The 56,180-nt window shown below is 60.9% G+C and carries 54 protein-coding genes, 1 tRNA gene and 1 pseudogene (2 of these 56 only partly in view); 36 read left to right on the forward strand and 20 right to left on the reverse strand.

Features of this window, described 5'->3' with window-relative positions; translation table 11 throughout:
- A protein-coding gene (locus ABDX79_RS00480) for a peptidoglycan-binding protein (protein WP_346218300.1) crosses the window boundary here: on the reverse strand, positions 1-209 show its beginning. The gene continues 3,622 nt to the left of window position 1, outside the view; the window shows 209 of its 3,831 coding nt (coding positions 1-209); it begins with the start codon at positions 207-209; its stop codon lies beyond the left edge, outside the window.
- A 309-nt stretch (positions 210-518) separates the two neighbouring features.
- On the opposite strand from ABDX79_RS00480, the gene ABDX79_RS00485 reads away from it, so the two are divergent.
- Together ABDX79_RS00485 and ABDX79_RS00490 are read left to right on the forward strand one after the other, a co-directional pair.
- Positions 519-992, forward strand: a complete 474-nt coding sequence (locus ABDX79_RS00485) for a MerR family transcriptional regulator (protein ID WP_346218301.1) — start codon at positions 519-521, stop codon at positions 990-992.
- Between the two features lie 239 nt (positions 993-1,231).
- A complete protein-coding gene (locus ABDX79_RS00490) occupies positions 1,232-2,440 on the forward strand; it encodes an acetyl-CoA C-acetyltransferase (protein ID WP_346218302.1) in 1,209 nt (402 codons plus the stop codon).
- Between the two features lie 45 nt (positions 2,441-2,485).
- Here the strand turns inward: ABDX79_RS00490 and ABDX79_RS00495 are convergent, their stop codons facing one another.
- Positions 2,486-3,274: an EAL domain-containing protein gene (locus tag ABDX79_RS00495; protein WP_346218303.1), complete on the reverse strand. Its 789-nt coding sequence runs from the start codon at positions 3,272-3,274 to the stop codon at positions 2,486-2,488.
- A gap of 143 nt (positions 3,275-3,417) precedes the next feature.
- Here ABDX79_RS00495 and ABDX79_RS00500 point away from each other — a divergent pair, with 143 nt between their 5' ends.
- Together ABDX79_RS00500 and ABDX79_RS00505 are read left to right on the forward strand one after the other, a co-directional pair.
- On the forward strand, positions 3,418-5,613 hold the full coding sequence (locus ABDX79_RS00500) for a 3-hydroxyacyl-CoA dehydrogenase NAD-binding domain-containing protein (RefSeq protein ID WP_346218304.1): 2,196 nt from the start codon (positions 3,418-3,420) through the stop codon (positions 5,611-5,613).
- Between the two features lie 571 nt (positions 5,614-6,184).
- A complete protein-coding gene (locus ABDX79_RS00505) occupies positions 6,185-7,381 on the forward strand; it encodes an SH3 domain-containing protein (protein WP_346218305.1) in 1,197 nt (398 codons plus the stop codon).
- Between the two features lie 341 nt (positions 7,382-7,722).
- Here the strand turns inward: ABDX79_RS00505 and ABDX79_RS00510 are convergent, their stop codons facing one another.
- On the reverse strand, positions 7,723-8,766 hold the full coding sequence (locus tag ABDX79_RS00510) for a YihY/virulence factor BrkB family protein (protein ID WP_346218306.1): 1,044 nt from the start codon (positions 8,764-8,766) through the stop codon (positions 7,723-7,725).
- Between the two features lie 382 nt (positions 8,767-9,148).
- On the opposite strand from ABDX79_RS00510, the gene ABDX79_RS00515 reads away from it, so the two are divergent.
- Both ABDX79_RS00515 and ABDX79_RS00520 read left to right on the forward strand, forming a co-directional pair.
- Positions 9,149-9,799, forward strand: coding sequence for a S24 family peptidase (locus ABDX79_RS00515; RefSeq protein ID WP_346218307.1), 651 nt, complete (start codon positions 9,149-9,151; stop codon positions 9,797-9,799).
- Between the two features lie 11 nt (positions 9,800-9,810).
- The gene (locus ABDX79_RS00520) at positions 9,811-10,488 is read left to right on the forward strand and encodes a thermonuclease family protein (protein ID WP_346218308.1); all 678 of its coding nucleotides are present in this window, start codon (positions 9,811-9,813) and stop codon (positions 10,486-10,488) included.
- Positions 10,489-10,491: 3 nt separating this feature from the next.
- Here the strand turns inward: ABDX79_RS00520 and ABDX79_RS00525 are convergent, their stop codons facing one another.
- Complete coding sequence (locus ABDX79_RS00525) at positions 10,492-12,141, reverse strand: lysine--tRNA ligase (protein WP_346218309.1); 1,650 nt, start codon at positions 12,139-12,141, stop codon at positions 10,492-10,494.
- Between the two features lie 238 nt (positions 12,142-12,379).
- On the opposite strand from ABDX79_RS00525, the gene ABDX79_RS00530 reads away from it, so the two are divergent.
- Positions 12,380-12,793, forward strand: coding sequence for a tellurite resistance TerB family protein (locus ABDX79_RS00530; RefSeq protein ID WP_346218310.1), 414 nt, complete (start codon positions 12,380-12,382; stop codon positions 12,791-12,793).
- A 27-nt stretch (positions 12,794-12,820) separates the two neighbouring features.
- Here ABDX79_RS00530 and ABDX79_RS00535 read toward each other — a convergent pair whose 3' ends face one another.
- Positions 12,821-13,537: a transporter substrate-binding domain-containing protein gene (locus tag ABDX79_RS00535; protein WP_346218311.1), complete on the reverse strand. Its 717-nt coding sequence runs from the start codon at positions 13,535-13,537 to the stop codon at positions 12,821-12,823.
- Between the two features lie 398 nt (positions 13,538-13,935).
- Between ABDX79_RS00535 and ABDX79_RS00540 the strand changes: the two genes are divergently transcribed.
- Both ABDX79_RS00540 and ABDX79_RS00545 read left to right on the forward strand, forming a co-directional pair.
- Positions 13,936-15,816: a glycosyltransferase gene (locus ABDX79_RS00540; RefSeq protein ID WP_346218312.1), complete on the forward strand. Its 1,881-nt coding sequence runs from the start codon at positions 13,936-13,938 to the stop codon at positions 15,814-15,816.
- A 623-nt stretch (positions 15,817-16,439) separates the two neighbouring features.
- Complete coding sequence (locus ABDX79_RS00545; protein ID WP_346218313.1) at positions 16,440-16,721, forward strand: acylphosphatase; 282 nt, start codon at positions 16,440-16,442, stop codon at positions 16,719-16,721.
- An 18-nt stretch (positions 16,722-16,739) separates the two neighbouring features.
- On the opposite strand, the gene lipB is transcribed toward ABDX79_RS00545, so the two are convergent.
- A complete protein-coding gene (lipB, locus tag ABDX79_RS00550; RefSeq protein WP_463671088.1) occupies positions 16,740-17,543 on the reverse strand; it encodes a lipoyl(octanoyl) transferase LipB in 804 nt (267 codons plus the stop codon).
- 129 nt (positions 17,544-17,672) lie between these two features.
- Between lipB and ABDX79_RS00555 the strand changes: the two genes are divergently transcribed.
- The 3 genes from ABDX79_RS00555 to ABDX79_RS00565 all read left to right on the forward strand — a co-directional run bounded on the left by ABDX79_RS00555 (position 17,673) and on the right by ABDX79_RS00565 (position 19,902).
- Positions 17,673-17,757, forward strand: a tRNA-Leu gene (locus ABDX79_RS00555).
- A 205-nt stretch (positions 17,758-17,962) separates the two neighbouring features.
- The gene (mgtE, locus tag ABDX79_RS00560) at positions 17,963-19,375 is read left to right on the forward strand and encodes a magnesium transporter (protein WP_346218314.1); all 1,413 of its coding nucleotides are present in this window, start codon (positions 17,963-17,965) and stop codon (positions 19,373-19,375) included.
- 119 nt (positions 19,376-19,494) lie between these two features.
- On the forward strand, positions 19,495-19,902 hold the full coding sequence (locus ABDX79_RS00565) for a MerR family transcriptional regulator (RefSeq protein WP_346218315.1): 408 nt from the start codon (positions 19,495-19,497) through the stop codon (positions 19,900-19,902).
- 85 nt (positions 19,903-19,987) lie between these two features.
- Here the strand turns inward: ABDX79_RS00565 and ABDX79_RS00570 are convergent, their stop codons facing one another.
- Entirely contained in the window at positions 19,988-21,004 is a 1,017-nt protein-coding gene (locus tag ABDX79_RS00570) for a heparan-alpha-glucosaminide N-acetyltransferase (RefSeq protein ID WP_346218316.1), read from the reverse strand.
- Positions 21,005-21,104: 100 nt separating this feature from the next.
- Here ABDX79_RS00570 and ABDX79_RS00575 point away from each other — a divergent pair, with 100 nt between their 5' ends.
- The 3 genes from ABDX79_RS00575 to ABDX79_RS00585 are packed head-to-tail and all read left to right on the forward strand — an operon-like array spanning position 21,105 to position 24,118.
- Positions 21,105-21,935: an aldo/keto reductase gene (locus tag ABDX79_RS00575; protein WP_346218317.1), complete on the forward strand. Its 831-nt coding sequence runs from the start codon at positions 21,105-21,107 to the stop codon at positions 21,933-21,935.
- The gene (locus ABDX79_RS00580; RefSeq protein WP_346218318.1) at positions 21,935-23,299 is read left to right on the forward strand and encodes a mechanosensitive ion channel family protein; all 1,365 of its coding nucleotides are present in this window, start codon (positions 21,935-21,937) and stop codon (positions 23,297-23,299) included. Before ABDX79_RS00575 ends, ABDX79_RS00580 begins: the two co-directional genes overlap by 1 nt.
- Positions 23,300-23,305: 6 nt before the next feature.
- Positions 23,306-24,118: a YdcF family protein gene (locus tag ABDX79_RS00585; protein WP_346218319.1), complete on the forward strand. Its 813-nt coding sequence runs from the start codon at positions 23,306-23,308 to the stop codon at positions 24,116-24,118.
- Positions 24,119-24,229: 111 nt separating this feature from the next.
- On the opposite strand, the pseudogene ABDX79_RS00590 reads toward ABDX79_RS00585, so the two are convergent.
- Together ABDX79_RS00590 and ABDX79_RS00595 are read right to left on the reverse strand one after the other, a co-directional pair.
- Positions 24,230-24,457, reverse strand: a pseudogene (locus ABDX79_RS00590) (DUF3253 domain-containing protein); the annotation flags it as partial.
- 62 nt (positions 24,458-24,519) lie between these two features.
- Entirely contained in the window at positions 24,520-25,227 is a 708-nt protein-coding gene (locus ABDX79_RS00595; RefSeq protein WP_346218320.1) for a DUF599 domain-containing protein, read from the reverse strand.
- A 562-nt stretch (positions 25,228-25,789) separates the two neighbouring features.
- On the opposite strand from ABDX79_RS00595, the gene ABDX79_RS00600 reads away from it, so the two are divergent.
- Positions 25,790-26,212 carry a DUF1489 family protein gene (locus ABDX79_RS00600; RefSeq protein WP_346218321.1) on the forward strand — a complete coding sequence of 141 codons (423 nt, stop codon included), beginning with the start codon at positions 25,790-25,792 and terminating at the stop codon, positions 26,210-26,212.
- A 139-nt stretch (positions 26,213-26,351) separates the two neighbouring features.
- Here the strand turns inward: ABDX79_RS00600 and ABDX79_RS00605 are convergent, their stop codons facing one another.
- On the reverse strand, positions 26,352-26,597 hold the full coding sequence (locus ABDX79_RS00605; protein WP_346218322.1) for a hypothetical protein: 246 nt from the start codon (positions 26,595-26,597) through the stop codon (positions 26,352-26,354).
- A 95-nt stretch (positions 26,598-26,692) separates the two neighbouring features.
- Entirely contained in the window at positions 26,693-28,102 is a 1,410-nt protein-coding gene (locus tag ABDX79_RS00610; protein ID WP_346218323.1) for a D-alanyl-D-alanine carboxypeptidase, read from the reverse strand.
- 449 nt (positions 28,103-28,551) lie between these two features.
- On the opposite strand from ABDX79_RS00610, the gene ABDX79_RS00615 reads away from it, so the two are divergent.
- From ABDX79_RS00615 to ABDX79_RS00635, 5 genes are all read left to right on the forward strand, one after another.
- Entirely contained in the window at positions 28,552-28,935 is a 384-nt protein-coding gene (locus ABDX79_RS00615) for a phasin family protein (protein WP_346218324.1), read from the forward strand.
- 409 nt (positions 28,936-29,344) lie between these two features.
- The gene (gene clpS / locus ABDX79_RS00620; protein ID WP_346218869.1) at positions 29,345-29,671 is read left to right on the forward strand and encodes an ATP-dependent Clp protease adapter ClpS; all 327 of its coding nucleotides are present in this window, start codon (positions 29,345-29,347) and stop codon (positions 29,669-29,671) included.
- A gap of 8 nt (positions 29,672-29,679) precedes the next feature.
- Positions 29,680-32,178 carry an ATP-dependent Clp protease ATP-binding subunit ClpA gene (gene clpA, locus ABDX79_RS00625; protein WP_346218325.1) on the forward strand — a complete coding sequence of 833 codons (2,499 nt, stop codon included), beginning with the start codon at positions 29,680-29,682 and terminating at the stop codon, positions 32,176-32,178.
- Between the two features lie 139 nt (positions 32,179-32,317).
- Entirely contained in the window at positions 32,318-33,061 is a 744-nt protein-coding gene (locus ABDX79_RS00630) for an AzlC family ABC transporter permease (RefSeq protein WP_346218326.1), read from the forward strand.
- Positions 33,058-33,417: an AzlD domain-containing protein gene (locus ABDX79_RS00635; RefSeq protein ID WP_346218327.1), complete on the forward strand. Its 360-nt coding sequence runs from the start codon at positions 33,058-33,060 to the stop codon at positions 33,415-33,417. Before ABDX79_RS00630 ends, ABDX79_RS00635 begins: the two co-directional genes overlap by 4 nt.
- A gap of 3 nt (positions 33,418-33,420) precedes the next feature.
- Here the strand turns inward: ABDX79_RS00635 and ABDX79_RS00640 are convergent, their stop codons facing one another.
- From ABDX79_RS00640 to ABDX79_RS00660, 5 genes are all read right to left on the reverse strand, one after another.
- Positions 33,421-33,843: an HIT family protein gene (locus ABDX79_RS00640; RefSeq protein WP_346218328.1), complete on the reverse strand. Its 423-nt coding sequence runs from the start codon at positions 33,841-33,843 to the stop codon at positions 33,421-33,423.
- A 95-nt stretch (positions 33,844-33,938) separates the two neighbouring features.
- Complete coding sequence (locus ABDX79_RS00645; RefSeq protein ID WP_346218329.1) at positions 33,939-34,556, reverse strand: DedA family protein; 618 nt, start codon at positions 34,554-34,556, stop codon at positions 33,939-33,941.
- Positions 34,557-34,798: 242 nt separating this feature from the next.
- Entirely contained in the window at positions 34,799-36,013 is a 1,215-nt protein-coding gene (locus tag ABDX79_RS00650; protein WP_346218330.1) for a GNAT family N-acetyltransferase, read from the reverse strand.
- Positions 36,014-36,074: 61 nt separating this feature from the next.
- Positions 36,075-36,818: a glycerophosphodiester phosphodiesterase family protein gene (locus tag ABDX79_RS00655; RefSeq protein ID WP_346218331.1), complete on the reverse strand. Its 744-nt coding sequence runs from the start codon at positions 36,816-36,818 to the stop codon at positions 36,075-36,077.
- Complete coding sequence (locus tag ABDX79_RS00660) at positions 36,815-37,282, reverse strand: RidA family protein (RefSeq protein WP_346218332.1); 468 nt, start codon at positions 37,280-37,282, stop codon at positions 36,815-36,817. Before ABDX79_RS00660 ends, ABDX79_RS00655 begins: the two co-directional genes overlap by 4 nt.
- A 119-nt stretch (positions 37,283-37,401) precedes the next feature.
- Here ABDX79_RS00660 and ABDX79_RS00665 point away from each other — a divergent pair, with 119 nt between their 5' ends.
- From ABDX79_RS00665 to lpxB, 14 genes are all read left to right on the forward strand, one after another.
- Positions 37,402-38,271, forward strand: coding sequence for an EipB family protein (locus tag ABDX79_RS00665; RefSeq protein WP_346218333.1), 870 nt, complete (start codon positions 37,402-37,404; stop codon positions 38,269-38,271).
- 192 nt (positions 38,272-38,463) lie between these two features.
- A complete protein-coding gene (gene rpsB, locus ABDX79_RS00670) occupies positions 38,464-39,318 on the forward strand; it encodes a 30S ribosomal protein S2 (protein WP_346218334.1) in 855 nt (284 codons plus the stop codon).
- Between the two features lie 145 nt (positions 39,319-39,463).
- Positions 39,464-40,387, forward strand: a complete 924-nt coding sequence (gene tsf / locus ABDX79_RS00675; RefSeq protein WP_346218335.1) for a translation elongation factor Ts — start codon at positions 39,464-39,466, stop codon at positions 40,385-40,387.
- A gap of 199 nt (positions 40,388-40,586) precedes the next feature.
- Entirely contained in the window at positions 40,587-41,306 is a 720-nt protein-coding gene (pyrH, locus tag ABDX79_RS00680; protein ID WP_346218336.1) for a UMP kinase, read from the forward strand.
- 47 nt (positions 41,307-41,353) lie between these two features.
- On the forward strand, positions 41,354-41,911 hold the full coding sequence (gene frr, locus ABDX79_RS00685; RefSeq protein ID WP_346218337.1) for a ribosome recycling factor: 558 nt from the start codon (positions 41,354-41,356) through the stop codon (positions 41,909-41,911).
- An 85-nt stretch (positions 41,912-41,996) separates the two neighbouring features.
- The gene (locus ABDX79_RS00690) at positions 41,997-42,683 is read left to right on the forward strand and encodes an isoprenyl transferase (RefSeq protein WP_463671101.1); all 687 of its coding nucleotides are present in this window, start codon (positions 41,997-41,999) and stop codon (positions 42,681-42,683) included.
- Positions 42,684-42,693: 10 nt separating this feature from the next.
- Positions 42,694-43,548, forward strand: a complete 855-nt coding sequence (locus ABDX79_RS00695) for a phosphatidate cytidylyltransferase (RefSeq protein WP_346218338.1) — start codon at positions 42,694-42,696, stop codon at positions 43,546-43,548.
- A gap of 267 nt (positions 43,549-43,815) precedes the next feature.
- On the forward strand, positions 43,816-44,955 hold the full coding sequence (gene rseP, locus ABDX79_RS00700) for an RIP metalloprotease RseP (RefSeq protein WP_346218339.1): 1,140 nt from the start codon (positions 43,816-43,818) through the stop codon (positions 44,953-44,955).
- Positions 44,956-45,147: 192 nt separating this feature from the next.
- Positions 45,148-47,628 (forward strand): outer membrane protein assembly factor BamA, encoded by a 2,481-nt coding sequence (bamA, locus tag ABDX79_RS00705; protein ID WP_463671089.1) that lies wholly within the window; start codon positions 45,148-45,150, stop codon positions 47,626-47,628.
- A 96-nt stretch (positions 47,629-47,724) separates the two neighbouring features.
- On the forward strand, positions 47,725-48,786 hold the full coding sequence (gene lpxD / locus ABDX79_RS00710; RefSeq protein ID WP_346218341.1) for a UDP-3-O-(3-hydroxymyristoyl)glucosamine N-acyltransferase: 1,062 nt from the start codon (positions 47,725-47,727) through the stop codon (positions 48,784-48,786).
- A complete protein-coding gene (gene fabZ / locus ABDX79_RS00715; RefSeq protein ID WP_346218342.1) occupies positions 48,779-49,249 on the forward strand; it encodes a 3-hydroxyacyl-ACP dehydratase FabZ in 471 nt (156 codons plus the stop codon). The genes lpxD and fabZ overlap by 8 nt, the downstream gene beginning before the upstream one ends.
- A complete protein-coding gene (gene lpxA / locus ABDX79_RS00720) occupies positions 49,246-50,070 on the forward strand; it encodes an acyl-ACP--UDP-N-acetylglucosamine O-acyltransferase (RefSeq protein ID WP_346218343.1) in 825 nt (274 codons plus the stop codon). The genes fabZ and lpxA overlap by 4 nt, the downstream gene beginning before the upstream one ends.
- 7 nt (positions 50,071-50,077) lie before the next feature.
- Positions 50,078-50,935 carry an LpxI family protein gene (locus ABDX79_RS00725; RefSeq protein WP_346218344.1) on the forward strand — a complete coding sequence of 286 codons (858 nt, stop codon included), beginning with the start codon at positions 50,078-50,080 and terminating at the stop codon, positions 50,933-50,935.
- Complete coding sequence (gene lpxB / locus ABDX79_RS00730) at positions 50,932-52,089, forward strand: lipid-A-disaccharide synthase (RefSeq protein ID WP_346218345.1); 1,158 nt, start codon at positions 50,932-50,934, stop codon at positions 52,087-52,089. Before ABDX79_RS00725 ends, lpxB begins: the two co-directional genes overlap by 4 nt.
- 144 nt (positions 52,090-52,233) lie before the next feature.
- Here the strand turns inward: lpxB and ABDX79_RS00735 are convergent, their stop codons facing one another.
- The 4 genes from ABDX79_RS00735 to ABDX79_RS00750 all read right to left on the reverse strand — a co-directional run bounded on the left by ABDX79_RS00735 (position 52,234) and on the right by ABDX79_RS00750 (position 55,150).
- On the reverse strand, positions 52,234-52,731 hold the full coding sequence (locus ABDX79_RS00735) for an MFS transporter (RefSeq protein WP_346218870.1): 498 nt from the start codon (positions 52,729-52,731) through the stop codon (positions 52,234-52,236).
- A gap of 222 nt (positions 52,732-52,953) precedes the next feature.
- Positions 52,954-53,559, reverse strand: a complete 606-nt coding sequence (locus ABDX79_RS00740) for a glutathione S-transferase family protein (RefSeq protein ID WP_346218346.1) — start codon at positions 53,557-53,559, stop codon at positions 52,954-52,956.
- Positions 53,560-53,701: 142 nt separating this feature from the next.
- Complete coding sequence (locus ABDX79_RS00745; protein WP_346218347.1) at positions 53,702-54,238, reverse strand: hypothetical protein; 537 nt, start codon at positions 54,236-54,238, stop codon at positions 53,702-53,704.
- 78 nt (positions 54,239-54,316) lie between these two features.
- Positions 54,317-55,150 carry a 23S rRNA (adenine(2030)-N(6))-methyltransferase RlmJ gene (locus tag ABDX79_RS00750; RefSeq protein ID WP_346218348.1) on the reverse strand — a complete coding sequence of 278 codons (834 nt, stop codon included), beginning with the start codon at positions 55,148-55,150 and terminating at the stop codon, positions 54,317-54,319.
- Between the two features lie 184 nt (positions 55,151-55,334).
- On the opposite strand from ABDX79_RS00750, the gene ABDX79_RS00755 reads away from it, so the two are divergent.
- Positions 55,335-56,180: the 5' portion of an alkene reductase gene (locus ABDX79_RS00755; RefSeq protein ID WP_346218349.1), read on the forward strand. 264 nt of this gene lie beyond the right edge of the window; only the first 846 of its 1,110 coding nucleotides appear in the window; it begins with the start codon at positions 55,335-55,337; its stop codon lies off the right edge, out of view.

Here is a 56,180-nt window from a genome sequence, read left to right on the forward strand (position 1 = left end):
GAGCGGCTTTGGGGCGGACGCCTCTGTGTTCGCCCGACAATGTCTTGAATCTGCAGTGGTCTGGAGGAGGGGCCGCCGGTGCTCCGGGATTTCGTGACGCGATCAAGCCGATCTTCGAGTGCTTCCAACGTACGGCTGAGGTCTGCGAGTGCCGCATGCCCCTTGCCGCGCTGCCGGCCACCCGAATCGTAACTCATAAGTTCAGCCATATCGCTATCCCGGTCGGTCTGTGCTGACGTCGCGCAAAAACGCCCGCATCAACGCGTTCGAACTGCCGGCCGACTTTCACTCAACAGGGTTAACGACCCGTAAATGTTGTCGCGCCTTGTCCCAGGCTACGATCCAGGGCCGGTGCGAGGCTTGTCCTGCGATTGTGGAGGACCGGAACGGCGCCTTAAATTGACGTAAGGAAGCCATTTGCTGGCTTGTTTTTCCACGTCTCCTAACGATATGCGGAAGAAGGTCATAGATGAACTAAGTTAGCCTGTGGGCTGGAAAAACACCGTACGGAAATCAAAATGTCACTAGCACAGAAGACCCAACAGCCGCTCGGAGACGAGACCGGCGCCGACGTCAATTTCCTGCTTGGAATAAAAGAGCATGAGGGCGCTGAGCGTGATGTTTATCGAATCGGTGATCTTGCACGGGAATTCGGTGTCACGCTCCGGACGCTTCGCTTCTACGAGGACCGTGGTCTGCTCAGCCCTGAACGGCGCGGTACGACCCGTCTGTACAGCCGCAGGGATCGCGCGCGCTTGCGCCTCGTGCTCCTTGCGAAGGTTCTCGGCTTTTCGCTGACGGAAGCCAGACAGCTCATCGATCTCTACCACCAGCCGGATGGCAAGCGGAAACAGCTCGAACTGGCTCTGGAGCGGTTCAACGAACAGCAGGTCATTCTGCAGGAGCAGAAGCGCGAGATCGAGGATTCCATCGCTGCGATGGATCTGACGATCAAGGTCGCCCGGGAACGGCTGGCCGAAATTGGTGATTGACCCATTCAGATCCGGGGTGATCGGAAATCCGTCATTGGAGCGATCCTGCTAGCAGAGGTTTCGAGACCCCAATTTCATGCGGAAGTCCGCAGGACGGTTGACGTTTACGTCAATGGAAGATACGTCATGGGAAAAGCGGCTTCGCGCCTAGCGAGGCCGTTTTCCTGTCTTTGGATATCGTATTTGCAGCGGATCCGTCCTCTGGCCGGAGCCGCCGATGAGCTGGAGGAGGCTCTATCATGGGTGAGGCCTATATCTTCGATCACGTTCGAACACCGCGCGGGCGCGGCAAGAAGGACGGGGCTCTTCACGAGGTGCCTGCTGTCCGTCTGGGCGCTCGGGTTCTCGAGGCGCTGCGCGATCGCAACGGCGTCGACACCGGCAAGGTCGACGACATCATTTTCGGCTGCGTCGATCCGGTCGGCGAGGCTGGTGCCGTCATCCCGAAGGCATCGGCCTTCGAGGCCGGCTATTCGTTCTCCGCGCCCGGCATGCAGATCTCGCGGTTCTGTGCCTCGGGTCTCGACGCGGTGAACCTGGCCGCGGCCAAGGTTGCCCAAGGTGCGGACGATCTCGTGATCGCCGGCGGCGTCGAGTCGATGTCGCGCGTCGGCATGGGGATGTCCGGTGGCTCCTGGTTCATGGACCCGTCGGTCGGCATCCCGTCCTATTTTATGCCGCAGGGTGTCTCTGCCGATCTCATCGCGACGAAGTACGGCTTCTCCCGTGACGATTGCGACGCCTTTGCCGTCGAGAGCCAGAAGCGGGCCGGAAAGGCCTGGGCCGATGGGCGCTTTGCCAAGTCGGTTATTCCGGTCAAGGATCAGAACGGTCTGACGATCCTCGATCGAGACGAGCACATGAGGCCTTCGACGGACATGCAGTCGCTCGGTAGCCTCAATGCGTCCTTCGCCATGCCGGGCGAGATGGGTGGCTATGACGCGGTCGCGCTCCAGGCTCATCCCGAGGTCGAGGCCGTCAATCACGTTCATCACGCCGGCAACTCGTCGGGCATCGTCGATGGTGCGGCAGGTGTTCTCATCGGCTCGGAAGCAGCCAAGGACATGCTCGGCGTTCGGCCGCGCGCCAGGATCCGGGCCTTTTCCAATATCGGGTCCGATCCGGCACTGATGCTCACTGGCCCGGTGGACGTCACCGAGAAACTGCTTGCACGCTCGGGCATGACCCTCGGCGATATCGACCTCTTCGAGCTGAACGAGGCCTTCGCGGCCGTCGTTCTGCGCTACGCCCAGGCCTTCGACATCGATCCCGCCATCTTGAACGTCAATGGCGGCGCGATCGCGATGGGGCATCCGCTTGGTGCGACTGGGGCGATGATCCTCGGCACCGTGCTCGACGAGCTGGAGCGCCAGGACAAGCAGACCGCGCTTGTCACGCTCTGCATCGGCGCCGGCATGGGAACGGCGACGATCATCGAACGGGTATGAGCTGGCGGAATGAGACCGTTTAAGCCTCTTTGGGAGGAGGCTCGCTCAGGCGCAGGCTTGAGCGAGCGGGGCGACTGCCGACGTGTCCAACTCGATCTGGATCGGCGGCAGCGTTTCGAAAGCCGGCTTGGCGATAAAGTAACCCTGGAAAAGATTGACACCGGCGGCCTTCAGGGCAGCGAATTCGGCGGCTGTCTCGATACCTTCGGCGAGCACCGTGATGTCGAGTTCCCTCGCAACATAGAGGATCGCCGACAGGATCGCCTGGCGGGCGGGGCAGTTATCGACACCTCGGACGAGCTTCATGTCGATCTTGATGAGGTCGGGCTGGAAATCGGCGAGAAGTCCAAGGCCGGCATAGCCTGCGCCGAAGTCGTCGAGCGCAGTGATAAATCCCTGGCGGCGATATTCGGCGATGATCGTCTGAAGATGGCCAACATCCGTCATCTCTTCCGACTCGGTAAATTCGAACATAACCGCGTCGAGCGGGAAATTATACTTGCGCGCCGCCGAAAGCGTTGCCCTGAGGCACGCGGCCGGCTCGTAGACCGCGTTGGGAAGGAAATTGATGGACAGGTGGAGACCGGGAGACGGGAAAAGCCGGGCGGCAAGCTCGATCGCTTTGACGCGGCAGGCCTGGTCGAACCGGTATTTCTGCTCCGCGGAGACGCGGCTCAGAATGGAATAGGCGCCTTCGCCCGCCAGTCCGCGGATCAGGGCCTCATATCCCCAGACCCGACCCATCTGCGTGTCGATGATCGGCTGAAATGCCATCGAAAATTGAAAATCGAGTGGCGCGCTTTGCTTGCAGCCCGCGCATCCGGATTCGGACATCACGTCCTCCTGCATGTTTCAAATCTGGCATGACAATGGATGCGAGGAATTGATCTTAACTTAACGCAAGCGTGCGCCCGCCCCGCGAAGTCGCTGATTATAGGAAGAAAACCGTAGCCGGTTAATGGTAAGGTGAGGAAAAGATGAACTACAAGAATCTCGAAGTCGATCACGGTACCGATGGGATTGCCGTCATCACCTGGGACATGCCCGATCGCTCGATGAACGTCTTTACCGAAGAGGTGCTCGACGAAATCGAGGCGGCGTTCGATTGGCTTTCCGGCGATGATGCGGTCAAGGGCGTGGTCATCACCTCGGGCAAGGCCGGATCGTTCACGGGCGGTGCCGATCTCAACATGCTTCGGCGGATGAACGAAGCTTATGAGACAGAGCGCAAGAGCGGCGAGGAAGCCGCGATGCAGGCTCTGTTCGACCGCGCCGGTCGCATGACCTGGTTGTGGCGCAAGATCGAAACATGCGGCAAGCCCGTGGTCGCGGCGATCAACGGCACCTGCATGGGCGGCGGCTTCGAACTCGCGCTGGCCTGCCATGGCCGTGTGGCGGCACCGAAGGCAAAGCTCGGTCTTCCGGAGGTGAAGGTGGGGATCTTCCCCGGCGCGGGCGGTACGCAGCGTGTGGCCCGTCTCACCGATACCCAGTCGGCGCTTCAGATGCTGCTCAAGGGGTCGACGCTCAGCGCCGACAAGGCCAAGAAAATGGGGCTGATCGACGAGGTTGCGGACGGCGATCTCATCGATGCGGCAAAGGCGATGATCGCTGGGGGGCTTTCGGCCGAAAAGCCTTGGGACAAGAAGGGCTTCAAGCTGCCTTCGGGTGCGGTGTATTCGCCGCAGGGTGCACAGGTCTGGCCGGCGGTCGCTTCGCTTTATCGCAAGGAGACCTACGACAATTACCCGGGTGCCCGCGCGATCATCAAATGTGTCTATGAAGGCCTGCTCGTTCCCTTCGATACGGCCCTGAAGATCGAGCAGCGCTATTTCACCGAGGTCATCAGGACCAAGGAAGCAGCGATGATGATCCGCTCGCTGTTCGTGTCCATGCAGGCGCTGGGCAAGGGCGCGCGGCGTCCCAAAAACGTGCCGGCGACGGATCTCAAGACCGTCGGCATCATCGGTGCGGGCTTCATGGGCGCCGGTGTGGCCTTCGTTTCGGCTCAGGCGGGCCTGAACGTCGTTCTGGTCGATCGCGATCAGGAGACGGCGGAGAAGGGTAAGGCCTATTCGAAGAAGCTGATCGACGGCATGATCGAAAAGAAGCGCCTTGGTACGGAACAGGGCGAGGCGATCCTGTCGCGGATTACCGCGACGGCCGACTACGAAGCCCTGCGCGAGGCCAAGCTTGTGATCGAGGCCGTCTTCGAGGATCGCGACGTGAAGGCCGAGGTTTCCAAGAAGGTTGCTGCCGTTCTCGGTGAGGATGCGATCTACGCCTCGAATACCTCGACCATCCCGATCTCGACGCTGGCAGATGCCGCGCCGGACGCGAAGCGGTTCATCGGCATCCATTTCTTCTCGCCGGTCGACAAGATGGCGCTGACAGAAGTCATCCTCGGCGAAAAGACCGGGGAAGAGGCGCTCGCGGTTGCGCTGGACTATGTTCGCGCGATCAAGAAGACGCCGATCGTCGTCAACGATACGCGAGGCTTTTTCGCCAATCGCTGCGTGCTTCGCTACATGAACGAAGCCTACGACATGCTCGTCGAAGGGGTGCCGCCGGCCATGATCGAGAACGCCGCGAAGGCTGCGGGCATGCCCGTCGGCCCGCTGGCGCTCAATGACGAGGTGGCCGTCGATCTTTCCGAAAAGATCATGAAGGCGACCATGCGCGACATGGGTGAGGATTCGGTCGATCCCGAGCACTACAAGCTGGTGACGTCGATGACGGCGAGCGGCCGGCTTGGGCGCAAGGCGGGCAAGGGCTTCTACGACTATCCTGAAAAGCCGGCCAAGAAGCATCTCTGGCCCGAGCTGAAGACGCTCTATCCGCAGAAAGCGGCCGACGAGGTGGACTTCGACGAACTGAAGAACCGTTTCCTCGCGACCATGTCTCTGGAAGCGGCGCGCACGATGGAGGAGGGTGTCGTCGTCGATCCGCGTGAGGCCGATGTCGGGTCGATCCTCGGGTTCGGTTATGCGCCCTATACCGGAGGAGCGATCAGCTATATCGACGGAATGGGAGCATCTTCCTTCATCGACATGTGTGCGGGTCTCGCCGAAAAATACGGTGAGCGTTTTGCGCCGACACCGCTGTTGAAGGAAATGGCATCGGCTGGCGAAACCTTCTACGGCCGGTTCGGGAACGACGCACAACAGGCTTGATAGCAGCACATCACAAGTCGATAGTGCGGGGCGCGTCACCGATGAAGCCGGTGGCGCGCCCCAATCGTTTGTGCGGGGCAGAGATGGTCTGGCCAATAGGGGTAACATCTCGCTCCCATCTTTGTGAAAGGGTGGTGCAAACTGCCTTTCATACGCCTTTGAAAGCGTTTTCAGCGAGCGCAAGATGCCGAATAATTGCGTGACGTCCCGGGTGCCATCGTGCGGCGAAACATAGACTTCGAGCGTGATGCTGTTTCTCGCTTTTGACAAATCTCGCTAACGTCCTTTCTGCCTGATCGCGCGGCGGGCGAGACGGTCCAGACCTGACCCCAGGCTGAACCGTTCATCTTTGAAAGGGTGGCGTTTGCTTCGCTCAATGTGCGAATATTCGGGAACAGGAGCAATCCAATCTGTTCCAAATCGATACAGTAAAATCACCTTATTATTTGGTGAAGTTGTTCACTTGCCTCGCCGTTGCGAGCCGGGTCGGACCCGTTTGATTCAACGGGACCGGTCAGGAGGGCGCGCCATTGGGGCCAGGTGTTCGCGGCAGGCATGGGGTGCTGACGGGATGAGTAAGCCAACGCTGGGTGGAACAGGTCGCCCCAACGAGGAGATGATCCGGGACCGGCTGAGAAACCGCAGAAGCCTTTACGAGCTCAAGCGCGCGTCGAGCCCTTCCTATCGGCGTTGGGGGCGGTCCTTCTTCGAGCAGGCCGAAGACGTGTCCCGGGCCGCGCCGATCTGGCAGCGATATCCGATCTATGGCTTTCTCGCCGGAACGCTCTGCCTCGCCGTCCTCTTCGGCGGGGCAGCCGTTTTGGCGGCGAACTGGACGAGCCTGTCCAGCGGTGTGGATGTCGGGCGGTATTGGACTGCCATCTGGCAGGACGAGGACACCGACACTGTCGCCGCGAATTCGGTCGCACTGACGATCGCTTCCGCCGAAACCGGTCTGCGCTCCGAAGGGGGCAGTGAGCCGCCTATGGACGCAGACGAGTCGGCGTCGTCAACGGATGCAGCCGCAGCATCAACGCCGAAAAGTGAGACGCCTGCAAACCCAGCGGTCGCGGGGGGCTCGCTACTGGATGTGCTGGAAGGCGTCGAAACCGAAAGCGCTTGGGGAGCGATGGCGCCCGCAAAGCCGGTCGATGCGCTGAGCGAGAGTCAGAGCCAGATTATCGTGACCGATGTCCCGTCCGATCTTGGCGTCGATCAGGATCTCATAACCGGAAGTCTGAAGCCGGCGACGAGCCAGCCGAGCGTTGCATCCCTGCTCGACCGCGCTCGGGATATCGAAGCGCGTATGGGGGCTGTCTGGCCCGGTTTCATATCCCAGGTCGCAGCCGGGATCGAAGCACCGAATGGAAGCGAAGCGCTGTCGGAGCCCATTCAGTCTGACGATCGTGTCGGGGAGACGGCTATTCCTGTGCCCGAATTCAAACCCCTTCCGAATTCCCGCTCCGGCGAAAGAGCTGACAGCATGGGTGCTGGCGCGATCCCCTCGGCCTCGCCTTCAGGTGACCGATCAACGAAAGCCGTGCAACCGGGTGTGGCGAACGCTTTTGTCAACATGCGCAATGCGCCGGAAATGGAAGCCGGTATCCTGACCGTAATTTCCCGTGGGGAGCCACTGGATGTCCTTGCTTGCGATGCCTGGTGCAAGGTCCGCCATGGGGGCACCGAAGGTTTTGTCTACGCAACCTTTGTCGACATCGACTTACCTGAGGGCGTGGTGATGGGGCAGGTGGAGGCCGGCTCTCGCTGATTTTGCGGGCAGCATCAGCGCGCAAATCGAAATCGGTTCACAGGCTGATGGGTGCATTCGAACAGCGAGGTCGTCCCTGTGCGGCCATTTGGGCGCATGGCGATCCAGGCGCTATTCACATTGCACGGTCATGTGCGCTCGCTTGGTACTGATTGGCAAATATCGTTGCCGCGCCGGGCGACTTGGCCGACAGGCGGGGCTTTCCCTTCTCGCCAGACGCTTCCATACGAAATCCGTTTGATCGCTTCGCGATAACGGATTTGAAAACGTGTCTGCGTGGCTTGGGGCTTCGGTACCATCCCGGACTTATCGCACGGCGCTGTGAGCAGCCGGATACGGTATCATCCGAACAATCCCTTCTTTTCGGCGGTCGGTTCCTTGGTGCGCCGGGTGCTCTGGCCAAGCGTATCGGCGACACGGGCACCCCGCGTGCCTATAGGTGTCGGCGCATCGGCCGTGGTGTCATAGGCGGTCTGATGTTCCATCTCCGCATTCACCTCGGCACCGATGATGAAGATGACGGAAGACACCCACACCCACATCATGAAACCGATGACGGCGCCAAGCGAGCCGTAGGTCGCGTTGTAATTGGCGAAATTCTGAAGATACCAGGAGAAGCTGATCGAGGCGATGAGCCAGACGAATGCTGTCAGAAACGCCCCGCCGATCACCCATTTCCAGCTCGCTCGATTGCGGCTTGGCCCGTATCGATAGATTGCCGCGATCGCGGTGACGATCAACAGGAAAACCACCGGCCAGCGCATGGCTGCGATCAGGAACTCGGTAAAGGTTTCTAGGCCGAGCACGCTCATGATGGCCGGGATGACGCCGATTGCCGTGATCAACACGATGCCGACGATGATCATGCCGATCGTGAAACAAAAGGCGACGGCGTTGAGCTTGAGAAAGCTGCGTTGCTCGGTCTCGCCGTAAGCGACGTTCATCGCCTCGAACAACGTCTTGATGCCGTTGTTCGCACTCCACATCGCAAACAGAAAGCCCGTGATGAAGCCGACTGAGAGCGAGGCCGGATTCTGATTGGCCAGAGTATCGAGCTGGCTTTCCAGAAGCTGGGTACCCGCCTGGGGAAGGAACTGTCCGATAAAGGCGATATGATCGGAAATCGTCGCGGGATCGCTCACGAAGCCATAGAGCGAGACGAAGACGGCAAAGGCCGGAAAGAGCGCAAGAAGAAGGTAGAAGGTTGCGCCGGCCGCGATCAGCATCACCCGGTCTTCGAAGAAAGAGTTGTAAAGCCTGAGAAGGATGTCCTTCCAACCCTTGGCAGGAATATCCAGTGGTCCTTCCGCGTCCCGGCCCCGCCCTGGTTCGTTCGCTCGCCGACGTGTTTCTTCATTCGTATAGGGACTGAAACGTCCGACCATTGCGTTCCCAAATGCTCTTTCTTAGGCCGGAAAAGCCAAGTGACATAATCGTTTGAATGCGGCAGATGGGATCGAGTTCCCTTCGCGCTCCTGCGCTTAGCGTCCTTCAAGGTCCGAGGCGACCATGACGAGCGCAGGACAACGTCGCGTGACGATGTCGCTAAAGAGGCTCTGCTGATCTCCTATCCTCAACAATCAGAGGCGCCGACCACGCCTGAATTTCGTCTTGTCACTATCGACAAGAGCGCTTCCATGACGTTGGCGAGACGATAAAAGCTTGGCTTTCACCTGTATACGAGGCTAGCCTGATGGACAGCGTTCGAAGAAACGCTTATTGCAATAGAGGATAATTTTCCTTTCGAGGCGTTGGTTGCGAGACCCAATGTTTTCACATGAAGAAGTCTGGTCGGCGATCGACGCTTTGGCCAAGCGGCATGGTCTCACCCCTTCGGGCCTTGCTCGAAAGGCAGGCCTCGACCCGACGACGTTCAACAAATCCAAGCGGATGAGTTCCGATGGTCGGCCGCGCTGGCCGTCGACGGAGTCTCTGTCGAAGATCATCGAAGCGGTCAATTCGTCTTTCACGGACTTTGCGCAGCTCATGTCCGGCAAGGCGACCGATGTCGAGGCTCGCTCTCGCGATTCGGCTGTCACCGTGCCACTTCTCGGGCTCGCCGAGGCGGGCGCGGGCGGCTTCTTCGACGATGCCGGGTTTCCAGCCGGGCACGGTTGGGACGAGATCACGCTTCCCGATGGCGCCGGCGAGCCGATGTATGCCCTCGAGGTTTCCGGCCGGTCCATGGAGCCGGCGTACCGCGAAGGAGACCGGATCATCGTGTCGCCAACGGCCTCGGTTCGTCGCGGGGACCGGGTGGTAGTGAGAACTCGTGAGGGAGAGGTCATGGCGAAAATCCTTCAGCGGCAGACGGCACGCACGATCGAACTGTCGTCGCTCAATCCGGACTTTCCGCCTCGACAGTTCGCCGTGGAAGATATCGACTGGATGGCCCGCATTCTGTGGGCAAGCCAGTAAGCGTCGCGCCCATGCGACGGTTTTATTCGTTTCTCGCAACGGCCCTCGGCCTCGTCATCGTCGTCGCAGGCCTGTTTGCGCTCGTTCCCGCTGATATCGCCGATCAGAAGAATGCCGGCGACATCGAGACCGGTGACCCCGGCAGCGGCGCAGGCGAGGCGAACGAGGAAAGTCGCGATGAGGCGCAGCCTCCGGTGCAGTCCCGGACCATCGAGGGACGCCGGCCTGAAGGTAAGCCCTTGCAACCGCTGCGCCGTGTCGCACCCCGAGAGCCGCTTTCCAAGCTGGCGGCGCCGAAAAGCGAGCCGGAGTCCATTCAGCAGCGTCTGCTTCCGCGACCGATTGCCATCGATGCCGGTCATATCAGGATCGATCGGGCGATGATCGTTCTTCCCGGGATCGACGCGCCAGCGGCGGACGCACGCTGTGGACAGGGTGCTGGTGAATGGCCCTGCGGCACACGGGCGCGGACCGCATTGCGTGCCTATCTGCGCGGGCGCTCGGTGGAGTGCATGGCCCCGCGCGATTTCGGCGAACGCGAAGAGACCGTAACGTCGTCCTGCACGCTTGCCGGCGAGGATATCGCGGGCTGGATCGTGTCGAACGGCTGGGCCAAAGCTGTGCCGGACGGGCCCTATACAGATCTGGAGTCCAGCGCCCGAAAGGCCGGGCGCGGGATCTGGAAATAGCCTTTAAGTCGCTCCCGCGAACTTGCCGGCCAGCGCGTCCTCGATCATCGCGCGGGTTTCGGAAATGCCGTAGAGCGCGACGAAGGACCCGAAGCGCGGGCCTTTCTCCTGGCCGAGCAGCACCTGGTAGAGCGCCTGGAACCACTCGCCCGACACGCCAGGTCCGCCATCGGGACCGGTCTTCTTCTTGTCCTGATAGCGTTCAATCGGCCGGGCGACGTCCAGAAGCGCGTTCTGGATGGTCGCGGCGTCCGCATCCCGTGGCAGCTCCGCCAGCTTCCCATCGAGCTGTCGAAGAGCGTCCTGCTCGACCTCGTCGGGTGCGCGGAACTTTTTCGTCGGTTTGACGAAGTCGTCGTAATAGCGGATCGCATAGGTCACGAGCTGATCGAGCTCGGGGTCGCTTTGAGGCGTCACGCCCGGATAGTAGCGGGAGATGAAGCCCCAAAGCGTTTCGGCGTTCGCCGCATTCGAGGCCGAAACCAGATTGAGCAGCATGGCGAAGGGCACCTTGATGCCTTCCGTCGGCGGATTGCCCGAATGGATGTGCCAGACCGGGTTCTGGAGCTGCTGTTTCGCGTCCTGCCGCTGATAGGCCGAGACGAACTGGTAATAATCGTCGACGGCTTTCGGAATGACGTCGAAGAAAAGCTTCTTCGCCGCCTTCGGCTTGTTGAACATGTAAAAGGAAAGGCTCTTCGGCGAAGCATAGGTCAGCCATTCGTCGATGGTGAGGCCATTGCCCTTCGACTTCGATATCTTCTGGCCCCCGTCGTCGAGGAAGAGCTCGTAATTGAAGCCTTCCGGCGCGGGGTTTCCAAGGGCGCGGCAGATCTTCGAGGAGAGGTTCACCGAATCGATGAGATCCTTTCCGGCCATCTCGTAGTCGACCCCGAGCGCGGCCCAGCGAAGCGCCCAATCGGCCTTCCACTGGCACTTGACCGACCCGCCCGTGACCGACGTCTCCATCCGCTCGCCCGTGTCCGGATCGATATAGGTGACGGTGCCCTTCTCGACGTTCCGATCGACCATGGGAACCTGAAGCACCATACCGCTGACCGGATGGACCGGCAGGAAGGGCGAATAGGTTTCGCGCCGTTCCGGACCGAGCGTCGGGAGAATAATGTCCATGACGTCGTCGTAGACGGCGAGCATCTTCAGGAGTGTCTCGTCGAAGCGGCCCGAGGCGTAGTAGTCGGTCGCCGACGCGAACTCGTATTCGAAACCAAACGCATCGAGAAAGGCGCGCAGCCGTGCATTGTTGTGGGCTGCGAAAGATGCGTGTTCGTTGGAGAACGGGTCGGGGATGCGCGACAACGGCTTGCCGATATGCTGAAGCAGCATATCCCGGTTGGGAACGTTGTCCGGCACCTTTCGCAAGCCGTCCATGTCGTCGGAAAAGCAGATCAGCTTGGTCGCGATCTTGCCCTCGGTGAGCGTCGTGAAGGCATTGCGCACCATGGTCGTCCGCGCGACCTCGCCGAAGGTGCCGATATGCGGCAGGCCGGAGGGCCCGTAGCCGGTCTCGAACAGCACCGTGTCCGGCATGCCGTCTTTTTCGAACCGTTTCAGCAGCTTGCGGGCCTCCTCGAACGGCCAGGCGTTCGATTCGAGCGCGAGTTCGGCAAGGCTGGAAGCTGCGGGCGGGTTCATGGCGTTCATTTCGTCTCGATTTTGATTGGGAGCGCGGTTCGGGGCGGGCCTTTGGCGATAAAGGGCTTCCATCCTGCGCGCTTCGCAGGGTTTAGGAAGCAATCAGGGCGAACGTCAACCAGATGTTCAAATTTCCCGACATCGTCAGGACGCGATACCGACCCGCCGACCTTGTGCGCATGCACTGTGCTCCCTAGCTTGGAAGCCGAGAAACGCCGGTCGAAAGAAGGAATAGCCGATGTCCGACGGACACGCTCAGGACGCCTTGATACAGCTCATGCTCGCGGCCGCCGCAGCCGATGGTGCCATCAGCGACAAGGAGTTGCGCGAAGTCGACGAACTGATTTCGTTTCTGCCCGTCTTCGAAGGCTTCGACCGAGATCACCTTCCGGCGATCGCCGATCAGAACGCCAAGATGCTTTCGGCCGACGACGGGATCGACGCGATCGTCGAAAACCTGATCGCGAAGGTGCCGACACGGCTTTACGAAACGGCTTATGCGCTCGCGGTCGAAGTGATCTCCGCGGATGTCCGGGCAAGCCAGGCCGAGCTTCGGCTTCTCGAAATCCTGCGCGATGCCTTCGACATGGATCGACTGACCGCCGGAGCTATCGAGCATTCGGCGCGCGTCCGGTACCGCCGTCTGAACTGATCGCGCCGACGATCCTGGGCGCTAACCTTACCACGGATTGACGGGAAAATACCGCAGAAGAAGTTCGGAAAACGTGCCGTCCTCGACGATCTGGACGAGTGCGTAGTCGATCGCCTTGGCAAGCTCCGTATCCTGCGCCTGAACCGCGATCGACAGGCCTTCGCCGAGATACTGGTTCGAGAGAAACGGTCCACCGGAGAACGCACAGCAACCATCCGCCCGTTCACTCTCCAGCCAGAAGGACAGGCTGATCCCGTCGCCGAAGAATCCGGCGATCTCGCCCGACTTCACCGCGTCCAGCGCCTCGCTCCGATCGTCGTAAACACGCGTTTCCGCGTCCGGGAAAAACGCCCGGAACATTGCTTCGTGCGCACTGCCGCCGGAGACGCCGATGACCTTGCCTTTGAGGTTCTGCGTGATCGGAATCGCAATCGGATCGCTCTTGCGCGTGACGAAGCGTGCGGGGAACCGAAGATAGGACTGGGAAAACGAAAAGCGGTTCCGGCTTTCCGGATCGATCGCCAGTCCCGCGATGACGGCTTCACCGCGCCCCGCTGTCAGGGCTTCCTCCAGCTCACCAAAGGGCAGGGCTTCGATCTGGCAGACCGGAAGGACACCGAGTTCGACACAGATCGCCCGCGTCAGATCGATGTTGAAGCCGACCAGACGCCCGCGTGCATCGAGGAAGTTGAACGGCGGATAGTCCGTGGCCGTCAGGAACCGGAGGCGAGACAGATCGGGCAATTCTGGCCGAGTCAGACGTTGGCGCTGATCGATAAAACTTGGCAGTTCGACGTCTTGAGCTTGGATTTGCTCAGGTAAAGACAGAAAAGATGCCCAAAAAGCGACGAAAAGAATCGCTGATCGCAACGTAAGCGGGATAAATTCCCGTCTTGGTCTGTTCATTCGCATCCGCGTCCCATGCATCTTTCGTATCACGCTGTCGTTTCCGGCGTTTTCTCGGTGCGACCGCGATGGTTGGGTCATCGGTGGTATAATCTGTGAGCGTTGTCGAGTCTCATGCCGCAACAGAGACGCTGGACCTTTCCCGGCGCCGCACAGTGCATGCGAGACGCAAAGCGGGACGCCCTGAACCGCATGAATCCGGGAGAGACGCCTTCCATTCCTCGCGACCGGAATTTGTGTCAGATCCACTGGCATGCGCGGTTCTCGATGGGCTTGGTGTCTCACCTGCCGAAATTCGCAATGCGTCTCTCGCAGCACGACGAAATGGAACCGATGTCGCTCGCGAACTGATTTGCGAGGGCATCGTAAGGGAAGATGCGTATGCCGAGTGCGTTGCCGCTGTTCTCGGCCTTTCGTTCGAATTGCCCTCTGCAAATGATGAGATCTTGCGGCTCGGCACGGCAATCAGGCTGCCATCGGTCAGCATGCTTCGAACCTGCAATGGCGCGTCGGAGACGAAGATATTTCTCAGTCCGGCTATCGAGCAACTTCCTGCCCTCGCGCGGGAACTGACGCTCCAGACCGGCCTCGCCAAAAGCTGCCGCATTGCGACACAATCGGCCATTCGGGAAAGGCAACTCGCTCGCAGCCAGAACGAGCGCTTCGAAAAGGCCACCATGAGCCTTTCTGCGAACTCTCCGGCGCGTTCGGCGCGGATCGTCCTCACCGGGTGGCAGAGCGCCGCAATCGGCGCTGGAGCGATCCTGTTCATCTGGTGGCTGACCGTCTCCCTCCGATATCCCGTCCTGTTGTTTCATATGCTGGCCGCCGTCTGCTTCACCGCCTGGATCGTGATGCGCTTCTGCGCGGCATTGAAACGCACGGAGCCTCCTCCGGCGGACTTCTCGCAGACGCCGCAGAAACCGCCGACCTATTCGGTGGTGGTCGCGTTGCACCGGGAGCGGGAAGTCGTCGCTCGCCTGATTGCGGGGCTCGAGGCTTTGAACTGGCCGAAGTCGCGACTTGAGATTTTCCTGATATGCGAGGCCGATGACCAGCCGACGGTGTCGCTCTGCCGTCGCCATACCGAGGGCAAGCCCCAGTTTCACGTTGTCCTCGTCCCGCCCGGCGAGCCTCGAACGAAGCCGAAGGCACTCAATTTCGTTCTCCCGGTCGTCAAAGGCGACTATCTGGTCCTTTACGATGCCGAGGATGTCCCCCATCCCGACCAGCTCAACGAAGCGATGGCCCGATATCGGGAAGCACCCGCGGATGTGGCGTGTCTGCAGGCACCGCTCATCATTCGAAATGCCGGCCACAACTGGCTCACCTCGATTTTCGCGATGGAATATGCGGGCCTTTTCCGCGCCTTTCTGCCCTGGCTGGCAAGGCACAGGCTTCCCATCCCGCTCGGGGGCACCAGCAACCATTTCAAGGTTTCGAGCCTCAAGGCGGTCGAGGGCTGGGATTCACACAACGTCACCGAGGATGCCGATCTCGGTATGCGCCTCAAGCGCGCCGGGTTCGGGATCGAGACCATCACGCTGCCCACCTACGAGGATGCACCGGAAGTGCTCGCGGTGTGGGTCAAGCAGAGAACCCGCTGGCTCAAGGGCTGGGTGCAGACCTACGCGGTTCATATGCGAAACCCCACAGGCACCCTGCGCGATCTCGGCGTTCGGCGTTTCATCGTGTTTCAGCTGCTCTTTCACGGCATGGTCACGTCGGCGCTGTTGCTGCCGTTCGCTGCCGTGTTGATCGCGCTTGCGATGACGGCCCAGTGGTCGGCTGGACTGAACCGTATCGTCGGCTGGCCGATCGTGGTCCTGGATCTGTCGATTCTGGGCGGCGGGTTTTTGAGTTTTATCGCACTTGCCCTTCGCGGCGCGAGCCGCAGCGAGTGGTTTGCCTGCTTCCGCTGGCTGCCGACCGTTCCTTTGTACTGGCTTTGCGTATCATACGCCGCCTATCGGGGCCTGCTTCAGCTTTTTCACACCCCGCATGCGTGGGAAAAGACCGACCACGGGCTCGCGTCCCGAGCTGACAAGCGCGATCCGCGCCACCGGATCGAGCCGGTTTTCGACATCGTGACGCGCGGGGGACGGGTCAGCCCATAGAGCTGCGCTGAAGGGCGGCCGGTCATAGACGGTTTGTCTCTTCTGCAATGAACAGGTGCTGGCGGAGCCGAGGTAGAGGGGAAAGGCGATCGGCCTGATCGCTCAAAGCGACGCAAACCCCAAGCTTTCGCGGCAAAGGGAATGGCGCGATGCTTCTACGACGCGCGTTTGCGCGAGTGCCGGCTACTCTGGCCAACAGGCCGCCGTCAGCGTTCGAAAGATGTCGAATTACAATTCTTGAAGCGCGACGCATCGGCGTCTGAACGCAGGGCACAATTCAGCTTGCGAAGCGCCTTGTTGTCCTCGCGCAGGCGCGAGATGAGCCGAGCGACGTCGCAATCGAGAGCGGAATGATCTGAAGCCGAATGCGGATAACGAAAAGTCGGAAATTCTTCACGTCTCATGATGAACCCCTCCCATCGAAGACAACGATGTCCCTTCGTCGACATCATGGATCCTACAGCAGAATTGCACGATGTGCGAGTGGTCAGCATTCGAGTAAAGTTAAATTATTCTTAATTCTTGTTACGCTGACGATCGGTCGAAAGCTGAATACCGTCATCGACGCTTGCGATTGTGTTCCTAGATTTCAGAGCTCGAGCAGGACTTGGGAGGGTGCGGTCATGACGGATGCCGGATATCGAATTGTCGTCCACGGACGCGTTCAAGGCGTTGGCTTTCGCGACTGGACGCGGAGGACGGCCTCGGCGAACGGCCTTTCAGGATGGTGCCGCAACAGACGGGACGGCACGGTGGAAATCCTGGTATCCGGTCCTCAAGCGGCGGTTGAGGCGTTTCGTGAGGACGTGAAAGAGGGGCCTTCGGCTGCCCATGTCGAAGACATTGATGTTAGCGAAAGCGACGAACGCTTCTCGGGCGAATTCGAACTCCGTGCGACGGCCTGAAACCGTCCCCCAGACGGTTCAGACCGTGTCTGTCGTCAGTCCGAAGATCGCTTCGAAACGACGGCGAAGCAGCGTATCCACCTCGGGCATGGATATGAGATGGCCGAGATCGGCAAGGCTCGTTACGCCGTGATCGCGAACGCCGCATGGCACGATCCCCGAAAAGTGCGTCAGGTCAGGGTCGACGTTCAGGGATATTCCGTGGAACGTGACCCATTTGCGCACCCGAATGCCGATGGCCGCGATCTTGTCCTCTGCGGGTGAGCCATCGGGAAGCGGCGGGCGTTCGGGCCGTTCGACCCAGACGCCGACCCGATCCTCCCGGCGCTCTCCCTTGATGTGGAAGTCTGCAAGGGTGGCGATGATCCAGGCTTCGAGCGCGGCGACAAAGGCCCGGATATCCTGCCGGCGCCGTTTCAGGTCGAGGCAGACATAGGCGATGCGCTGGCCAGGCCCGTGATAGGTGTACTCGCCGCCCCGGCCGGCTTCGTAGACGGGAAACCGCGTCGCATCGACGAGATCGGCGGCTTTGGCTTTCGTGCCCGCTGTATAAAGCGGGGGATGCTCGATGAGAAAGACAGTCTCCGGTGCCGTGCCCGCGTCGATTCCCGCGACGCGCTGTTCCATCATCGCAAGCGCGCTCGGGTAATCGGTGAGGCCGTCGACGATTTCCCAACTGACAGGCGGCGCGCCTGCCTGGGCCGGAAAGGCTTCGGCAGTGGTCGCAAGGCGGGGGCTGGGGGAGGGCGCGGTGGCCGGCGCGATCGCAATCATGCCTGCAAGATAGGGCTCCGGGGCGCCGCGCGATAGAGCCGCCGGCAATCATTCGCCACGGGATTTGGCCGTGCCGAAAAAATCACGTCGAAAGGGATGCGGATTGCTCTTGCGGGCGGCGGGAAGTCTTGTTACATGCCCGCTCACCGAAGCAGACCAATGCTTCGGACACGGCGTGCGGTCGTGGCGGAATTGGTAGACGCGCAGCGTTGAGGTCGCTGTGGGGCAACCCGTGGAAGTTCGAGTCTTCTCGACCGCACCATTCTTTCTTCTCATTATAATGCGAAAAAAAAACGTCCGACGCCGAAAGGGCAGCGGGAGCGTTCGAATTTTGGCTCGGCTATTGCAAGTCGTTGCAAGTGTTAAGTCTCGCAGTGCTGCAAGCCGTCTTTTCCTGATGAGCGAATCCCTCTAGAGCCTCAACCCAATGTTTGAGCGACGAACGTGCGTTCGGGAAAGGGAGGGCCATGGCCGAAACTCTGGAAGCCCATCGCAGGTCCGACCAGGCGCACGACCTCGGCATCTACGACGAGGACGGCTTCGTCGAGGTGAGCTTCCTTCGGCGAATCGAGGCTCTTGTCGAGGCAAAGGACGCCGCGACCCTGAAGTCGCTCGTCGCACCGCTCCACGAATCCGAACTCGGCGATATTCTCGAGACCCTCGATGCGGAGCCGCGTCAGGGGCTCGTGAGCCTGCTTGGTGAGGATTTCGACTATTCCGCGCTGACCGAGGTCGACGAGGCAATTCGACTGTCGATCGTCGAGGCGATGCCGAATCCGCAGATCGCGGCCGCGCTCGGCGAGCTCGATTCGGACGACGCGGTCTACATTCTGGAGGATATCGAGGAGGAGGACCGCAAGGAAATTCTCGCAGCGCTGCCGTTCCGCGAGCGCATGCGGCTGCGGCGTTCCCTTGAATATCCCGAGGAGTCCGCCGGCCGGCGCATGCAGACGGAATACGTCGCGGTGCCACCTTACTGGTCCGTGGGCCAGACGATCGACTACATGCGCGAGGACGACGACCTGCCGACCTCCTTCGCGCAGATCTTCGTCGTCGATCCCATGATGAAGCTGATCGGCGCGGTGGAACTCGATCGCATTCTCAGGGCGAAGCGCCCGGAGAAGATCGAAGACATCATGCATGATACGCGCCATGCGATTCCGGCCGAGATGGACCAGGAAGAGGCGGCGCAGATCATCGAGCAGTACGACCTTCTGTCGGCGGCCGTGGTCGACAAGGACGAGCGGCTCGTCGGTGTGCTGACCATCGACGATGTAATCGACATCGTTCAGGCCGAGGCCGAAGAGGATATCAAGCGCCTCGGTGGTGTCGGCGACGAAGAGATTTCCGATACCGTGCTGACGGCTGTCCGCTCGCGCTTCACATGGCTCTTGGTCAATCTTGCCACGGCGATCCTAGCCTCTTTGGTGATCGGGATCTTCGATGCGCCGATCCAGCAGATGGTGGCGCTGGCCGTTCTGATGCCCATCGTTGCGTCCATGGGCGGCAATGCGGGCACCCAGACCATGACCGTTGCCGTGAGGGCGCTTGCTTCGCGAGATATCGACCTTCGAAACGCCGGCCGAATCATCCGGCGCGAAAGCATCATCGGTCTCCTGAACGGCATGATCTTCGCCGTGGTCATCGGCGCAGTCGCGGCGATCTGGTTCCAGAATCCGGGACTTGGTATGGTGATCGGGATCGCGATGGTCGTCAACATGATCGCGGCGGCCCTTGCCGGCATCCTGATTCCGCTGGTTCTCGACAATCTTGGGGCCGACCCGGCGCTCGCCTCCGGCACTTTCGTGACCACGGTCACGGATGTCGTCGGTTTCTTCGCTTTTCTGGGTCTGGCGGCGTGGTGGTTCGGTCTCGGATAGGTCTGCGGTGACCGATCAGCGTTTTATTCCAGACCTTTCAAGCTTCGAGCGAACAAAGATTTGACTCTTCGGCACGCCTGCGATCAGGCTTTTGCTAAAAGAAGGCGCGCGTTCTCATCATGGAAGAGTTTTTTTCGATAACCGACCTTACGCAGGAATTCGGTGTTTCGACGCGGACGATCCGCTTTTACGAGGATGAAGGGCTGATTCATCCGGTGCGCCGTGGCCGGACGCGGCTTTTCAGGCAGTCCGATCGCACCTTGTTGCGCAATATCCTGCGAGGCAAGCGGCTTGGGTTTTCAATCGCCGAGCTGCGCGAGATCGTCGATATGTACAAGGCGCCGCCCGGCGAATCCGGTCAGCTGCAATCCATCCTGACGAAGCTGCGTCAACGGCGCGCCGAGCTCGAACAGAAAAGCCGCGATATCGACGACCTCCTGAGCGATATAAGCTCGGCCGAAGAAGCGTGTATCGAACGGCTCACGACGATCGTCGGCCGGCAGGCCGTGACGCCCGCTGATCGCTGATTCATACGAAATATCATATGAAATCCGCTTGAATCGCCTCGCGATAGCGAATTTGCGGGAGGCTCTGAGGCCGCGTCGGCTGTTTTCACGGCTGCGTCTGATCTTCGTTCATGAAGGATTCGAATGAGCAGCGCTCTGCGATCTGTCCAACGCTCCGGCGCTGCGCCTCGTCGAGTGTTCCACCCATCATCGTCGCAAAAAGATCGTTCGCTACAAGGGCATCCCTCGTGCAGCTGCAATAGCTCGCACAGAATGTCTCGCTCTGCGTTGCGAGACATGTTTGCCGGCAATCCCTGGCGAAGGACAGGTTCGGGTCGGGCGGCACGATGAGCGTCGCCAGAAAGACGAGGCCGAACAGGATCGGCTGATGGACGAGGTAGAAGGCGAGAGAGTGCCGGCCAAGGATCGCGGTGTGCCGGAGCGGTCCGAGCCTTGGATCCATTTGGCGAATGAACCGCAAGAGCTGGTAGTCGGTGGTGAGGCGGCCGGCTGCAATGCCGACAAGGACGACGCCGAAGAACGGAAAGATCGGGACGAAATCGTTCGAGAGCGGCGGCGTCGCGTTGAGGCCGATCCAGACGAGATAGGCCGGATCGAAGACCGCGCTCCTGAAGAAAACGGGCAGGGCGATGATGCCAATCCCGAGGATCAGCGCTAGCAGCCAGGGCATCCTGATGAAGAGGAGGCCGAGGAGAGACGCGACGGCGATCTGATGCAAAATGCCGAAGAAGACGAAGCTCTCGGGTGTCACGACCATCGTGACGACGGTAATCGCCAGGGCGCCCGCGACGATTTGTGCGAGCCGAAAGAGGAAGGGCCGCCACCGGATGCCCCTCGCATGGGCGAGAACCAGGCTGAACCCCACGAGGAACAGAAAACTCGAGGCAATACAGCGTGCGAAGACGATCCAGCCGCCGCTGGTCGCAAGGCCACGCGTCACATAGCCGAAATTGTCGAGGTCCCAGGTGAAATGATAGATCGCCATTGCGATTAGCGCGATCGCGCGCGCGACGTCGATCGTGTCGATCCGCCCGCGCTCGGCGGGGGATCGGGCGGCAGAATTTCCGGCATTTGCCGTGTCATTTCGTTTCAGATCCGCCATCGCCTACGCTTCTCGTTTTGGACCGATCCGGCCCGTGCCTATCTTCTTTAAAAGAGAGCCGGACGTCCCGGCCAGACACCAATTGAATGTGAGACCTTTCATGAAGATCATCGAAGCGCAGGGCGCGTCCATTCCGGCGCTCGGGCTCGGCACCTATACGCTGAAGGGCGAGGAATGCAGCAATCTCGTCGCCAAGGCGATTGAAACCGGCTACCGGCATATCGACGACGCGAAGATGTACGATAACGAAAAGGACGTGGGTGAGGGAATTCGTCGCAGCGGGATCGAGCGCCAGCAGCTGTTCGTGACGACGAAGGTCTGGTGGACCGAGATCACCCGCGACAAGCTGCTTCAATCGGCGAAGACCAGTATCGACGATCTCGGGATTGGCCCCGTCGATCTTCTGCTCATCCACTGGCCTAACCCGGACGTCGCGCTGGAGGAAAGTATCGACGCGTTGAACGAGACGATCTCGGAAGGGCTGACGAAACACATCGGCGTTGCCAATTTTCCGAATGCCTTGTTCCGCGAGGCCGCCACCATGTCGTCGAACCCGCTCGTGTGCAATCAGGTCGAGTATCATCCGATGCTGAGCCAGAACAGCGTGCTCGCGGCCTGCCGCGATAACGACGCCGCGATGGTCGCCTATTCGCCGATCGGCAAGGGCGGTGATCTTCTGGGCAAGGCGCCGATCGTTGAAGCGGCAAAGGCGCATGGAAAATCGCCGGCCCAGATCGTGCTTGCCTGGCATATGAGCCAGGACGGCGTCGGTGCGATCCCGCGAACCTCGAACCCCGATCGCCTCGCCGAGAATCTCGATGTTTTCGACATCGAATTGTCACCTGAGGAAATCGAGGCGATTTCCGCGCTTCAATCCCCCGCAGGACGCTTGATCGATCCGTCCTTTGCGCCGGTCTGGGATCGCGATTGATGGATATCGAGCGCCTGACGAGGCTCTGGCAGGACCTTCTCGCCCAGGCGCGGATGGCGCTCGACTTCTTCTACCAACCCTCCCAGCTGGCGCAGGTGGGGGCTGTCATCGTCTGCTATGTGCTGGCCTTCCTCGCGGACCGGGCTACGCGAAAGCCGATCGAGACCCAGGCGCGCAAGATCAAGGGCGCGCCCGGTCTGCTCAGAATTATCGTCGCCATCCGGCGGCGCATGCGGCTCGTCTTTTTCGTTCTCTTTCTCTTCCTGACGACACTGCTCGATATCAGCGCGGGCGGCCCGCGCAGCGAGATCGTGACGATCGTCTTCAATCTCGCTCTCGCGCTTCTCGTCATCTCAGTCGCCTCACGTCTGGTGCGCAACAAGCTGTTGTCGCGCTCGATTACCTGGATCGCCTGGGGAACGGCTGCCCTTTCGATCCTCGGTCTTCTGCAGCCGCTCGCGCGCCTTCTCGACTCGGCTGCCATCTATGTCGGCGACAGCCGGATCTCCGCACTCATCGTCATCAAGTCCATACTGATCCTGGCCATTACGCTCTGGATCGCCAGTGCTTTCGGCCGCTATCTCGATCGCCGCGTCCAGAGGTCGGAGGAGCTGACGCCGACGCTGCGCGTGCTGATCGGCAAGTTCCTGAAGATCGGTCTGATTCTTCTGTCGCTCGCAATCTCTCTCGCCGCCGTCGGCGTCGATCTGACGGCTCTGACAGTGTTTTCGGGTGCGATCGGCGTCGGCCTTGGATTCGGTCTCCAGAAGGTCGTGTCGAACTTCATCTCCGGCATCATCATCCTGCTCGATCGCTCGATCAAGCCGGGCGACACGATCTCGCTCGACAATACCTTCGGCTGGATCCGTGAGCTGCGGGCGCGATTTGTTTCGGTCGTCACCCGCGATGGCAAGGAATACCTGATCCCGAACGAGGATTTCATCACCAATCAGGTGATCAACTGGTCGTTCTCCAACGATCTCGTGCGGGTCGATGTGGAGTTCGGCGTCTCCTATGATTCTAACCCCCACCGGGTGATCGAAATCGCCAAGGAAGCGACGCTGTCCATCGAGCGCGTCGTCTCCCATCGCGGTGTGGTGTGCTGGATGACCGCATTCGGCTCGTCCTCGATCGACTTCATCATCCGGTTCTGGATCAAGGATGCACCGGCCGGTCTCGTCAACGTGAAAGGCGAGGTCTTGCTCGCGCTCTGGGACGCCTTCAAGGAAGAGGGCATCAACATCCCGTTCCCCCATCGCGAGATCATCATGCGCACACCGGTCGAACTCGGCGTATCGGATGCCGATCTCGAACTCCTGCGCAGGTCCCGGCGCGAACCGGACGGCGGTTCGCAGGACAAGTAGGAATTCATGTTCTTTTATCTTGCCAAGATCGGCTGGTTCGTCCTCCAGCCGCTGGTTGCGATCATTCTGATCGGCCTTGCCGGCTGGATCTCGGTTCTCTTCGGCTGGAAGAAGATCGGAAGGGCGTTCTTCGTGCTGGCCGCGCTTTCGCTGGCCATCGTCAGCATCTCCCCGCTCGGCCTTGCGATGACCGCTTATCTGGAAAACCGCTTCGAACGGCCGGCGCAGATGCCGGCCAAGGTCGACGGAATCATCGTCCTCGGCGGCGGCTTCGATACCCGGGTCGCGCGCACGCGCGGTGTCATCGAACTGAATGAAGCCGCCGATCGTGCCACGGTCGCCGCGGCGCTCGCGCGGACCTATCCGGATGCGGAGGTCCTTTTTTCAGGAGGGGTCGCGGCTGCCTTTCGCGACGATATCCCCGAGACCCAGTCGGCCGAGCAGTTCTTTCTCGGGCTTGGCCTCGATCCCAACCGCCTCAAGCTCGACGCCAAGGCGCGCGACACCTTCGAGAACGCCGTTTATGCCGAGGCGCTCGCCGACCCGCAGCCCGGCGAGACCTGGCTTCTCGTTACATCGGCCTATCACATGCCGCGCGCAATGGGCTGCTTCAGGACGGTCGGATTCGATGTCGTGCCCTATCCGGTGGACTACCGGACGCCAGCCGGCGCCGATGTATGGCAGCCTTCCACGGCGACGACGCGCAATCTGGAGAAGGTGCATTTTGCAATCCGCGAATATCTTGGGCTCGCGGCCTACCGGATTGCCGGTCGAACGGGCAGCTTCATTCCGGGGCCGGCAGAAGCGCCCAAGCCATGAACCATGGCCTCAAGAGGTGCATCGATCGTCGGATCGCGTCATGCGGCAGGGCCCGGAACGGAAGCGAGAGATCGGCTCCGGCTGATCGCCCTTCGCACCTGGGCTGCTGAGCTACCGATCTTCGCTTGGCTTTTCAGCAAGGATGGCGAGCCGGTAGATCCCCTTGAAATCGCCCGGATCGACCGGCTTGCCCTTTCGCTTGATGACGATCCGGTCTTCGCCGGCGAGCCTGACCGCCTCCCGGCGGATGTCCGGCATGAGCTTGCGCCATTCTTTTTCGTTCGGACCGGCGAGCGCGCGGGCAACCTCCGACGGGCAGACGGTTTTGTCGGGCCCACGCGTCTAGCAGAGATCGAGAATGCTGCGGCCGACCGCCGTGCTTTGGGCTGCGTCCGCCACACTCATTGAGGCGACTTCCGGTCGTGGGACGCCTGAAGAGCCTTCACCGCCGGAGAACGGAATTGCCGGTTCGCGATGATCGCGACGACAAACACTGTTGAGGCGAGAAGGACATAGGGACCCAGAAACCAGCCAAGATAGGCCAGCGCGAAGAAGATCGCGCGCAGCCCGGAATTGAAGTTATGGCCGGCGACGACGTTCAGGGAGATGGCTCGATCGAGGGCCCGCTGAGCGTCGTCGGTTTCGCTTTCGGCGTCGGAGCGCATCGGCAGCGCGCCGATGAGAATCGCGCAGTAATTGAAGAGCCGATAGGACCAGGCAAACTTGAAGAAGCCATAGGCGAAGATCACGACGAGGCCGAGAAGCTTGATCTCTACGAGAATGCGGTTCGACGTGCCGGCGATCGAGATGTCGGAAGAGATTTCGGCAATGATCTCCGCAGAACCCAGAAGCGCGAAACAGCCGCCGATCGCAAAGATGCATGTCGAGGCGAAGAAACCCGTTCCCTGCTGAAGCGAGGCGAGCACCGCCGTATCGATCATCCTGAGGTCGCGGGATAGGGCGGTGCGCATCCAGCGCGCACGCTCCTCGTTCATCAGTGAGGAGAGGCTTCCACCGGACTTCGCTGTGGCATCGGTCAGCCGGTTATAGCCCATCCAGATCGCGAGATAGAAGGCGAGCGCCGTGATGTCGGTCCAGTCAAGAAACATGGCTTCCTTGATAGCGATGCAGGAAGGTGACGGCTAGGTGAAATTCTCTATCGATCGAGAGGCGATATTGCTGATGGCATAGCCGATATGCAAAAAAGATAGGGACGATAACCATTTGGAAAATATGGTTAATTTCTCAAAGGCCTGTGGCGTAAGAGTGAGGTAAGGTCGCTCACCTAGATTCTCATCGTTCGCAAATCCGAAGCTCTTGCAGGCCCTCGGATTAACGTCTAATTAACGGTCTTCCAGGCCGGCGAGGGGAAACGTCGCGCACTGGTCAGGGGTTACATTTTCTAGGGTTTTTCGACTCATGGACGATAGCGTCAATACCTCGCGCTGGGGTGTGACCGTTTGGACGGTCGCTGTATTCGCAGCGTTTCTTGCATTCGGTTTTCTGTTTGCTGGCGGTGAGCCCGTCGCCGTGGCTGTAGCCGCTGGCTAAGCGAAAGACCGGGAGCGCATACCCTCTGGCTGCGAAAGCCGCGAGCCGCTCCAAATCAAACGACACGACTTCATCTCGACGGAATTCAGGGACCCGCACCGAAAGGCTGTGGGTTTTTCAATGGCACTCAATCTTCTCAAGCTGAGTGTCGGGTCTGAAACCGTCGAAGGTCTTGAAGACTTTGTCGCGCAGCGCATGCAGGGCGCCGGGACGGACTATACTTGGCACCAGACGCGCATGGTCCCCAAACGCAAGAGCGAGCTCCTCGACGGAGGCTCGATCTACTGGGTGATCAAGGGACAGATCCTCGCGCGGCAAGTCCTTCTCGATATCGAGCCGTTTACCGATGATGCCGGTGTCGGCCGATGCCGCTTCATTCTCGATCCCGTTCTGGTCAGGACCGAGCGGCATCCCAAGCGCCCGTTTCAGGGCTGGCGCTATCTGAAGAGCGAAGAGGCGCCGCCGGACCTTGCCTTCAGTGGCGAAGAGGACGGATTGCCGTCCGAGATGCGCGATGAGCTGAGCGATCTCGGCATCCTGTAAGCGTCGTGCATCTGACCAGAGCCGGAGCCTCAGAGGAGCTCCGCACTACGGCAGCTCCAAAATGAGAACGGGCGCTTCCGAAAAGCGCCCGCTCAAATCTTCGGCCATGAGCCGAAGCATCTTCGATCAGAAAACTCTGTCAGACCGTCCGGCCGAACGAGATGCGCACCGCGGCCCGTCCGTGGATACCGGTAACCTTGACGCGCGAGCGCGAGACGGGCTGCGACGCACGCCATGCACGCGCTCCATGGGACAGAAGCAGATCGACGAGGTCCTTCGGGTTGAGCCGCGAGCGAAGCGACCGCATGTCGCGAACTTCGGTGATCGGCTGAATGTTGCCGGAACGGGAATGGCCGGCGACGGCACTGGTTTGATCGAGCGACATAAGAGGTATCCCTTCCGTAAACAGGAACCGGGGCGGTTGGGAATGAAAGCGTGGGGCCGTCGGTCCGACGCTTTCGCATTGATCGGTGCAGGGCCTCAGCGAGCGACTGCGTAACAGGCGAAGTCTGCGCGTTTCAGTGCGGCGCAGGCATCCCACGCGGCATCCTTGGTCTCGAAGCCGGCGAAGCGGGCGCGGTGCAGCGTCTGCGAGCCCATGCTCACCGGCTCGGTGAACGGCTGGGCAGAGGCGAGTGGCGAGCCGACCTTGCGCTGGGCATCTCCGAGAAGCTTGTTGGCTGTTTCGACGTCTGGCGAGGCTGCGATCTGAACCACCCAGGCCGAGGACCGGGCACTCTGAGCGACTGCCCGCGAACCGATCGAGCCGGTATAGGTCGGATCGATGTTCCGGTTGCTCGGGATCGGTGCCGCGAGTGCGTTCGCCGCGCTGGCGGCCGGGATCATCAGTTTCTGGCTCGAGCTTTCGCCGACGAGCGCATTGGCAAGCGCCTGGCGACCGCGAACGGGGCGCGAGCTCGGCTGGGGCAGATCGCCACCCGAAATCTCATAGGCGGCGGCGATCCGCTGGTCTGCCGAGAGAACGCGGCCCGGACGCATGTCGGGCAGCGGGCCGGTCTGCGGCAGGTCGCCGACCGCGACCGCGAAGCGGCCTGCCTCGGTGTTCGGACGCGCCGCAATCAGCGCACCCTCGTCCCGGCGGCTTGCCTTCGGCAGGGTCCGCTGGAGGAGGTCGACCATGTGATTGTCGCGCGATCGACCCGATCGTCCCCCCATGACGACGGCGACGAGGCTCTTGCCCTCGCGCTTGATGGAGGTGACGAGGTTGAAGCCCGAGGCATTGATGTAGCCCGTCTTGATGCCGTCGACGCCATCCATGCGGCCGAGGACACGGTTGTGATTGCCGAGACGACGCCCACGGAAGTTATAGGAGCGCGTCGAAAAATATTTGTAATACTGAGGGAAGTGCTCCCGCAGCGCGAGGCCGAGTTTGGCCTGATCGCGCGCGGTCGTGCGCTGCCCGCTGTCGGGAAGCCCGTTGGCATTGCGATAGGTGGTTCTCGTCATGCCCAGCTTGTGTGCCGTGCGGGTCATCATCTCCGCAAAGTCCTTTTCAGACCCTGCGAGAAATTCAGCGAGCGTGACCGAGGCATCGTTCGCGGATTTCGTCACCAGCGAGTAGATGGCTTCCTCGACCTCGAGAGTGCCGCCGGCGGGAACGCCGATCTTCGTTGGCGGACGGCCTGCCGCATAGCGCGAGACAGGCATCTTGTCGTGCAGCGAGATCCGCTTCTTGGAAAGCGCGTCGAAGGTGAGATAGAGCGTCATCATCTTCGTCAGCGACGCCGGATAGCGATATTCGTCCGCCTGGTCCTCGTAGAGAACCTGACCGTTGTTCGCATCGATCACAAAGCCGGCATATCTGGAATTGGCATGGGCCTCGATCGGCATCGCAAGAACGGCGACAGCTCCAACTGCTGCAACACCCATCAACCTGGCCCTGCTCCAGACGCTACGCATACTCGGAATTAATCTCACGCGGGAAACCTTTGGTCTCAGTGATTGGGGCGGTTCCGGCGTGCCACATGAAAATGCTCGACATTTTGGCACGACGGGACGGCCCGCTGTTGTCCCCGATGTTAGAATTTCGAGCTTACCAATCCGTTTATGGTTGCCGAAGCCTTCCCAACATCATGAACATTGCGAGGGTCGCTATGCCGAACCGGTTTGCCGTGTTCTCGATGAAAATTTCCCCGACGAGAGCCGAGACTCTTGATTTTTTGTGCGGTGCAACATAGATTAGACATCAGACAGGCAGCAGGGGCATGCGAGTACAGATTTCGCCTCTACTGCCCGATCAATCAAATGAATGGGCGACGCCCATTGTCACCAGAGAGAAAGGGCTTCTCGCTATGAATATGTATGATGATGCCACCAAGATGACCAAAGAAGCAATGGACAACTCGCTGAAGTCCTTTGCCGCTGTCACCAAGGGTTTCCAGCAGATGGCTGCTGAAACCACCGATTTCACGAAGCGCTCCTATGAGCAGCAGGCTTCGTTCTTCGAAGAGCTGATGCAGGCGAAGACGCTCGACAAGACGATCGAGATCCAGACCGAATACGCAAAAACCGCCTATCAGGATTTTGTCGCTCAGGCCACGAAGTTGGGTGAGATCTATTCGGATACCGCCAAGGAAGCCTACAAGCCGCTCGAGGCGACGACGAGCAATGCGGTTGCGACCAGCAAGGACGTTGCCGAGAAGACGGTGAAGAAAGCCGAAGCGACCGCCGAAAAGGCAGCCGCCACCGCCAAGACCAACTGATACCGGCTCGCTGCGATCCTCGCAGCTGCGGCTAATTACCAAAGCCCGGCGCTCGCGCCGGGCTTTTTTCGTTGTGCGGCTCTATAATAGAGAAATTTGGCGATCATTGCGGCAAACCAGCGCGCGAACGATCGGCCCGGCTCGCGTCGTTGGCGGATAAGGCATCCCCGTCGGCTGAGGCTCCATGCCTTGCGTTCCGCGCTATGCCTGCAATATCGGCGGGACGGGCGCCGGCTCGCCGGGCTTCGTACTTGCGTTCCACCCGCCATTATGTCGTGCTGCAAGGGAATGAGCCATGCACCGGGGCAGACTTCAAACGAGCTATCCAATGCATACATACGAGCCGATGAGGAAATCGTACAAACCCATTGCACTCGCTCCGAATTCGGCGCTTCCTTTCGCCGTCGTCATGAAGGACGACGATGACGAGGACACGCGCGGTCCCGGTACGTCGGTGATCACGCGCGCAAAACCGAAATTACAGAAGCCGAGTCTTTACAGAGTCCTTCTTCTGAACGACGATTACACTCCGATGGAGTTCGTGATCCATGTTCTGGAGCGGTTTTTCCAGAAGGACCGCGAGGCAGCAACGCAGATCATGTTGCATGTGCATCGGCACGGGGTCGGGGAATGCGGTATCTTCACCTACGAGGTCGCGGAGACCAAGGTGACCCAGGTGATGGATTTCGCTCGTCAGCATCAACATCCGCTGCAATGCGTGATGGAAAAGAATTGAGGTGAAGCTTGCCGACATTTTCTGAAAGCCTTGAGAAGTCGCTTCATCAAGCGTTGACGCTTGCGAACGAACGCCATCAGGAATTTGCCACTCTCGAACATTTGCTGCTCGCGCTGGTCGAGGATAGCGACGCGGCGGCCGTCATGCGCGGGTGCAACGTCGATCTGACCGCTTTGAAGAGCAATCTGCTCGGTTATATCGATAACGAACTCTCCAACCTCGTGACGGGGCATGGCGAGGAGTCCAAGCCGACGGCTGGCTTCCATCGCGTGATTCAGCGCGCGGTGATCCATGTCCAGTCCTCGGGGCGCGAGGAGGTGACGGGCGCGAACGTGCTCGTCGCGATCTTCGCCGAACGGGAAAGCCATGCGGCCTACTTCCTGCAGGAACAGGAGATGACCCGCTACGATGCGGTGAATTTCATTTCGCATGGGATCGCCAAGCGGCCCGGCGGTTCCGAGAGCCGTCCCGTTCGCGGAGCAGAAGAGGATCAGCAGACCGTTGGTCCGGAGGAAGAGGGCAAGCGCAAGGGCCAGGACGCCCTGACTGCCTACTGCGTGAACCTGAACGAGAAGGCGCGCCGCGGGAAGATCGACCCGCTCATCGGGCGGGCCGACGAGATCAACCGCACGATCCAGGTCCTGTGCCGCCGCTCGAAGAACAATCCGCTTTATGTGGGTGATCCGGGTGTCGGCAAGACGGCGATCGCGGAAGGTCTCGCCAAGCGGATCATCGACGGCGACGTGCCCGAAGTGCTTCAGGACGCGACCATCTTCTCACTCGACATGGGCACGCTGCTCGCGGGCACGCGCTATCGCGGCGACTTCGAGGAGCGGCTGAAGCAGGTCGTGAAGGAGCTCGAGGATTTTCCGGGTGCCGTCCTCTTCATCGACGAGATCCATACGGTGATCGGTGCTGGTGCGACGTCGGGCGGGGCGATGGATGCCTCGAACCTCTTGAAGCCGGCACTCTCCTCCGGTGCGATCCGCTGTATCGGCTCGACGACCTACAAGGAGTATCGCCAGTTCTTCGAGAAGGACCGGGCGCTGGTTCGGCGGTTCCAGAAGATCGACGTGAACGAGCCTTCCGTGGAGGACGCGATCTCGATCCTCACGGGCCTGAAGCCTTATTTCGAGGACTTCCACAAGGTGAAGTTCACCAATGACGCCATCAAGTCGGCGGTCGAGCTGTCCTCGCGCTACATCAACGACCGCAAGCTGCCGGACAAGGCGATCGACGTGATCGACGAGACCGGCGCCTCGCAGATGCTGTTGACCCAATCCAAGCGGAAGAAGTCGATCGGCGTGAAGGAGATCGAAGCGACCGTCGCGACCATGGCGCGCATTCCGCCGAAGTCGGTGTCGAAGGACGACGAGGAAGTGCTCGCCAATCTTGATACGCAGCTGAAGCGGGTCGTGTACGGTCAGGATCAGGCGATCGGGGCGCTTGCCTCCGCGATCAAGCTCGCCCGTGCGGGCCTGCGCGAGCCGGACAAGCCGATCGGTTCCTACCTGTTCTCCGGCCCGACCGGCGTCGGCAAGACCGAAGTGGCCAAGCAGCTTGCGTCCACCCTGGGCGTCGAGATGATTCGCTTCGACATGTCGGAATACATGGAGCGGCATACGGTCTCGCGGCTTATCGGCGCGCCTCCTGGCTATGTCGGTTTCGATCAGGGCGGTCTCTTGACCGATGGCGTCGACCAGCATCCCCACTGTGTGCTGCTTCTGGACGAGATCGAAAAGGCCCATCCGGACCTTTTCAACATTCTCCTCCAGGTGATGGACCATGGGAAGCTGACGGACCACAATGGAAAGCAGATCGACTTCCGGAACGTGATCCTGATCATGACGACGAATGCCGGTGCTGCCGAAATGCAGAAGTCGGCGATCGGGTTCGGGTCCTCCAAGCGCACCGGCGCCGACGAGGAAGCGATCAATCGGATGTTCACGCCGGAGTTCCGCAACCGGCTCGACGCCATCATCCCGTTCGGTGCGCTTCCGACGCCTGTCATCCATCAGGTCGTCGAGAAGTTCGTCATGCAGCTCGAAGCACAGCTTTCCGAGCGGAACGTGATCTTCGAACTGACCCCGGACGCCATTTCATGGCTCGCCGAGAAGGGTTACGACGAGCAGATGGGTGCGCGTCCGCTTGGCCGGGTGATCCAGGAGCACATCAAGAAGCCGCTGGCGGATGAAGTGCTCTTCGGTAAGCTCAAGCATGGCGGTACGGTGAAGGTCTCGATCACCGAGGACGAGAACGGTGCGAAATCGATCGCGCTCGAATCGATCCCCGACGAGACGCGTCCGAAGCCGAAGACGTCCAAGCGCAAGCGTGATCTTGTCGCGGCGGATGGTTCGGAGGTCGAGGATTTCGACGAAGAGGACGACGATCTCGACGAGGGCGACGGCGAAACTGCCGCCTCCGAGGCCGAGGAGCCAGACGCTTCCGCCTCCGCGCGCAGTGGCGGCAGCAGCGGCCTGCCGAAGGTTCCGCCGAAGTCATCCTGACCGGCGCATCGTCACAGGCAATCGATCGAGGGGCTGCCGAAAGGCGGCCCCTTTTTCATGAGTGGTTTCGATGAAGGTCCATCGCGCCATGAATTCGGACGACCAAATGCGCCAATCGGACTGCGGAAAAGACGATGGAATGACGGCGGTTGAGAGCGACCCGGCTGGGGGCGAGGGCGGTCTTTACTGGTTTCGTCAGGGTGCGAAAGGATTGCTGACCCCGCCGGCCTTCATTCTGTTTGCGGCCTTTCTCGGCTTTGCCGGGCTCTGCCGGGAGGCCGGTATCACCTGGCTTCAATCGGCGTTCATGACCGCGACGATCTGGGCCTTGCCGGCGCAGATTATCATCCTCGGTGCGAGCACGGCCGGCACATCGCTTCTTGCCGCGGCCTTCGCGGTCGGGCTGTCCTCGGTGCGTCTGATGCCGATGGTCGTCGCTTGGTCCCCTGAAATGAAGGGGCCGAAGACGCGCACGCGCACGCTGCTTTTCCTGTCGCATTTCGTTGCGGTGACCGGCTGGGTCTTCGCGATGGAAAAACTGAAGGACGTGCCGCGCCCGTACCGCACCCTTTTCTTTGCCGGATTTGCTGTCCCCCTGACGACGATCAATACCGTTCTGGTCGCGGTCGTCTTTAACGTGATGGATGAACTGCCGGCGCCGGCGACCGGAGCGCTCGCCTTCCTGACGCCCACCTATTTTCTCTGCTCGCTCTATGGCTCGGCCCGTGAGGCCTCGGGCCGGATCGCGCTGTTCGCCGGGATGGCGGTATTGCCGCTCGGCCACGTGCTGACACCGGGCTTCGAAATCCTGTTTGCGGGCATCGGGGGTGGGGCGGCCGCCTATGTCATCGGCCGGACGATCGAGGGGCGTCGTCTTCGATGAGCGGCGACTGGAGCTATTACGGCATCGCCGCTGACTGGTGGCCCTTCGCCTTCATCGTGCTGGCGGGAGCACTGCCGACTTATGTCTGGCGTTTTCTAGGGGTTCTGTCGTCCGGTAAGCTCGATGAAACCTCGCCCGTCGCTTCGATCTCGCGGACCGTCGCGACGGCGCTGGTTTCGGCCGTCATTGGACAGCTGGTCTTCTATCCGTCGGGCTCGCTGGCCGATATTCCCCTGGCGATCCGCGCCGGGGCATTGGCAACGGCCTTCGCAGTCTATCTTGCGGGGAGCAACCGGCTCTGGCCGGCGATTCTCGCGGCAGAACTGGTGATCCTTGGATGGGTCGCGATTGGTTGAGCTCTATTCGAGCGCGGCCTTGATCGCCTCGCCATGCGCTTTCAGCGTTTCCTGATCGACCTCGCCGGCCGCATGCTTCTTGCGTTCGACGCCGTTATAGACCGGGATCACATGGAAGTGCAGATGGAAAACCGTCTGTCCGGCCTCCGCTTCGTTGAACTGGACGAGCTGCACGCCGTCGGCGCTGAACGCCTTTTTCGCCGCGCGCGCGATCTTCGCGACGACAGGAATGGTCTTTGACAGAACATCGTCCGACGCATCGAGCATGTTGCGGCTCGGAGCCTTCGGGATGATGAGGCAATGGCCCTTCGATTCCGGCATGATATCCATGATGACCATGGTATTGTCATCCTCATGGACCTTGATCGCCGGGATCTCGCCCCGGATCATCTTGGCGAAGATGTTGCTGTCGTCATAGGCGGTCATGAATGGTCTCACGTCTGTTGTTTCGAATCCCAGTGTAGCGGCGGCGGCCCGCGTTTCCATGGCCGTCCAGACGATCAACCGTCTTTCCTCTGAAATCAGGATGCTCGATCAGCCTTCTTTGCCCGATATCGCTGGCGGACATACCAGACAATTGCGGCGAGGATTGCCGCCACCATCACGGCGTCCGCGATATGGAACGCGGTCGAGAGGGCCGGGCTGTCGTTCCAATGCTCGCCAAGCGTCATTCCGATCCAGGCAAGACCGAGGCACCACGGGAATGACCCGGCGAAGGTGTAGAGATGGAACTTCACGCGGTTCATGCCGGTCATACCGGCGGGGAGGGCGACGAAGGTGCGCACGATCGGAAGCATGCGACTGAAGAAGACGGCACGTGAGCCGTAGCGCGCGAAGAAGCGATCAGCCAATTTCAGTTCGTGGGCGCCGAAGATCGAGTGACGGGTCCAGCGTTCGATCACCTGGCGTCCGCCGCGAGCGCCGACCTCATACGCGACGAACGAGCCGAGATTGCAACCGATGGTTCCGGCGAAGGCGACCGCCCACAGGCTCATTGTCCCTTTGAAGACGAGATATCCGGCGAACGGCATCACGATCTCGGACGGGATGGGCAGGCAGGCCGATTCCAGGGCCATGAGCAGCACGATGCCCGGAAGACCGAGGGCGGTCATCACGGCGGTCAGGGCTGAGGTCAGCATTGCGAACATATCTGGAGACGCCTCTGAAGACCCGAAAAGCCTGTTCGAGCGGTCGGGCCGACAGGCAGTCAACTCGCTGTTACTGAATTCGATTTATCCGGGGGCAGTCATCAAGGCTCGCAAGGCGCGGGAGCCACTCTGGCACGTGACATCGGCAAGCGATCGAACGGGCTTCGGCTCAGCGGATGGTGAAGCGCTTCACAATCGATTCGCGGCGAAACAAACGCCCCGGACGAGCTTATCTACTCTTCCCTCTTGCCCTTTTTGAACGGCGTGTGCCCTCCCAGAAGCTCGTTCATATGTTCGACCTCGGCGCGCTCGGCTTCCAGATAATCGGCGATGGCGGCGCGCAGGCCGGAGTGGCGGATGAAATGGGCCGAGTGGGTCGTCACCGGCTCGTAGCCGCGGGCGAGTTTGTGCTGCCCCTGAGCCCCGGCTTCGACGACGGTGAGACCATGCTCAATCGCGAAATCGATTGCCTGATGGTAGCAGACCTCGAAATGGAGGAAGGGGTGGTCTTCGATACAGCCCCAATTGCGACCATAGAGCCGGTCGGCACCGATGAAATTCAAGGCGCCGGCGATATATCGGCCTTCGCGCTTCGCCATGATCAGGAGCGTCCTGTCCGCCATCCGCTCGGTGACGAGCGAAAAGAAATGGCGGTTGAGATAGGGGCGGCCCCATTTGCGGGCCCCGGTATCCATATAGAACTCGTAGAAGGCGTCCCAGGCCTCCTCAGTGAGATCGGACCCGGTCAACCAGACGATCTCGATGCCGTTTTCGACGGCCTTTGAACGCTCCTTGCGAAGATCCTTGCGCTTGCGCGAGGAGAGGGTGTCGAGGAAGTCCTGATAGGCGGAAAAGCCGCGATTGTAGAAGTGAAACTGCTGGTCGGTTCGGTGCAGCCAGTCGGCATTTTCCATGATCGCGCGGTCTTCCTCGCGCAGAAACGTCGCGTGGGCAGAGGAGACGTTGGTCTGGTCGCAATAAGCTTCGATGCCCTGGATCAGACCGGCGCGAAAGATGTTCGCGTTCTCGCCATGGCCGACGAGAAGCCGTGGTCCGCCGGCGGGCGTGAAGGGCACCGACAACTGGAGCTTGGGATAGTATCGCCCGCCCGCCCGCTGGAAGGCATCCGCCCAACCGTAGTCGAAGACGTATTCGCCCTGACTGTGGGTCTTGGCATAGGCGGGCGCGATACCGCGAATGGTGCCGGCATCGTCCTCCAGGATCAGATGTTGCTGGAACCAGCCGGTCCGCTCGCCCACGCAGCCGGAATCTTCGAGTGCAGAAAGAAAGCCGTGGGAGAGAAACGGATTGGACGGACCGCGTGCTTCGTCGGCTAGGCTGGCGTCGTTTTCCGCCAGCCTGTTCCAGACAGCCTCATCGATCGCGTGGATGTCGTCCACGACCCGAAGGCTCAAGGAGACGGCGTCTTGGCGTGCGGCTTCGGTCATGAGAAATGAGATATGCGGAGGGCCGCGGCGCGGCAACCGCTTCAAATGGCCTCGGCCTCACTTATCCGGGATTTTCGGAAGCGGGCAGATAGGTCTCGAAGGTGATCTGGTCGCAATGGGCAAGGGCGCTGCGAGCCTCATCATCGGAGCGGATCGTCCAGCAAAGAACCGGTATACCGCGCTTGCGCAGCCCATCGGTGAAGCCGTTGGGCAGGTGCTGGTGGTCATAGGATACGAAGTCGACGCCGTTCTTCGCGACCTCTTCGTGTTCATGAATCGCCTTAACGTCATTGCCCTCGGCAGTGAGCCCGACGGGCCGATCGCCAATCATCCGGCGGCATGTTTCGACCAGCAAGGGGTCGAAGCTCATGAGCGCGGCAGAGCCGTCATAGGCAGCGAGACATTTCGCGACCGCCGCAACGAAGAGCTCGCTGTCGGTCGCCGCATTGCTCTTCAGCTCGATAAGCAGCGGCACGCGGCCCGCTACTAGCCCCAGAAACCCGTCGAAGGTCGGAATCCTCTCAGCGGTCTCACAGAGATTGAACTGCGCAAGGTCGGCGGCGTCCATAGAGCTGACCAAGCTGTCGTGACCGGTCAGCCGTGTCAGGTCGTCGTCGTGGAAAACCAGCGGTATGCCGTCACGCGATAGCTGGAGATCGCATTCGATGCCGTATCCTTCGGCGATCGCGCGATTGGCCGCCGCGCAGGAATTTTCCGGGATGGCGCGATTGCCGTCATGAAGAGCGCGATGGGCAAAGGGGCGCGCCGTCAACCACCCAGGCGCCCCCGTTTCGGTGCTGCTCATTTCAGTTCGAACAGGGCTTCGATTTCGACCGGGGCATCCAGAGGAAGGCAGGGGACTCCGACCGCCGAACGGGAATGACGCCCGATATCGCCGAGAATCTCGACCATGAAATCGGATGCACCATTCGCGACCTTGTGCTGCTCGGTGAAGGCCGGGTCGCTCGCGACGAAAACGGTGAGCTTCAGGAGGCGGCCGATCCGGTCCCAATCGCCGTCTATGGCGGCTTTCGCCTGTGCCAGGATGTTGATCGCGCAGAGCTTGGCGGCCTTCTGGCCGTCTTCGAGCGAGATCTGGGCCCCGAGCTTGCCGAGCATCGGGAGCGAGCCGCCTTCGAGCGGGAGCTGGCCCGAGGTCTGCAGCAGAGACCCGAAGGTCACGAAGGGCACGTAGTTCGCAGCCGGTGCGGCCGCCTGCGGAAGGGTGATACCGGCTTGCGTCAACCGCGTTTCGATATTGTGGGACATTCCTGAAGCATCCATCTGTTGTCCCGAAGGCTGGGACTGTATGAATGGAGCCTTCGGGCGATCTGCGAAAGTCCCGATGGCCTAGCCGAATGGCGCGAGACACGAAAGAGCCCAGACGAATGACGAGACTGAAGTTGCGACCGTCTTCGACAGCCCTCGCGGCAGCAGCGGCGCTTTGTGCCTTGCCGGTCTCCGTTTCGGCCATGGAGCTTTTCCCGCACAGGGCGGTCTACGATCTCGCCTCGAGCGGACAGTCGAGCTCGGATTTCGACTCGATCGACGGTCGCATCGTGGTCGAGGTCAAGCATGACAGCTGCGATGCCTATGAGCTCGAATATCGGTTCGTCGCCCGGTTTCTCGGCAATCAGGAACTGATCGTCGTCGATCAGCAGATCGAACTCGACGAGGCGATCGACGGCAAGACGCTGGAATTCTCCAACGTCTCGACGGTGGATGGCCTCAAGGATCAGGCTTCCATCGGCAAGGCGGTAACGGGCGACGGCAAGACCGAGGTCCGCTACGACCAGCCCTCTGACAAGACCGTGGAGATCGGTGCCGCATCCTTCCCGATCTCGCACACGCGCAATCTCATCGAGGCGGCGAAGAACGGCGAATTCATCTACGAGGCGCAGATCTTCGACGGCGATCCCGAGGCCGAGAAGCAGACCCGGTCGACATCGATCATCTCGGATATGCCCGATCGTCAGGAGGGCGCTGGCGAAGAAGCCGCCGGGGAAGGTGGCACGGAAGACAAGCCGGGCAGCGAAATCCTGGGCGGCCTGAAGAAGTGGCGCATCAGCGAAGCCTATTACGACAAAACGGGCGATGCCGATTCTGAACCGGACTTCTCAACCAGCTATACGCTCTACGAGAACGGCGTCTCGGACGCCCTTACGATGAACTTCGACGGCTACAGCCTGAGCGGGTCGATCAGTGAATTCACGCCGCTCCAGTCGGCCGACTGCTCCGACAAGCCGGTTGAAAACTAGGCGAGCACAGATCATATGAGGATCGTGTTTCGGTAGCTTCGCGTCTTGCCTTCTCGGCCAGGATGGGTTACCGGCGCGCTCATTCCACACACGGGAACGGATTTTCGCGTGCTCCAGAAAGGGCCGTTGAATTCCACCGGTGGCGATTTCTCGCTTCTCCCGTGCCAGGTCAAACCGGAAAAGGCAGGATAAATGGCACTTCCAGAATATTCCATGCGTCAGCTTCTCGAAGCCGGCGTTCACTTCGGTCACCAGACACATCGCTGGAACCCGAAAATGGCACCGTATATCTTCGGCGCCCGTAACAACATTCACATCCTTGATCTCGCGCAGACGGTTCCACTTCTGCACCGCGCCCTGCAGGCCGTGTCCGACACGGTTGCGCGCGGTGGACGCGTTCTGTTCGTCGGCACCAAGCGCCAGGCCTCCGACATCATCGCGGACGCGGCCCAGCGCTCGGCCCAGTACTACGTGAACGCCCGCTGGCTCGGCGGCATGATGACGAACTGGAAGACGATCTCCCATTCGATCAAGCGCCTTCGCACGCTCGACGAACTTCTGGCCGGTGAAGCCCAGGGCTTCACGAAGAAGGAGCGTCTGACGCTGACCCGCGAGCGCGACAAGCTCGAAACCGCGCTCGGCGGCATCCGCGATATGGGCGGTGTGCCGGACATGATGTTCATCATCGACACCAACAAGGAGTCGATCGCGATCGACGAAGCGCGCCGCCTCGGTATTCCTGTGGTCGCCGTCGTCGATTCGAACTGTGATCCCGCGCGCGTCGACTACCCGATCCCGGGCAATGACGATGCCTCCCGTGCGATTGCGCTTTACTGCGACCTGATCGCGCGCGCCGCCGTTGACGGTATCGCTCGCCAGCAGGGCGACACGGGCATGGATATCGGCGAGATGGAAGACGCGCCGGTCGAGGTTCTTGAAGAGGTCAAGACCGAAGCCGACGTTTCGGCCGAACAGCCGGGCGAAGCTGCCGCCGAGAACCAGCCGGTCGGCCAGGCCGCCCAGACGGCCGCCACTCCGGCGCCGTAATAAGCCCGACGCCTTCGAGGCGTACGCTTTCAGGCGTGGCGGGTGGCCTCGGTGACGAGGAACTGCCCGCTGCGACTTTATCTTTCGGCGCACCCGTTTCCACTAAACGCGGTGCGCCATTCTTATCGACGTGAAGGACAACGAGATGGCCATTACCGCTTCCATGGTGAAAGAGCTGCGCGAGAAGACCGGCGCAGGCATGATGGACTGCAAGACCGCGCTGAACGAGACGAACGGCGATATGGAGGCCGCGATCGACTGGCTGCGCGCGAAGGGCATTGCGAAGGCTGACAAGAAGTCTTCCCGCACCGCCGCTGAAGGCCTGATCGGCGTCGCCTCGAAGGACGGCACCGCCGTTGTCGTCGAAGTGAATTCCGAGACCGACTTCGTTGCGCGCAACGATGCGTTTCAGACGCTCGTCCGTAACGTTGCCGCGGTCGCCCTTTCGACCGACGGCACGGTCGAAGCCGTTTCGAATGCCGGTTACCCGGATGGAGACAAGTCGGTCGGCGACACGATCAAGGATCTGATCGGCACCATCGGCGAGAACATGCAGCTCCGTCGTTCGGCCCAGCTGACCGCCGTCGACGGTGCGGTTGCGACCTACATCCACAACCAGGTCGCTGACGGTGTCGGCAAGCTGGGCGTGCTGGTCGCGATCGAGACCGATGGCGACAAGGAAAAGATGGCGGCCTTCGGTCGTCAGGTTGCGATGCATGTTGCTGCGACCAACCCGCTGGCGCTTTCACCGGATCAGGTCGACGCCGAAACCGCCGAGCGTGAGAAGGCGATCTTCTCCGACCAGGCGCGCCAGTCCGGCAAGCCCGAGAACATCATCGAGAAGATGGTCGAAGGCCGGATGCGCAAGTTCTACGAGGAGGTTGCCCTCCTGAAGCAGAACTTCGTCATCAATCCCGACCTCACGGTCGAGAAGGCGCTCGAGGAAGCCGCCAAGGACGCTGGCGGTACCGCGAAGATCACCGGCTATGTGCGCTTTGCCCTTGGTGAAGGTGTCGAGCGCGAAGAAAGTGACTTCGCCGCCGAAGTGGCGGCTGCCGCCGGCCACTGAGGCGGTCGGAAAATCGATGAATTCCTGAAGGGCGTCCGCTTCACAAGCGGGCGCCCTTCCTGTATCGCAAGGGCCGTTTCGTGCGGTGTCGCCGTGCGGCACACGAAATCACTGCGGCCTCCCGTCATAGGGTACGGAGTTCCCTTCCGGTGACAATTCCGGCAGCGGACCCCCAGAGCCAGCGCGAGCGAGTTTGAATATGGCGTCAAGCATCAGATATCGACGGATTCTCCTGAAAGTATCCGGCGAAGCATTGATGGGCGACCAGGGATTCGGCATCGACGTTTCCGTCGCCGATCGCATAGCAGCCGACATCCGCGAAGCGCGCGAGCTCGGCGTCGACATCTCGATCGTCATCGGTGGGGGAAACATCTTCCGCGGCGTCGCCGTGGCATCGAAGGGCGGCGACCGCGTCACCGGCGACCACATGGGTATGCTGGCGACGGTGATCAACGCGCTCGCTCTGAGAACATCGCTGGTGAAGCTGGGTGTCGATGCGGTGGTTCTGTCGGCGATCGCGATGCCAGAGATCTGCGAGAGCTTCTCGCAGCTGAAGGCCCTGGCCCACCAGGCTGCGGGCCGCGTGGTCATCTTCGCGGGCGGGACGGGCAATCCCTTCTTTACCACTGATTCGGCGGGTGCCTTGCGTGCTGCTGAAATGGGTGCCGCCGCCTTGTTCAAGGCGACACAGGTCGACGGCATCTATTCCGCCGATCCGAAGAAGGTGCCCGATGCCGAGCGCTACGAGCATCTGACCCATGACGACGTCCTTCAGCAGGGGCTTGCCGTCATGGATGTCGCTGCAGTGGCGCTGACGCGCGAAAACAAGATACCGATCGTCGTCTTCTCGATCCACGAGAAGGGCGAGCTGGCGAAGATTTTGTCAGGGGGAGGGCGCTCCACCATCGTCAGCGACTGACAGGGCGGCAGCAACCTTCGAACGAGAATGGACATGGGAGCGGCGCGATGGCCGATTTTGACTTCGACGATCTGAAACGACGCATGGATGGCGCGATTCAGTCTTTCAAGAGCGATCTGGCCGGACTTCGCACCGGTCGTGCCTCGCCGAACCTGCTCGATCCCGTCATGGTCGAAGCCTACGGTTCGCAGATGCCGATCAATCAGGTCGCCAATATCTCTGTTCCGGAGCCACGCCTCGTCAGCGTGACGGTTTGGGACAAGCAAATGGTTGGTAAAGTCGAGCGGGCTATTCGCGAGAGCAATCTCGGTCTCAATCCGGTGACCGACGGAACGACCCTGCGTATTCCGCTGCCTGAGCTCAACGAGCAGCGGCGCAAGGAACTGGTGAAGGTTGCCCAGCAATATGCCGAGCAGGCCAAGGTTGCGGTCCGCCACGTCAGGCGTGACGGCATGGACAGCCTGAAGAAGATGGAGAAGGACGGCGACATCGGCCAGGACGATAATCGGCAGATGTCCGAGCAGGTCCAGAAGATGACAGACGACGCCGTGAGCGAGATCGACAAGACACTCGCCACGAAGGAACAAGAGATCATGCAGGTCTAGCAGGTCCTTAAGAGACCGCAGACGGCCTGAGCGAAACCGGGAAGGATCGAGCCCCGTGCGACATCCACGACACATCGCCATCATCATGGACGGCAATGGACGCTGGGCGCGGGCGCGGGGGCTGCCGCGCAGCGTCGGCCACCGCCGTGGGGTGGAGGCTGTGCGGGCAACCGTGAGAGCGGCAGGCGAACTGGGTGTCGATTACCTCACCCTGTTCGCTTTCTCCTCCGAGAACTGGAGTCGTCCCCCGGAAGAGGTCGACGAGCTTCTCGGGCTCTTGAAGATGTTCATCCGTCGGGATCTCGCCGATCTCCACAAGGAGGGTGTCCGTGTCCGGATCGTCGGGGCGCGTGACAATCTTCAGCCGGATATACGGTCTTTGCTCGAGGAGGCCGAAAATCTGACTCAGCACAATGACCGTCAGACGCTCATCGTCGCCTTCAACTACGGGGCTCGCGATGAGATTGCCCGGGCGATGAAGGCGATCGCATGCAAGGTCGCCGCCGGCGAGCTCGACGCGAATGCAATCGATGACCGGGCTGTTACCGCTCATCTCGATACCGCCGGCATTCCCGATCCCGATCTGATCATCCGCACCAGCGGCGAAATCCGACTCTCGAACTTCCTGCTCTGGCAGGCCGCTTATTCCGAATTCGTCTTCATGCCGATGAACTGGCCGGAATTCGGCAAGGAGGCTCTCGAAGCGGCAATCGGCGAATATGCCTCGCGCGACAGGCGGTTCGGGGGATTGTCCCGCGAAATCGCATCCTAATTGATACTGGATGGCCGAGCTGCTCAACCGCCTCAAGGCGATCAAGACCTGGGGCGATCTCAAATCGCGTGTCCTGTCAGCGATTCTTCTGATCATTCTTGTCGTCGTTCTGACCATTTTCGGCGGCTTCCCGTTCCGGATCCTGTGTGCCGTCATCGGCGTCATCGTCTTCGACGAGTGGTCGCGCATGACCCGGTCGTCGCGGCGGGCCGGACCGATCCATCCGTTCGCGAAGCGCTGCCTCTATCTCACGCTGCTTCTGTTTCTCTTCGGGCTCAACGGATTTGCGATTGCGGTTCTCGCCGCCGGCATGGCCTTCATCGCCTTTGTCGATCGCTTTGAGCGACGCGCGATGTGGACGCTCGGCGGCCTTCTCTATGCTGCGCTCGCCTCGCTGCCCCTCGGCTTTCTGCGATCCGATGATCTGACCGGGCTTATCGCGCTCGGCTTCGTCGCGGTTGTCGTCTGGGCGACGGACATCTTCGCCTATTTCACGGGCCGTAGCATTGGTGGACCGAAGCTGATGCGGTCGGTCTCGCCCAACAAGACGATTTCCGGTGCGCTCGGCGGGCTGGCGGCAGGCGTGATTTTCGCCGCCATCTATCTGGCCATCTTTGCGCCGCAGGTGAATTTTGCCCTTCTGGCGCTCGCGTCGGGTCTTTCGGTTCTCGGCCAGTGCGGCGATCTCTTCGAATCGTGGATCAAGCGACGGTTCGGCGTGAAGGACGCAGGTCGCATTATCCCGGGGCACGGGGGCGTCATGGACCGAATCGACGCACTGATCTTCGCCGCATCCGCTGCTTTTCTCGTCGGTGCCCTGAACGGCCACTTTTTCGAGCCCGCGCTCGGCCTTTTCAGCCGGTAACGATTTTGAAGAGCCTCCAGTATCTTTAGAAAACGGCTCATTGGCGCAATCGAATTTTACGCCGCGATGATATAGGCAAGGGCCAGATGCGGGGTGCGGGCGCTTCTGGCTGGTATTCCCCGTCTTTCGTCTGGATGCGTCGAGACCTGACGGGCATGGTCATGATGCTGGCCAGTTTCGGGCTTTAAACCTTCGCCGACAGGATGTGACGCTCTTGCGCGTTTATCCCTCAAGTCTCGGCTCATACGCGATCATGAGGTAACGTCGATGGAAAACGGGATTGGTCTGGGTGCGCTCTGGAGCGGCGGACTCATTTACATTGTTCCGTTTCTTTTCGTCCTGACGACAATCGTCTTCTTTCATGAACTCGGCCATTATCTCGTCGGACGCTGGTGCGGAATCAGGTCGCTTGCCTTTTCCGTCGGCTTCGGCCCGGAAATCGTCGGTGTGACCGACAGGCGCGGCACGCGCTGGAAGCTCTCGGCCATTCCCCTCGGCGGATACGTAAAGTTCTTCGGAGACGAGAGTGCGGCGTCCACACCCGACCGTGAAGCCGTTCAGACGATGACGGAAGAAGAGCGCCGCGAAGCGTTTCCGACCGCTTCCGTGGGGCGCCGCGCCGCAACCGTCGCAGCTGGGCCGATCGCGAACTTCATCCTCGCCATCGTGATCTTTGCGGGTGTCGCTTTCGTCAACGGCCGCACCGTCGCCGATCCGATCGTCGCCGATGTCGTCGAGGGCTCGCCAGCGGCGGCCGCGGGGTTCGAGCCGGGCGACCGGATCGAGGCGGTCGACGGAGAGGCGGTGACGTATTTTTCCGATCTGCAGAACTATGTGAGCGGGCATGGCGAAACTCCGCTCATTGTTACGGTCGATCGTGGCGGTCGCACGCTGCAGCTCGACGTGACTCCCAAGATCGAGGCGCGCGACGACGGATTCGGCAAAACGTATAACGTGCCGGTCATCGGACTGATCGCGAGCGGCGAGAAGTCGGCCTTCCGAACCGAAGAGCTCGGACCGATCCAGTCGCTTGGATACGGCGTGGAGCAAACGTGGTTCGTCACCACCCGAACCGTCCATTTTATCGGTCAGGTGATCACGGGCCGCCAGAATGCCGATCAGATCGGTGGTCCCATCCGGATTGCGCAGGTCTCTGGCGAGGTTTCCAATTTCGGACTGGGCGCGCTGCTCAATCTCGCGGCCCTTCTGTCTGTTTCGATCGGACTTTTGAATCTACTCCCGATTCCCATGCTCGACGGTGGCCATCTCCTGTTCTACGCCTTCGAAGCGGTGCGCGGGCGGCCGCTGAGCGAGAATGTTCAGGAGGTGGGATTCAAGATTGGCCTGGCTCTTGTCATGATGTTGATGGTGTTTGCATTCTGGAACGACCTGTCGGGGCTGACCTGAGGGTAGCTCTGCGTGGGAGGATTAACCATTGGTTCACCATGATCGAGGCGCGCGTGTTGTGAGAGCAACGGCGTTTCCAAAACGTCAATGGAGTTGGGCGAGTTTGCTTGCGTGGCATCGCGAAGTGGATACAAAAGGCCCAACGTCCGCGAATGATGACCCATGGTCAATGACGGGAAGGTGTGTGAGTCGATGAAGGCTGGACAAAACAAACTGCGAGCTTCGCTCTCGGCTGCATGTTCGACGGCAGCTCTGGCGTTCGCCGTTGTCGGCTTACAGGCGGCTTCGATCAGTCTCGCCGAAGCTGCCGTCGTGAACCGAATCGATGTGCGCGGCAATTCTCGGGTAGAAGACTCCACGATCCGGAGCTTCAGCCAGATCAGGACGGGCACGAACGTGACCGAGGCCGATCAGGATGCGATCGTCCAGCGGCTGTTCTCGACCGGAATGTTCTCCGATGTACGCGTCAGCCAGTCTGGCGGCACGCTGGTTATCGAAGTCTCCGAGAACGCCGTCGTCAATCAGGTACTCTTCCAGGGCAATTCCAAGCTCAAGGACGAGCAGCTGACGTCTCTGGTCAGGACGAGCCCGAGCGGCGCCTTCTCTCAGAGCCAGGTCGATGCCGACGTGGAGCGCATTCGCGAGGCCTATGCCAATATCGGTCGCGGCGACGCTCTGGTGAACGCGCAGGTGCAGCGGCTCGGCCAGGGCCGCGTCAACGTCATCTATACGATGCAGGAAGGTGACCGCACGACGGTCTCCCAGATCAACTTCGTCGGCAACAATTTCTACGGCGACTCGCGCCTGAAGCAGGTCATCGCCCTGCGCGAAAGCGGCATCCTGAGCTGGCTCCAGCGGAACGATGTCTATTCCGAGGATGGTTTGCGCTCCGACGAGGAGAAGCTTCGCCGCTTCTACTATAATCGTGGTTTCGCCGATTTCCGCATCATCTCTTCCAATGCCCAGCTCGATCAGGAGAGCAATTCCTATTTCATTACTTTCACGGTGGATGAGGGCGAGCGCTACACCTTCGGCAATGTCACGATTGATTCGACGATCCCCGAGGTCGATTCCGAGGCGCTCTATAGTGAACTCGAAACCTCTCCCGGCGATGTTTACAGCGCCGAGGATGTCGAGGAATCCATCGTCAATCTGACCGATCGGCTCGCCGGTTCCGGCTTTGCCTTCGCTCAGGTAACCCCGCGCGGCGACCGTGATTTCGCCAGCCGCACGATCGGCGTCAATTACGTGATCGACCAGGGCCCGCGCGCCTATGTCGAGCGTCTCGAAATTCGCGGCAACGAGAAAACGCGCGATTACGTTATCCGCCGCGAGTTCGATGTGTCGGAAGGTGACGCTTTCAATCAGGTCCTGATCCAGCGCGCCAAGCAGCGGCTGGAAGATCTCGGCTACTTCGAGTCGGTCAAGGTCTCGACCGCTCCCGGTGCCGAGCCGGACCGCGTGATCGTCATCATCGACGTCGTCGAGAAGCCCACGGGCGAGTTGTCGATCGGTGGTGGTTATACGACCGGCGGCGACAGCGAGGGCCCGGTGGCCGAGATTGGCGTGACCGAGCGCAACTTCCTCGGGCGTGGCCAGTTCATCAAGGTCTCGGCAGGCTTCGGCGCCGACTCCCGGAACTACAACCTGTCCTTCACCGAGCCCTATTTCCTCGGACAGCGGCTTGCGGTCGGCTTCGACATCTATCGCTCCGAATCGACGGCGGGCGATTACGACACAACCCGCACGGGTGGCGATATCCGCGTCGCGGCGCCAATCACCGAGAACCTCACGGCTCAGGTCGCTTACAATTACAAGCAGGAAGAATTCGGCGACGAGATCGGTCTCGATCTCTTCCGTCCGGACAATGGCCAGCGCTTCGTGGACGCAAGCGGCAATCCAATCCGCAGCACCTGCGGCGATCCGAACCCGGCCGCTTACACGAACACATTCAACGCAAATGTTCTCGACACGAACGCCGGCGTCGCACGGGCACCAAACTTCACGAATTCGCCGATCATCAATGAGGCGATCTGCGACAGCCCCTATTCGACGTCGTCGGTGTCCTACTCGCTCGTCTACAACACGCTCGACAATGCCCAGCAGCCACGCGAGGGCTTCTTCGTCCAGGCTGGCCAGGAATATGCGGGGCTTGGTGGCGATGCGGAATTCCTGAAGACGACCGCCAAGGCGAGCGCCTTTACGTTGATCAGCGAAGAATACGACCTGATCGGCTCGCTGTCGGCGACCGGTGGCCATGTCACCACGATCAACGGCGACGAGCTTCGCGTCTTCGACAACTTCTTCAAGGGCAAGGACCTTGTTCGCGGTTTCGAATCGAAGGGGCTTGGTCCGCGCCAGAACGGCGTCGCGATCGGTGGCACTCAGTATGCCGGTGCCCAGGCAGAGACGACGTTCCCGCTGCCGCTCGTGTCGCGCGATCTCGGTTTCCGCGGTGCGGTCTTCGCGGATGCCGGTACGCTCTGGGGCAGCCAGTTCGAAAACTACGCCGGTGTCGTCGGCACCGATGCGTCACTTCGCGCATCGGTCGGTGTTGGCCTGATCTGGGACTCCCCGTTCGGACCGCTGCGTGTGAACTATGCAGAACCGCTCGCCAAGGAAGATTTTGACGAGACCGAAGAATTCTCCTTCGGCTTCTCCTCGCGCTTCTAAAGCGTTAAGGACACATCATGCGGGCGCGGCCGTTTCGCTTTGCGAAGCGGTCGCTCTTGTTTGGTGGAAACAGATGATTGAGGTCGGGAAGGCATTATGGCCCCAGCCGAGTTCTTCCCACGCGGCGACGGAAAGACGATCGCCGAAATCGCCGAGTCTCTCGGTGCCGAGATTCGCAATGCGCCCGATTGGGATCGGCGCATAACTGGTATTGCCTCGCTGGACGAAGCCGGACCGGAAGACATCTCCTTCTTCGACAACGTGCGATATGCCGAGGATCTGCAGCAGACGCGGGCCGGATGCGTCATCCTATCGGCGCGCTACGGGTCGAGAAGCGTTCCTGAGGGAACGGCCGCACTCGTCACGAAACGAGCCGATCAGGCTTTCGCAAGTATCGGATGTATCCTGTTTCCGGCGGCCCTTTCTCCTCAGGCAGCTTCCGGCGAAACCGGTATCTCCGAGCGCGCCTCGATCCATGAAACCGCGCGGCTCGAGGCCGGCGTCATCGTCGAGCCCTTCGCGGTGATCGGTCCCCATGCCGAGATCGGGTCCGGGACCATTATCGGCGCGAATACGGTCGTGGCCGCCGGATGCCGGATCGGTCGCGACTGCCGCATCGGCTCGAACATAACCCTGTCTCACACCCTGATCGGAAATCGGGTCATCCTGCATCCGGGCGTTCAAACCGGGCAGGATGGCTTCGGCTATGTGGCTGGTGCGAGTGGGCTGAAAAAGACCGTTCAGATTGGTCGCGTCGTCATCCAGGACGATGTGGAGATCGGGTCGAACACGACGATTGATCGCGGCGCCATCCGCGACACCGTCATCGGCGAAGGGACGAAGATCGATAATCAGGTTCAGGTCGCCCACAATGTCGTCATCGGGCGTCATTGCGTCATCGTCGGACAGGTTGGTCTTTCCGGCAGCTGCACGCTGGAAGACGGCGTGATGATCGGCGGCCAGTCCGGGGTCAACGGTCACGTGACGGTCGGGCGCGGTGCCCAGATCGCCGGAGTATCGACGGTGCAGGGCGACGTTCCGCCGAACGCGCGATGGGGCGGCGTTCCAGCGAAACCGGTCAAGGAATGGTTCCGTGAAATCATGACGGTCACGGAGTTGGCAAAGAAGAGACGATCCGCAGGAAACAAAGATGAGTGACGCGCCCAAGGTGCTCGAAAGCGCCGATATCCTGAAAATCATGGAGGTGCTGCCGCACCGCTACCCTTTCTTGATGGTCGACCGGATCATCGAAATCGACAGCGATCGCTCGGCGATCGGGGTCAAGAACGTGACGGCGAACGAGCCGCACTTCATGGGGCATTTTCCGGGCAATCCGGTGATGCCGGGCGTTCTGATCATCGAGGGTATGGCCCAGACGGCGGGCGCGATCTGCACCATGAGCAAGGGCGAGTCAAAGCCGGCGGTCGTCTATTTCATGACGATCGACAACGCAAAGTTCCGCAAGCCGGTGGTTCCCGGCGACCGGCTTGAATACCACGTCGTCCAGTCGAAGAAGCGCGGCAATATCTGGAAGTTCGATTGCATCGCAAAGGTCGACGACGCGAAGGTTGCCGAGGCGACCGTCAGCGCGATGCTCGTACCCCACGAAGAGGTCGCATGACCGAGCTCAGTCAGTTGTCCGAAACATCCATTCACCCAACCTCCGTCGTCGAGGACGGGGCCGAGATCGGACCGGGCTGCGAGATTGGTCCATTCTGCCACATCGGACCTCAGGTGAAGCTCGGCGCAGGCTCGCGCCTGCGATCCCATGTCATTCTCTGGGGCAATACGGACATCGGCGAAAACGCGCAGATCTGGCCCTTCGCTTCGATCGGACACGCGCCGCAGCATTTGAAATATCGCGGCGAGGACACGAGGCTGATCATCGGCAAGAATGCCCTGATCCGCGAACATGTGACCATGAATCCGGGCACGATCCAGGGCCATTCGGAAACCCGGATCGGCGACAACTGTTCGTTCTTCACCGGCTCGCATGTGGCGCATGACTGCGTCGTCGGGAACAACGTGACGCTGATCAACAATGTGATGCTGGCCGGCCATTGCACCGTGGGCGACTTCGCGACCGTTGCCGGCGGATCTGGCATCCATCAGTTCACGCGGGTCGGCCATCACGCCTATGTCGGCGGATTGGCCGCCGTAGAGGGCGACGTAATTCCGTTCGGCATGGTGCTTGGAAACCGGGCTTACCTCTCGGGGCTCAACGTCATCGGCATGAAGCGCGCAGGCTTCAACCGGGAGGCGGTCCGCAATGTCCGGCGCGCCTATCGAATGCTGTTCTCCTTCGATCAGACCTTCAAGGAGAATTTCGACGAAGTGACGATGGAATTCCCGGAAGACCCGCTGGTCAACGATCTCCTCGGCTTCATCCGTTCAGGCGGAGACCGCTCGCTTTGTACGCCACGCCACGCGCCTGGTGCCTGACGGGATCATGGCAGAGGGCCGCGAGCGTCTTGGAATTGTGGCGGGCGGCGGCGGTCTGCCCATGATCGTCGCCAATGCCGCGGCCGAGAAGGGGATGGAACCGGTCTTCGCACTGTTTTCCGATGGTTTGACGAATGCGTCCATCAAGGGGCGGTCCCGCGCTTTTGCATGGGGGAGAACGGGCGATGCGATCGAATGGCTGAAGGCGGAAGGCGTGCGCAAGCTGGTCTTTTGCGGGACGATTTCGAGCCGGCCGGATTTCCGCTCCGTCATTCCGTCGCTCAAGACGCTGAAGCGCCTGCCGCGTGCCTTCCGGATCGTGAGGGGCGGAGACGACCGGCTGCTCCGCAATCTCTCGCGTTATCTCGAAAGCGAAGGTTTCGATCTGTTGCCGGTTCAGGCGATCGCGCCCGAACTGCTCGCGCCGGAAGGCGTCGTGACGGCCCGGGCGCCGACGATGGCGGAGGAGGCGGCCCTGTCGCTGGCCCACCGCGCGGCGACGGCACTTGGGCTCCTCGATGCAGGGCAAGCGGTGATCGCCTCCAATGAGCGGATCATCGCGATGGAGGGGATCGAGGGAACGCGTGCCATGATGCGTAGGGTCGCCGAGTATCGTGCCGCTCGAAAGATCGGGCGCGGCGAACGTCTCGCCCTCGTCAAAGCCGTGAAGCCGGGTCAGGATCGACGATTCGATTTGCCGAGCATCGGCGTCCAGACGATCGACGAAGCCGAGGCCTCCGGCATTACCGCGATCGGGGTGTCTGCCGGAGAAAGCCTCATCCTCGGTTTCGATGACGTCGTCGATCGGGCAAACGCGGCAGGACTTGCGATCAAGGGACTGACGAACGGGGCGGAGCCAGTATGACGAAGATCGCTTTCATCGTTGGCGAGCCCTCGGGCGACCGGATCGGTGCCGATCTCATCACTCATCTCCGGGCCAAGCTTGACGATGAACTCGAGATCTTCGGGCTCGGCGGCGAGGCGATGGAGGCGGAGGGGCTGAAGAGCCTCTTCGATATAGACGAGCTTTCGATTATCGGCGTCGGCGCCATCGTATCGAGGCTGCCGCAATTGATGCGCCGTGTCTCTCAAACCGCGAAGGCCGTCATCGAGTGGGAGCCGGACGCGCTCGTCGTCATCGACAGCCCGACCTTTTCCCACCGCATTGCCAAGCGGTTGCGCAAGGCAAAGCCGCATATCCCCATCATCAATTATATCCCGCCGACGGTCTGGGCATGGCGCGAAGAGCGCGCGGAGAAGATGCGGGCCTATATCGACCACGCGATCTGCAGCTTTCCGTTCGAGCCTGATTTCTATTCGCGGCTGAACGGCCCGCCGGCGACCTATGTTGGCCATCCGTTTCTGAAGGAACCGCGCCTCGCGCCTCTCCTCGAAGCGCCGCTTGGGACGCGGCCAGTCAATGATCCGCCGCGCCTTGTGATTCTGCCGGGATCGCGCCGGGGGGAAATCGACCGCTTGCTCGATGATTTCGGCATGACATTCCAGCGGCTGAACGAGATGCTGCCCGGAATCGAAGCCGTGATCCCGACGCTGCCGCGCCACCGGGCGCGGATAGAGGCCGATGTCTCCATGTGGAAACACCAGCCGCGGATCGTGACGGGGCATGACGAGCGGTGGGCTGCCTTCGCCTCGGCAGATGCTGCGCTCGCGGCATCCGGTACGGTGTCACTTGAGCTGGCGCTTGCCGGTATCCCGATGGCGCTCGCCTATCGCCTCGATCCGATCGGCTACCGTTTTCGCCATCTGATCACGGCGTGGACGGCGGCCCTGCCGAACTTCATCGCCGGCCATCCGCTCGTTCCTGAGCATTTCCATGAGATCGTCAGGCCCGAACATCTGGCGCGCCGGATGGAACGCCTTCTCACCGATACACCGGAGCGCCGGGCGCAGATCGAGGGCTTCAGGGACATCCGCGAGAAGATGACGATCGAGCGAGCGCCGGGCGAAGCGGCGGCTGAGATCGTTCTTGATGTGATGCAGAAGAGCGAAAGGCGATAAGATCGGCGGATGCCGTGTTACGCCCCTCGTCGCCTTCTGCCCGCGCTCGAAGCCGGGCGGGGGGTGGTCTTCGTACGACCTATGCCGTGTCAGGGCGGTGAAAGATGAGTGTTACGATCACGGAGGATGCCGCAAGGCCTGACATCAGCATGAACGCTTCGGCGAAACCGCCGGTTGTCCCACGATCCAGCCCGTGAGGGCAGGCGCCAGGAAGCCGGAGATGGCGAAGCCGAAGTCCATGATGCCGAGCGCGGTGGCGGATCGGTCGCGGGCGACATCGATATTGACGGCGTAGAATGCGGCGTTTGCGCCCATGGACGAAGCCACGGCGATGGAGATCAGGATCAGCGCAAGCGTGAGATTGTCGGTGAAGGCGACGGGCAGGATCACGAGCGCAGCAAGAGCTTGCGTTGCCGCGATCAGATAGCTTCGTGCGATGCGGAGCTTGCCGGTGCGACGCAGCAGCCTGTCCGACAGATTGCTGAGAAACAGCAGAATAGTGGCAGCGGCAAGCCAAGGGGCGACGGAGAACCATCCGACGCTGGTGATCGAGAGTTTGAAAGTCTGTTCCAGATATCCTGGCAGCCAGGACATGAAGAAAAACAGAAAATAGCCGAAGACGAAGAACGCCCAGCGCGGCAGAGACGCATCTTTGAAATTCTATGTTGTGATGGGATGAAACGGTGTCGGATGAGCCGCTTGTCGGACGGGACGTGACTCCGAGAGCGACTCATCTGAGCGGCGGAACGTCAACGGACAACGGAAAGCGCGGGTTTGAAGATCCGCCGGTAGCACGCGCGGCCGGTAATACGCCGCCCGGCTCAAGCAGCCGGGCGGCTTTATCATGTGATCAGAGGCGTCTGTTCAGCCTTGCGGCAGATGCGGCTTCTTGGCTGCAATCTCGGGATGGTCTTCGAAGACCCGATCGGCCCAGGCGGTGAGTTTGGGCGCCTGTTTCGCAACCTTCCCCTCGAAGCGAAGATCCATCCAGCTCAGGAGCGCGCCAAGCGCGCAGTGGCCCAGGCCGACATCGTCGCCAAGATCGTCCAGATGGTCTTCGAGCCATGTCAGCCCGCGATCGGCCTTGGCCATCTGGCGGTCTGTCCAGCCGGGATGCCTCTTGTCCTCGGGCCTGTAGCGGACCTCGTAAATGCACAGAGCCAGCGCATCGGTCACGCCCGTCACGGCGGCATCGTAAGTTCTGATCTTGCGAAAATCCTCGACCGTTTGCGGGATCAGCTGGTTGCCGCTCATCCGGTCGAGGACCTCGCAGATCACCGAACTGTCGAAGACGGCATCGCCATTTTCGAGAATCAGGGCCGGGATCTTGCCGAGCGGATTGGCGGTGTTGAGAAGATCCGAATTACCGACGAAGTCGACCGTTTCCATGTCGAGTTCGATGCCGGCGACGACGCCGGCCATCCGGACCTTGGCAACAAATGGCGAAGCGGGTGCACCCAAGAGCCGCATGTTCGATCTCCTTCATGCCGGATCGTCGCCGGCGCATGTTCCATTCGCGTGAAGCAAGCGACGACAATCCTCTCGCCATCGTCCGCTGGCGAGGGAGAATAGGAAGCAGGGCCGATGCGTAAAGTCGCGAAACCGGTTCGGTCTATTTCGAAACGTAGCCGTATCCGGTGCGAGCTTCCGGCGGGAAACGGCGCAGCGACTGGCAGTTCGCGCCATAGACATGCCATTCGTCGAGACCGAGGACGCAGCCTTCTGCGCGCCAGGCCTTGACCGGCGAAAACATGCCGAGCCATCCACCGGCCGCCGCATAACCCATTGGATACTCGATGATATAGTAAATCGTGCGGCGCTGGTGATCCGAGATCAAAGCCGTGCCCTGGCACCAGCGGCGCTCGATCGGCTGCGGCGAGGGGATCTCATCGGTCAGGATCTGCGGCGCATAGGCCTTCTCGTGCATGTTCGAGAATTCGAGGATTTCAAGTTTGGCTTCCAGCACGCGCGGCGCGCCATATTCAAACTGATCCTCGACCTCCGCGAGAACCTCGGGATTGTCGCATTGGGGCACGAGCGATTCTACTCGCTGCTGCGGCGCCATCTGAAGATCAGCAGCGCTTGCGCTGCCGGCCATCGCGCTCAGAGCCATCGCTGCTGCAAGAAATCCGGTGGTGATCTGACGCATCGGTCCGTCCATTCTCTGATCCGCAATCTTATGAAGACGATAGCACGCGTGATGGTGTGCATGCGGCCTTGAGCCGGCTCACTTCAGCGTAAAAACTCGCGCTGTTGCCGATCCGTCTCTCTCCAGCGCTGGCAAGAGACGCTCGACGATCGTTCGCGCTTCCCCTGCAAAGACGAATGGCGGGTTGATGACGGCAAGACCTGTTCCCAGAAATTGCTCGCTTTCGGCATTCTCTGCGGCGATTCTCGCCTCGACCGCTAATGCTTCATCTGGCGCAAGGGCGGCTATTCCTGAAAGAAGCTTGTCGACGAGCGCCCTGCGCTTGATCGGATACCAGACGGCATAGGTGCCGCCGCGCCAGCGGGTGAGGGCCTTTTCCAGTCCGGCAAGAATATCGTCCACCTCACTCGTCTTCTCGAAAGGCGGATCGATGAGAACGAGCCCGCGCTTTTCCTTCGGTGGCAGATGGGCGCCGAGAGCGAGCCAGCCATCAAGTTCGATCGCTTTGACCTGGACATCGCCGGCGAAGAGCTCGCGGAGCGCGGTGCTATCCTCGGGATGAAGCTCGTAGGCGGAAAGCCGGTCGACCCCGCGCAGGCAGTGCCGCGCGATCAGCGGCGAGCCGGGATAGAAGCCAGCCTCCAGATCCGTGTCGATCGCCTCGAAATAGTCGGCGAGCAGAGGTTCGCGTCTGAGCTCTTCATTAGCCGCGATCCTGAGGATCCCCGCCTGCGCCTCGCCCGTGCGCGCCGCCTCGCTGGAATTGAGATCGTAGCGGCCCCGGCCCGCATGGGTATCGAACACCCGGAACGGTTTCTCCTTGCGCTTCAGATAGGCGATCAACCGGGTCAGCAGCGCATGTTTCACGACATCCGCGAAATTTCCGGCGTGAAAGGCGTGGCGGTAGTTCAAAGCGGACTCCGGCTTGCAGATCTGGATGGGTTGAAACCCACGGAACGAAAGGTTCCCGCTTTTGCACGTTTGGCTACGCTGCGTTCAAGCCCTGGCATAGATCGCTTGGCGGCCCACATCTCAAGCAAATGAACAGTGCGCTGCACAATTCTTCAGCTGCACGATGCTTCAGTGGAGATATCCAATGACAAATTCCAAGCTTTTCGACTCGTTCGATCTCGGTCCGAACCATCTCGCCAACCGGATCGTCATGGCGCCGCTGACCCGCTCGCGTGCGGGAGAGGGCGACAGCCCGGTGGACATGCATGCCACCTATTATGGCCAGCGCGCATCTGCCGGCCTGATCATCGCGGAAGCGACGCAGATCACGAACGAAGGCAAGGGTTATGCCTGGACGCCGGGGATCTACTCCGACCAGCAGGTCGCCGGTTGGAAAAAGGTGACCGACGAGGTTCATGCGAAGGGCGGCAAGATCTTCCTTCAGCTCTGGCATGTAGGCCGGATTTCTCATCCGGACCTCCAGCATGACGGTAAGCTTCCTGTCTCGGCCTCGGCAATCAAGCCGGACCAGCAGGCCTTTACCGAAGATGGCTTCAAGGACATCCCGACCCCGCGGGCGCTTGAAACAGACGAGCTGCCGCGCGTCGTCGCCGATTATGTGAAGGCGGCGGAGAACGCGAAAAACGCCGGTTTCGACGGCGTCGAGGTGCATTCGGCGAATGGCTATCTCCTCGACCAGTTCCTGCAAGACGGGACCAACAAGCGCGAGGACCAGTATGGCGGATCGGTCGAGAATCGGATGCGTTTCCCGCTCGAGGTGGTCGACGCCGTCGTAAAGGTGTGGGGCGCCGATCGCGTCGGCATTCGCATCTCGCCGGAAAGCGGTGCGAACGATGTGTCGGAAAGCGATCCGAAGACGCTGTTCATGACCTATGTCCGTGAACTCTCCGCCCGCAAGCTTGCCTATCTCCATGTGATCGAGGGCAAAATCTGGGACGACCGTGATAATCAGAAGGTTTCGAGCGCCGAG

This window comes from Fulvimarina fulva, from assembly GCF_039652615.1.
Lineage (GTDB): Bacteria > Pseudomonadota > Alphaproteobacteria > Rhizobiales > Rhizobiaceae > Fulvimarina.

Excerpts from the sequence above, each read along its gene's own strand:
- ABDX79_RS00485 (WP_346218301.1), top strand. The coding sequence starts at position 519 with ATGTCACTAGCACAGAAGACCCAACAGCCGCTCGGAGACGAGACCGGC.
- ABDX79_RS00490 (WP_346218302.1), top strand. The coding sequence starts at position 1,232 with ATGGGTGAGGCCTATATCTTCGATCACGTTCGAACACCGCGCGGGCGC.
- ABDX79_RS00495 (WP_346218303.1), bottom strand. The coding sequence starts at position 3,274 with ATGTCCGAATCCGGATGCGCGGGCTGCAAGCAAAGCGCGCCACTCGAT.
- ABDX79_RS00500 (WP_346218304.1), top strand. The coding sequence starts at position 3,418 with ATGAACTACAAGAATCTCGAAGTCGATCACGGTACCGATGGGATTGCC.
- ABDX79_RS00505 (WP_346218305.1), top strand. The coding sequence starts at position 6,185 with ATGAGTAAGCCAACGCTGGGTGGAACAGGTCGCCCCAACGAGGAGATG.
- ABDX79_RS00510 (WP_346218306.1), bottom strand. The coding sequence starts at position 8,766 with ATGGTCGGACGTTTCAGTCCCTATACGAATGAAGAAACACGTCGGCGA.
- ABDX79_RS00515 (WP_346218307.1), top strand. The coding sequence starts at position 9,149 with ATGTTTTCACATGAAGAAGTCTGGTCGGCGATCGACGCTTTGGCCAAG.
- ABDX79_RS00520 (WP_346218308.1), top strand. The coding sequence starts at position 9,811 with ATGCGACGGTTTTATTCGTTTCTCGCAACGGCCCTCGGCCTCGTCATC.
- ABDX79_RS00525 (WP_346218309.1), bottom strand. The coding sequence starts at position 12,141 with ATGAACCCGCCCGCAGCTTCCAGCCTTGCCGAACTCGCGCTCGAATCG.
- ABDX79_RS00530 (WP_346218310.1), top strand. The coding sequence starts at position 12,380 with ATGTCCGACGGACACGCTCAGGACGCCTTGATACAGCTCATGCTCGCG.
- ABDX79_RS00545 (WP_346218313.1), top strand. The coding sequence starts at position 16,440 with ATGACGGATGCCGGATATCGAATTGTCGTCCACGGACGCGTTCAAGGC.
- mgtE (WP_346218314.1), top strand. The coding sequence starts at position 17,963 with ATGGCCGAAACTCTGGAAGCCCATCGCAGGTCCGACCAGGCGCACGAC.
- ABDX79_RS00565 (WP_346218315.1), top strand. The coding sequence starts at position 19,495 with ATGGAAGAGTTTTTTTCGATAACCGACCTTACGCAGGAATTCGGTGTT.
- ABDX79_RS00570 (WP_346218316.1), bottom strand. The coding sequence starts at position 21,004 with ATGGCGGATCTGAAACGAAATGACACGGCAAATGCCGGAAATTCTGCC.
- ABDX79_RS00575 (WP_346218317.1), top strand. The coding sequence starts at position 21,105 with ATGAAGATCATCGAAGCGCAGGGCGCGTCCATTCCGGCGCTCGGGCTC.
- ABDX79_RS00580 (WP_346218318.1), top strand. The coding sequence starts at position 21,935 with ATGGATATCGAGCGCCTGACGAGGCTCTGGCAGGACCTTCTCGCCCAG.
- ABDX79_RS00585 (WP_346218319.1), top strand. The coding sequence starts at position 23,306 with ATGTTCTTTTATCTTGCCAAGATCGGCTGGTTCGTCCTCCAGCCGCTG.
- ABDX79_RS00595 (WP_346218320.1), bottom strand. The coding sequence starts at position 25,227 with ATGTTTCTTGACTGGACCGACATCACGGCGCTCGCCTTCTATCTCGCG.
- ABDX79_RS00600 (WP_346218321.1), top strand. The coding sequence starts at position 25,790 with ATGGCACTCAATCTTCTCAAGCTGAGTGTCGGGTCTGAAACCGTCGAA.
- ABDX79_RS00605 (WP_346218322.1), bottom strand. The coding sequence starts at position 26,597 with ATGTCGCTCGATCAAACCAGTGCCGTCGCCGGCCATTCCCGTTCCGGC.
- ABDX79_RS00610 (WP_346218323.1), bottom strand. The coding sequence starts at position 28,102 with ATGGGTGTTGCAGCAGTTGGAGCTGTCGCCGTTCTTGCGATGCCGATC.
- ABDX79_RS00615 (WP_346218324.1), top strand. The coding sequence starts at position 28,552 with ATGACCAAAGAAGCAATGGACAACTCGCTGAAGTCCTTTGCCGCTGTC.
- clpS (WP_346218869.1), top strand. The coding sequence starts at position 29,345 with ATGAAGGACGACGATGACGAGGACACGCGCGGTCCCGGTACGTCGGTG.
- ABDX79_RS00630 (WP_346218326.1), top strand. The coding sequence starts at position 32,318 with ATGACGGCGGTTGAGAGCGACCCGGCTGGGGGCGAGGGCGGTCTTTAC.
- ABDX79_RS00635 (WP_346218327.1), top strand. The coding sequence starts at position 33,058 with ATGAGCGGCGACTGGAGCTATTACGGCATCGCCGCTGACTGGTGGCCC.
- ABDX79_RS00640 (WP_346218328.1), bottom strand. The coding sequence starts at position 33,843 with ATGACCGCCTATGACGACAGCAACATCTTCGCCAAGATGATCCGGGGC.
- ABDX79_RS00645 (WP_346218329.1), bottom strand. The coding sequence starts at position 34,556 with ATGCTGACCTCAGCCCTGACCGCCGTGATGACCGCCCTCGGTCTTCCG.
- ABDX79_RS00650 (WP_346218330.1), bottom strand. The coding sequence starts at position 36,013 with ATGACCGAAGCCGCACGCCAAGACGCCGTCTCCTTGAGCCTTCGGGTC.
- ABDX79_RS00655 (WP_346218331.1), bottom strand. The coding sequence starts at position 36,818 with ATGAGCAGCACCGAAACGGGGGCGCCTGGGTGGTTGACGGCGCGCCCC.
- ABDX79_RS00660 (WP_346218332.1), bottom strand. The coding sequence starts at position 37,282 with ATGTCCCACAATATCGAAACGCGGTTGACGCAAGCCGGTATCACCCTT.
- ABDX79_RS00665 (WP_346218333.1), top strand. The coding sequence starts at position 37,402 with ATGACGAGACTGAAGTTGCGACCGTCTTCGACAGCCCTCGCGGCAGCA.
- rpsB (WP_346218334.1), top strand. The coding sequence starts at position 38,464 with ATGGCACTTCCAGAATATTCCATGCGTCAGCTTCTCGAAGCCGGCGTT.
- tsf (WP_346218335.1), top strand. The coding sequence starts at position 39,464 with ATGGCCATTACCGCTTCCATGGTGAAAGAGCTGCGCGAGAAGACCGGC.
- pyrH (WP_346218336.1), top strand. The coding sequence starts at position 40,587 with ATGGCGTCAAGCATCAGATATCGACGGATTCTCCTGAAAGTATCCGGC.
- frr (WP_346218337.1), top strand. The coding sequence starts at position 41,354 with ATGGCCGATTTTGACTTCGACGATCTGAAACGACGCATGGATGGCGCG.
- ABDX79_RS00690 (WP_463671101.1), top strand. The coding sequence starts at position 41,997 with ATGGACGGCAATGGACGCTGGGCGCGGGCGCGGGGGCTGCCGCGCAGC.
- ABDX79_RS00695 (WP_346218338.1), top strand. The coding sequence starts at position 42,694 with ATGGCCGAGCTGCTCAACCGCCTCAAGGCGATCAAGACCTGGGGCGAT.
- rseP (WP_346218339.1), top strand. The coding sequence starts at position 43,816 with ATGGAAAACGGGATTGGTCTGGGTGCGCTCTGGAGCGGCGGACTCATT.
- bamA (WP_463671089.1), top strand. The coding sequence starts at position 45,148 with ATGAAGGCTGGACAAAACAAACTGCGAGCTTCGCTCTCGGCTGCATGT.
- lpxD (WP_346218341.1), top strand. The coding sequence starts at position 47,725 with ATGGCCCCAGCCGAGTTCTTCCCACGCGGCGACGGAAAGACGATCGCC.
- fabZ (WP_346218342.1), top strand. The coding sequence starts at position 48,779 with ATGAGTGACGCGCCCAAGGTGCTCGAAAGCGCCGATATCCTGAAAATC.
- lpxA (WP_346218343.1), top strand. The coding sequence starts at position 49,246 with ATGACCGAGCTCAGTCAGTTGTCCGAAACATCCATTCACCCAACCTCC.
- ABDX79_RS00725 (WP_346218344.1), top strand. The coding sequence starts at position 50,078 with ATGGCAGAGGGCCGCGAGCGTCTTGGAATTGTGGCGGGCGGCGGCGGT.
- lpxB (WP_346218345.1), top strand. The coding sequence starts at position 50,932 with ATGACGAAGATCGCTTTCATCGTTGGCGAGCCCTCGGGCGACCGGATC.
- ABDX79_RS00740 (WP_346218346.1), bottom strand. The coding sequence starts at position 53,559 with ATGCGGCTCTTGGGTGCACCCGCTTCGCCATTTGTTGCCAAGGTCCGG.
- ABDX79_RS00745 (WP_346218347.1), bottom strand. The coding sequence starts at position 54,238 with ATGCGTCAGATCACCACCGGATTTCTTGCAGCAGCGATGGCTCTGAGC.